The 48,430-nt window shown below is 62.9% G+C and carries 47 protein-coding genes and 1 pseudogene (1 of these 48 cut by a window edge); 20 read left to right on the top strand and 28 right to left on the bottom strand.

Annotated features, from left to right (window positions below):
- Positions 1–346: the 3' portion of a substrate-binding periplasmic protein gene (locus tag BLS08_RS10790; RefSeq protein WP_055986318.1), read on the top strand. Its footprint begins 494 nt before the window's first position; 346 of the gene's 840 nt are visible here — the last part of the coding sequence; its start codon lies off the left edge, out of view; its stop codon occupies positions 344–346.
- Positions 347–350: 4 nt separating this feature from the next.
- Here BLS08_RS10790 and BLS08_RS10795 read toward each other — a convergent pair whose 3' ends face one another.
- From BLS08_RS10795 to puuE, 7 genes are all read right to left on the bottom strand, one after another.
- On the bottom strand, positions 351–1,817 hold the full coding sequence (locus tag BLS08_RS10795) for an NCS1 family nucleobase:cation symporter-1 (protein ID WP_021490628.1): 1,467 nt from the start codon (positions 1,815–1,817) through the stop codon (positions 351–353).
- Between the two features lie 518 nt (positions 1,818–2,335).
- Entirely contained in the window at positions 2,336–3,196 is an 861-nt protein-coding gene (locus BLS08_RS10800) for an outer membrane protein OmpK (protein WP_055986315.1), read from the bottom strand.
- Positions 3,197–3,272: 76 nt separating this feature from the next.
- Positions 3,273–4,781: a nucleobase:cation symporter-2 family protein gene (locus tag BLS08_RS10805; protein ID WP_169886841.1), complete on the bottom strand. Its 1,509-nt coding sequence runs from the start codon at positions 4,779–4,781 to the stop codon at positions 3,273–3,275.
- Positions 4,782–5,031: 250 nt separating this feature from the next.
- On the bottom strand, positions 5,032–6,369 hold the full coding sequence (locus BLS08_RS10810; RefSeq protein WP_055986312.1) for a urate hydroxylase PuuD: 1,338 nt from the start codon (positions 6,367–6,369) through the stop codon (positions 5,032–5,034).
- A 47-nt stretch (positions 6,370–6,416) separates the two neighbouring features.
- On the bottom strand, positions 6,417–6,920 hold the full coding sequence (locus tag BLS08_RS10815; RefSeq protein ID WP_055986309.1) for an ureidoglycolate lyase: 504 nt from the start codon (positions 6,918–6,920) through the stop codon (positions 6,417–6,419).
- Positions 6,921–6,961: 41 nt separating this feature from the next.
- Entirely contained in the window at positions 6,962–7,477 is a 516-nt protein-coding gene (gene uraD / locus BLS08_RS10820; RefSeq protein WP_055986306.1) for a 2-oxo-4-hydroxy-4-carboxy-5-ureidoimidazoline decarboxylase, read from the bottom strand.
- Entirely contained in the window at positions 7,474–8,415 is a 942-nt protein-coding gene (gene puuE, locus BLS08_RS10825) for an allantoinase PuuE (protein WP_055986301.1), read from the bottom strand. The genes uraD and puuE overlap by 4 nt, the downstream gene beginning before the upstream one ends.
- Before the next feature lie 402 nt (positions 8,416–8,817).
- Between puuE and uraH the strand changes: the two genes are divergently transcribed.
- Positions 8,818–9,171 carry a hydroxyisourate hydrolase gene (gene uraH / locus BLS08_RS10830; RefSeq protein ID WP_055986298.1) on the top strand — a complete coding sequence of 118 codons (354 nt, stop codon included), beginning with the start codon at positions 8,818–8,820 and terminating at the stop codon, positions 9,169–9,171.
- A gap of 607 nt (positions 9,172–9,778) precedes the next feature.
- Here uraH and BLS08_RS10835 read toward each other — a convergent pair.
- Positions 9,779–11,119: an NCS2 family permease gene (locus BLS08_RS10835; RefSeq protein ID WP_055986295.1), complete on the bottom strand. Its 1,341-nt coding sequence runs from the start codon at positions 11,117–11,119 to the stop codon at positions 9,779–9,781.
- 593 nt (positions 11,120–11,712) lie between these two features.
- On the opposite strand from BLS08_RS10835, the gene BLS08_RS10840 reads away from it, so the two are divergent.
- On the top strand, positions 11,713–12,480 hold the full coding sequence (locus tag BLS08_RS10840; protein ID WP_021490620.1) for a GntR family transcriptional regulator: 768 nt from the start codon (positions 11,713–11,715) through the stop codon (positions 12,478–12,480).
- Between the two features lie 414 nt (positions 12,481–12,894).
- Here the strand turns inward: BLS08_RS10840 and guaD are convergent, their stop codons facing one another.
- The 5 genes from guaD to BLS08_RS10865 all read right to left on the bottom strand — a co-directional run bounded on the left by guaD (position 12,895) and on the right by BLS08_RS10865 (position 20,846).
- Positions 12,895–14,196, bottom strand: coding sequence for a guanine deaminase (guaD, locus tag BLS08_RS10845; RefSeq protein ID WP_055986289.1), 1,302 nt, complete (start codon positions 14,194–14,196; stop codon positions 12,895–12,897).
- A 117-nt stretch (positions 14,197–14,313) separates the two neighbouring features.
- Entirely contained in the window at positions 14,314–15,144 is an 831-nt protein-coding gene (gene xdhC / locus BLS08_RS10850; protein WP_055986286.1) for a xanthine dehydrogenase accessory protein XdhC, read from the bottom strand.
- A 284-nt stretch (positions 15,145–15,428) separates the two neighbouring features.
- Positions 15,429–17,825, bottom strand: coding sequence for a xanthine dehydrogenase molybdopterin binding subunit (gene xdhB, locus BLS08_RS10855; protein ID WP_055986283.1), 2,397 nt, complete (start codon positions 17,823–17,825; stop codon positions 15,429–15,431).
- Positions 17,826–17,887: 62 nt separating this feature from the next.
- Positions 17,888–19,327 carry a xanthine dehydrogenase small subunit gene (gene xdhA / locus BLS08_RS10860; protein WP_055986280.1) on the bottom strand — a complete coding sequence of 480 codons (1,440 nt, stop codon included), beginning with the start codon at positions 19,325–19,327 and terminating at the stop codon, positions 17,888–17,890.
- Between the two features lie 385 nt (positions 19,328–19,712).
- On the bottom strand, positions 19,713–20,846 hold the full coding sequence (locus tag BLS08_RS10865) for an alkane 1-monooxygenase (RefSeq protein ID WP_045735338.1): 1,134 nt from the start codon (positions 20,844–20,846) through the stop codon (positions 19,713–19,715).
- A gap of 232 nt (positions 20,847–21,078) precedes the next feature.
- Here BLS08_RS10865 and BLS08_RS10870 point away from each other — a divergent pair, with 232 nt between their 5' ends.
- The 4 genes from BLS08_RS10870 (at position 21,079) to ligA (ending at position 28,689) form a co-directional block, all read left to right on the top strand.
- Positions 21,079–21,738, top strand: coding sequence for a GntR family transcriptional regulator (locus BLS08_RS10870; RefSeq protein WP_045735339.1), 660 nt, complete (start codon positions 21,079–21,081; stop codon positions 21,736–21,738).
- 6 nt (positions 21,739–21,744) lie between these two features.
- Positions 21,745–25,233 carry a chromosome segregation protein SMC gene (gene smc / locus BLS08_RS10875; protein ID WP_055986278.1) on the top strand — a complete coding sequence of 1,163 codons (3,489 nt, stop codon included), beginning with the start codon at positions 21,745–21,747 and terminating at the stop codon, positions 25,231–25,233.
- Between the two features lie 213 nt (positions 25,234–25,446).
- Positions 25,447–26,268 carry a cell division protein ZipA gene (zipA, locus tag BLS08_RS10880; protein WP_021490612.1) on the top strand — a complete coding sequence of 274 codons (822 nt, stop codon included), beginning with the start codon at positions 25,447–25,449 and terminating at the stop codon, positions 26,266–26,268.
- 60 nt (positions 26,269–26,328) lie between these two features.
- Positions 26,329–28,689 (top strand): NAD-dependent DNA ligase LigA, encoded by a 2,361-nt coding sequence (ligA, locus tag BLS08_RS10885; RefSeq protein WP_055986275.1) that lies wholly within the window; start codon positions 26,329–26,331, stop codon positions 28,687–28,689.
- A gap of 222 nt (positions 28,690–28,911) precedes the next feature.
- On the opposite strand, the gene BLS08_RS10890 is transcribed toward ligA, so the two are convergent.
- The 5 genes from BLS08_RS10890 to BLS08_RS10910 all read right to left on the bottom strand — a co-directional run bounded on the left by BLS08_RS10890 (position 28,912) and on the right by BLS08_RS10910 (position 31,690).
- Entirely contained in the window at positions 28,912–29,280 is a 369-nt protein-coding gene (locus BLS08_RS10890) for a glutaredoxin family protein (RefSeq protein WP_055986271.1), read from the bottom strand.
- 65 nt (positions 29,281–29,345) lie between these two features.
- Positions 29,346–29,891 carry a GTP cyclohydrolase I FolE gene (gene folE / locus BLS08_RS10895; RefSeq protein ID WP_003460872.1) on the bottom strand — a complete coding sequence of 182 codons (546 nt, stop codon included), beginning with the start codon at positions 29,889–29,891 and terminating at the stop codon, positions 29,346–29,348.
- A 77-nt stretch (positions 29,892–29,968) separates the two neighbouring features.
- The gene (locus BLS08_RS10900) at positions 29,969–30,526 is read right to left on the bottom strand and encodes a Smr/MutS family protein (protein WP_055986270.1); all 558 of its coding nucleotides are present in this window, start codon (positions 30,524–30,526) and stop codon (positions 29,969–29,971) included.
- A 165-nt stretch (positions 30,527–30,691) separates the two neighbouring features.
- Positions 30,692–31,012 (bottom strand): hypothetical protein, encoded by a 321-nt coding sequence (locus BLS08_RS10905; protein WP_017679226.1) that lies wholly within the window; start codon positions 31,010–31,012, stop codon positions 30,692–30,694.
- Positions 31,013–31,093: 81 nt separating this feature from the next.
- The gene (locus tag BLS08_RS10910; protein ID WP_017679227.1) at positions 31,094–31,690 is read right to left on the bottom strand and encodes a cysteine hydrolase family protein; all 597 of its coding nucleotides are present in this window, start codon (positions 31,688–31,690) and stop codon (positions 31,094–31,096) included.
- Between the two features lie 155 nt (positions 31,691–31,845).
- Between BLS08_RS10910 and BLS08_RS26705 the strand changes: the two genes are divergently transcribed.
- On the top strand, positions 31,846–31,974 hold the full coding sequence (locus BLS08_RS26705) for a hypothetical protein (RefSeq protein WP_017679228.1): 129 nt from the start codon (positions 31,846–31,848) through the stop codon (positions 31,972–31,974).
- Positions 31,975–32,052: 78 nt separating this feature from the next.
- Entirely contained in the window at positions 32,053–32,973 is a 921-nt protein-coding gene (gene prmB, locus BLS08_RS10915; protein WP_055986267.1) for a 50S ribosomal protein L3 N(5)-glutamine methyltransferase, read from the top strand.
- Between the two features lie 215 nt (positions 32,974–33,188).
- Here prmB and BLS08_RS10920 read toward each other — a convergent pair whose 3' ends face one another.
- Together BLS08_RS10920 and BLS08_RS10925 are read right to left on the bottom strand one after the other, a co-directional pair.
- Positions 33,189–33,989: a hypothetical protein gene (locus tag BLS08_RS10920; RefSeq protein WP_017679230.1), complete on the bottom strand. Its 801-nt coding sequence runs from the start codon at positions 33,987–33,989 to the stop codon at positions 33,189–33,191.
- A gap of 36 nt (positions 33,990–34,025) precedes the next feature.
- Positions 34,026–35,018: an alpha/beta hydrolase gene (locus BLS08_RS10925; protein WP_051037345.1), complete on the bottom strand. Its 993-nt coding sequence runs from the start codon at positions 35,016–35,018 to the stop codon at positions 34,026–34,028.
- 124 nt (positions 35,019–35,142) lie between these two features.
- Here BLS08_RS10925 and aroC point away from each other — a divergent pair, with 124 nt between their 5' ends.
- From aroC to BLS08_RS10950, 5 genes are all read left to right on the top strand, one after another.
- Positions 35,143–36,234: a chorismate synthase gene (gene aroC / locus BLS08_RS10930; protein ID WP_017679232.1), complete on the top strand. Its 1,092-nt coding sequence runs from the start codon at positions 35,143–35,145 to the stop codon at positions 36,232–36,234.
- Positions 36,231–37,391 carry an MFS transporter gene (locus BLS08_RS10935; RefSeq protein ID WP_017679233.1) on the top strand — a complete coding sequence of 387 codons (1,161 nt, stop codon included), beginning with the start codon at positions 36,231–36,233 and terminating at the stop codon, positions 37,389–37,391. The genes aroC and BLS08_RS10935 overlap by 4 nt, the downstream gene beginning before the upstream one ends.
- A gap of 16 nt (positions 37,392–37,407) precedes the next feature.
- Positions 37,408–37,947: an acireductone dioxygenase gene (locus BLS08_RS10940; protein ID WP_017679234.1), complete on the top strand. Its 540-nt coding sequence runs from the start codon at positions 37,408–37,410 to the stop codon at positions 37,945–37,947.
- Between the two features lie 61 nt (positions 37,948–38,008).
- Positions 38,009–38,200 (top strand): PLDc N-terminal domain-containing protein, encoded by a 192-nt coding sequence (locus tag BLS08_RS10945; protein WP_003460883.1) that lies wholly within the window; start codon positions 38,009–38,011, stop codon positions 38,198–38,200.
- Positions 38,197–38,754: a histidine phosphatase family protein gene (locus tag BLS08_RS10950; RefSeq protein WP_017679235.1), complete on the top strand. Its 558-nt coding sequence runs from the start codon at positions 38,197–38,199 to the stop codon at positions 38,752–38,754. The genes BLS08_RS10945 and BLS08_RS10950 overlap by 4 nt, the downstream gene beginning before the upstream one ends.
- Before the next feature lies 1 nt (position 38,755).
- Here BLS08_RS10950 and BLS08_RS10955 read toward each other — a convergent pair whose 3' ends face one another.
- From BLS08_RS10955 to BLS08_RS10965, 3 genes are all read right to left on the bottom strand, one after another.
- Positions 38,756–39,253 (bottom strand): methylated-DNA--[protein]-cysteine S-methyltransferase, encoded by a 498-nt coding sequence (locus BLS08_RS10955; protein WP_017679236.1) that lies wholly within the window; start codon positions 39,251–39,253, stop codon positions 38,756–38,758.
- Between the two features lie 3 nt (positions 39,254–39,256).
- Positions 39,257–40,135: a DNA-3-methyladenine glycosylase family protein gene (locus tag BLS08_RS10960; protein ID WP_017679237.1), complete on the bottom strand. Its 879-nt coding sequence runs from the start codon at positions 40,133–40,135 to the stop codon at positions 39,257–39,259.
- Positions 40,136–40,306: 171 nt separating this feature from the next.
- Positions 40,307–41,326, bottom strand: a complete 1,020-nt coding sequence (locus BLS08_RS10965; RefSeq protein ID WP_017679238.1) for an AraC family transcriptional regulator — start codon at positions 41,324–41,326, stop codon at positions 40,307–40,309.
- Between the two features lie 98 nt (positions 41,327–41,424).
- On the opposite strand from BLS08_RS10965, the gene BLS08_RS10970 reads away from it, so the two are divergent.
- The 5 genes from BLS08_RS10970 to BLS08_RS10990 all read left to right on the top strand — a co-directional run bounded on the left by BLS08_RS10970 (position 41,425) and on the right by BLS08_RS10990 (position 46,064).
- The gene (locus BLS08_RS10970) at positions 41,425–42,900 is read left to right on the top strand and encodes a flavin-containing monooxygenase (protein ID WP_026088794.1); all 1,476 of its coding nucleotides are present in this window, start codon (positions 41,425–41,427) and stop codon (positions 42,898–42,900) included.
- Positions 42,884–43,813: an alpha/beta hydrolase gene (locus BLS08_RS10975; protein WP_055986264.1), complete on the top strand. Its 930-nt coding sequence runs from the start codon at positions 42,884–42,886 to the stop codon at positions 43,811–43,813. Before BLS08_RS10970 ends, BLS08_RS10975 begins: the two co-directional genes overlap by 17 nt.
- Positions 43,813–44,574: an SDR family oxidoreductase gene (locus tag BLS08_RS10980; RefSeq protein ID WP_017679241.1), complete on the top strand. Its 762-nt coding sequence runs from the start codon at positions 43,813–43,815 to the stop codon at positions 44,572–44,574. The genes BLS08_RS10975 and BLS08_RS10980 overlap by 1 nt, the downstream gene beginning before the upstream one ends.
- Positions 44,575–44,892: 318 nt before the next feature.
- Positions 44,893–45,237: a ribonuclease E inhibitor RraB gene (locus tag BLS08_RS10985; protein ID WP_017679242.1), complete on the top strand. Its 345-nt coding sequence runs from the start codon at positions 44,893–44,895 to the stop codon at positions 45,235–45,237.
- 119 nt (positions 45,238–45,356) lie between these two features.
- Positions 45,357–46,064, top strand: a complete 708-nt coding sequence (locus BLS08_RS10990) for a type 1 glutamine amidotransferase (RefSeq protein ID WP_017679243.1) — start codon at positions 45,357–45,359, stop codon at positions 46,062–46,064.
- A gap of 231 nt (positions 46,065–46,295) precedes the next feature.
- Here BLS08_RS10990 and BLS08_RS10995 read toward each other — a convergent pair whose 3' ends face one another.
- Genes BLS08_RS10995 through BLS08_RS11015 form a run of 5 tightly spaced genes read right to left on the bottom strand, consistent with a single transcriptional unit; the run spans position 46,296 to position 48,048 of the window.
- Positions 46,296–46,646 carry a hypothetical protein gene (locus tag BLS08_RS10995; RefSeq protein WP_017679244.1) on the bottom strand — a complete coding sequence of 117 codons (351 nt, stop codon included), beginning with the start codon at positions 46,644–46,646 and terminating at the stop codon, positions 46,296–46,298.
- Positions 46,647–46,668: 22 nt separating this feature from the next.
- A complete protein-coding gene (locus tag BLS08_RS11000) occupies positions 46,669–47,205 on the bottom strand; it encodes a DinB family protein (RefSeq protein WP_017679245.1) in 537 nt (178 codons plus the stop codon).
- 23 nt (positions 47,206–47,228) lie between these two features.
- Positions 47,229–47,369 (bottom strand): hypothetical protein, encoded by a 141-nt coding sequence (locus BLS08_RS11005; protein WP_017679246.1) that lies wholly within the window; start codon positions 47,367–47,369, stop codon positions 47,229–47,231.
- Positions 47,370–47,416: 47 nt separating this feature from the next.
- Positions 47,417–47,779: a VOC family protein gene (locus BLS08_RS11010; protein WP_017679247.1), complete on the bottom strand. Its 363-nt coding sequence runs from the start codon at positions 47,777–47,779 to the stop codon at positions 47,417–47,419.
- A 32-nt stretch (positions 47,780–47,811) separates the two neighbouring features.
- Positions 47,812–48,048 (bottom strand): helix-hairpin-helix domain-containing protein, encoded by a 237-nt coding sequence (locus tag BLS08_RS11015; protein WP_017679248.1) that lies wholly within the window; start codon positions 48,046–48,048, stop codon positions 47,812–47,814.
- Between the two features lie 165 nt (positions 48,049–48,213).
- Here BLS08_RS11015 and BLS08_RS11020 point away from each other — a divergent pair.
- Positions 48,214–48,430 (top strand): annotated as a pseudogene (locus BLS08_RS11020) (IS4 family transposase); the annotation flags it as partial.

Genomic DNA, 48,430 nt, shown 5'->3' on the forward strand with positions numbered 1-48,430 from the left:
CCTGGCGTTGAAGCAGGACACTGATGGCGCCTACTTCAACGTGGTGGTGGCCACCCATTATCTGGACAACATCCGGGCGCGACCGGGTGCTTTGGTCTTTGATCCCAAGTTGCCGCATACCCGCGGCAGCTTTCACCTGTCCAGCGCTCGTCATCCACAGCTGATCGCGCGTTTCGATCGCTTTCTTGCCGAGCGCTCGGCTCAGGTTGCCGCGCTCAAGGCGAGCTATCGCGTCGAGGCCAACCTGGATAGCGACTACATCGGTCTGGAACAGTGGAAGGTGGACTTTCTCGAGCGGCAGAAAGAAAAAGCCGGCGTACAGGCGCCGGCTTCGTCTCGTCCGTGATCGTTCAGATACTGGCGTTGGCGCGTTTCAGCGCCTGCGCCTGGCCGTGCATTAGGCCGTAGTGCAGTAGCGCGCCGAGCAGGGCGCCGAGCAGCCAGGAATAACCCGACAGCTGGCTAAGAACGGGCGCCCACACCGAGGCGACGGAAAACACCGAGGCGATGGCAAAGGCGATCAGCGCCTTGCGGTTCCAGCCGCCGTCGAAGTAGTAAGCCGAGCCGACCTCGGCGCTGAACAGCTGCTGCAGATCGAGCTTGCGCTGGCGCACCAGGTAATAGTCGACGACGATGATGCCGTACAGCGGCGCCAGCACGGCGCCCAGGGTGTCGACGAAGGCGGCGATGCCGACGTTGCTGATGAAAGCCACCCACAGCGCGCCGATGAAGAAGGCGATACCCGCAGTGATGAAGCCACCGGTGCGGGCGCTGATGTGCGCCGGCGCCAGGTTGGCCAGGTCATACGCCGGCGGGATGAAGTTGGCCACCAGGTTGATGCCCACGGTCGCGGCGAAGAAGGTCAGCGCGGCGATGATGGTCAGGGTCAGGTTGTCTACCCGGGCAACGATATCGGTCGGGTTGGTCAGCGTCTCGCCGAACACCACCACGGTGCCTGCAGTGATCACCAGGGCGATCAGCGAGAAGAATGCCAGGCTCACCGGTAGGCCGAGGAAGTTGCCGATGGTCATCTGCTTCTCGCTTTTGACGAAGCGGGCGAAGTCGCCGTAGTTGATCACCACGGCGGCGAAGTAGGCGACCATGGTGCCGACCACGGCGAAGAACGCGGCCACCGGGCCGGCCTTGTACTCGCCCGTGCCACTGAAGATGTTGCCCAGCTCGCTGAGCAGACTCGGGCCGGCCTGATACCAGATCAGACCCATCAGGGCGATCATCACCACATAGACCAGCGGCCCGGCCCAGTTGAGGAAGCGGGTGATCCAGCTCATGCCGCAGACGAACAGACCGACCTGAAATAGGCAAACGATCACGTAGGACAGCCAGCCGATGGCGGTCAGCCCCATGTATACGGCCGGGTCTTGCGGCTGCAACAGCGAGTTGAGCAGCAGCGCCACGGCGGTGGAGGCGAAGTAGGTCTGCACGCCGTACCAGAAGATGGCGACGATGCCACGCACCAGCGCAGGGAAGTTGGCACCGCGCACGCCCATGCTGGCGCGGGCGAACACCGGGAAGGGGATGCCGTACTTGACGCTGGGCTTGCCGGTCAGCTGCACCAGGCCCATGACGATGCAGCCGGCGAGGACGATACCGGCCAGCACTGCCCAGCCATTGAGCCCGTAGGAGATGAACAGCGTCGCCGCCAGGGTATAGCCGAACAGGCTCTGAATGTCGTTCGACCAGACGTTGAAGATCTCGAACCAGCCCCAGGTGCGCTTCTCGGGAGCCAGTGGCGCGAGATCCTCGTTGTGTAGTGAGGGATCGATGTTCTTGATGCGAAAATCTTCGGTGTTGGACATGGACAGCTCCCAGTTTTGTTCTTGCGCCGCGGCGGCGTATGAGGAGATTTGTCTGCAGGTTCCGTTCCGATTTTGTATTCGCGTCATGACTGAATCGATGTATACAGCCATTTCGACAGTATTTCGGTGGGAACCTGACTGTCTTGTACACAGAAAATACGTTGCTGAATATGGCTTTCGGACAAATTGCACACAAAAAATAGAAATATTGTGATCAAAAACTTGACCTTGCGGTCAGTTGCATGCTTGCAAGTCGTTGATGAAGAAGCCTGATAGGCGGCCCGATTCTGCACCGATGCGGTGCCTGGTCTGATTGCGGAGCGCTGGGTTGGTGCGGCGATTCAAGCCGGTTTGATAAAGGCGGTGCGCACGGCGCACCCTACGGCCCGAGGTAGGTGGCTGTGCGCACCGGTCATCTTTCGGCGCAAAGAAAAAGGGGGAAGGGCGCGAGCGCCCATCCCCCTTTTTACCCGGCCGCTGTCCCTACCCGACGTCGGCCAAGTGCGTTGCGGCAGGGGTCAGAAGTGATACTTGACCAGTGCCTGCACGGCGGTCTGGTCAAAACGATCGTCCGACCCATCCACCGGTTTCACGCCGTACTTGGCGCGCCACATGTTGATCTCGGTGCCCACGTAGAGCTGGCGTTCCTTGCCGAACAGGGCCTTGCCCGCATCCCACTTGACCTGGATCGAGGAGCCGACCGAGGTCTGGGTGCCGGCGTCACGCGACGGCGAGCGCCAGTCGAGGAAGCCGTCGACGACGAAGTCCTGATCGCCGAGGCTGAACGGGTAAGCCGCGCTGACGGTCAGCTGGGTGGCGTAGCCGTTGCTGTCACTGTCGGCGAAGAAGGTGTGGTTATTGATCTTCACCTGATACAGGTTGGTCTTGAAGTAGGTGAAGCCGGGCACTTCCCAGTCCAGGCCGACACCATACAGGTAGTTCTCCGGGCCTGGGCCGCCTTCGCCTTTCTCGTAGGTGAAGGCAGCGAACACGTCCTTGATCGGGCCGGCGGCCAGCTTCTGCCCAGTCAGCCAGCTCAGGCTGATGCGCGGGGAGAACTCCATGTAGTAGAAGGAGTTCTTGTCATGCTGACGGAAGGTGCCGTTGTCGAAGCTGCCGCGCGACTGCACGTTGTCGGCGCGGATGTAGTCGAGGAAGTAGAAAACGTCGCCCCAGGCCCAGCCACTGGCGTGCTCGAAGGTGAAGGTGGTCTGGGTGCGCTGTTCTTCGCCGTTGAAGTTCATGCGCTGGAAGTTCTCGCCGTACAGATACGACAGGCTGTTGTCCTGCCAGTAAAGCAGGTCGCCAGCGAGTGCCTGCTGGCCGGAGAACAGTCCGGCTGACAGGGCGAGGCAGTGGGGCAGATGCTTGAGTTTCATCGGTTTTCCTTGTTGTTGTAGTGCAAGCGTGCGTCTCCCGGCGGCGTGCCGCCGGGAGTTGGGTCTAAGCCAGGGGTCAGCTTGGTCGGGCGGCCGGGTCGAGGTCGCGGCTGAGAGTCTTGAGGCTGTTGTCGTCGATGGCTGCATCGTCCGGGCGGTTCTGCAGCACGGTGTGCAGGTGCGCCTCGGGGTCGTATTCGCTTTCATCCTCTTCTTCCAGTTGCGGATCATCCGGCAGGAAGAGATTGAGCAGAATGGCGCTGAAGGCTCCGATGGTGATCGGAGAGCCGAAGATGTTCTTCAGTACGTCCGGCATGTGCGAGAGCACGTCCGGTACGCCGGCTACACCCAGGCCCAGGCCCAGGGAAATGGCCACGATCAGTACGTTGCGGCGGTGCAGGCCGGCTTCGCTGAGAATCTTGATACCGGCCACCGCGACGGTGCCGAACATGATCAGGGTGGCGCCACCGAGCACCGGCTTGGGCATCAGCTGCAGCACCGCGCCTACCACCGGGAACAGGCCGAGCAGCACCAGGATGCTGGCGATGTAGAAACCCACATGACGGCTGGCCACGCCGGTGAGCTGGATTACCCCGTTGTTCTGGCTGAAGGTGGTCATCGGCAGGCTGTTGAACATCGCAGCGACCGCCGAGTTGCAGCCATCGGCCAGCACCCCGGATTTGATCCGGCGCATGTACAGCGGACCTTTGACCGGCTGTTTGGAGATGATCGAGTTGGCGGTCAGGTCGCCTGCGGTTTCCAGTGGGGTGATCAGGAAGATCACCGCGATCGGCACGAAGGCGATCCAGTCGAAGCCGAAGCCGTACTTGAATGGTTGCGGCACGCTGATCAGCGGTACCTCGGCCATGTTGGCGAAGTCCACCCGGCCGGTGAACCAGGCGACCGCGAAGCCCAGGGTCAGGCCGATGATAACCGCCGACAGGCGCAGCACCTGCGAGGAGGCGCGGTTGAGCAGGACGATGGTGCCCAGCACCAGGCCGCCGAGGGCCAGGTGGTGCAGGGCGCCGAGGTCCGGCGCGCCATAGCCGCCGGCCAGATCGGTCATGCCCACCTTGATCAGCGACAACCCCATCAGGCAGATGATGGTGCCGGTCACCACCGGGGTGATCACCTTGCGCAGCTTGTTGATGAACTGACTGAAGGCAATCTCGACGAAGGCGGCGCAGAAGCAGATGCCGAACAGCGTGGCGAGTATCTCCTCCTCGCTGGCGCCGCGCCCTTTGACGATGAAGCCGGCGCTGAGAATCACGCTGAGAAAACCGAAGCTGGTGCCCTGCAGGCACAACAGGCCGGACCCGATCGGGCCGATGCGTTTGGCCTGGACGAAGGTGCCGAGGCCGGAAACGAACAGCGCCATGCTCACCAGATAAGGCACATGGGCGCCGAGGCCCAGCGCACTACCGACGATCAGGGTAGGGGTGATGATGCCGACGAAGCTGGCCAGCACATGCTGTAGCGCCGCGAAGATGGCAGGGGCGAAAGCTGGCGTGTCGTCCAGCTGATAGATCAGGTCGCTGTTGCCGGAAGGCGCAGCTGGGGCTTGGGTGTTGCGGTCTGTGGTCATGTCATAGCCTGCCAGTTGTTTTTATATGGTCATGGGCTTACACGAGGCTTCACGGCACCTCTGCTCCGATCGATCGAAAAATTGTCCGATCGGTCAGGATGTGCCGACTATACAACTTGTGGACATGGTTAAAAACAATTTATTTATGGATTGTGCACAAAAAACTGAACCGCCGGTCAGCTTGCGCTGCCGGCGGTTCATGGCTGTAAAAAGATGTCGCGCCCACTCATGAGCGCGACATGTGTGGCAATCAGTTGATCTGAGCGCCTTTGGCGATCCAGCTGCCAATCAGGTCGCGCTCGTCCTGGGTCATCTGGGTGATGTTGCCCAGCGGCATGATCTGCGTGGCCACGGTTTGCGCGTGGATCTTCGCTGCCTGCGCCTTCATCTGCTCCGGGGTGTCGAGCATGAAACCGGCCGGTGCGGTGCTGAACATCGGGCTAGTGGGACTCGACGAGTGGCACACGGTGCAACGCTCGTGGATCACGCTTTCGACTTGGGCAAAATCGGTGCTGGCAGCAGGTGGCGCGCTGTCAGCGGCAGTGGTTGAATCCTCGCTGGCATCGGCTTTTGCCTGGGTTTCCTCTGCAGCAGGCTCGCTGGTAGTGGAGGGGGTGCCAGGGCGGCCGGTAGCAGGAACGGGAGCGTACTTGATCGCCGGGGCTTGAGCCGTTTCCGGTGCGCTGACCGATTTCGTCTGCGGGCCGGTGACGTAAGCCAGGCAGATCATGCCCAGTGCTGCGGCCGGCAGGGTCCAGACGTATTTGCTGCTGTCGTGGCGGGTGTTGAAGTAGTGACGCACCAGCACCGCCAGAATCGCGATACCGGCCAGGATCAGCCAGTTGTATTGGCTGCCGTAGGTGCTCGGGAAGTGGTTGCTGATCATGATGAACAGCACTGGCAGGGTGAAGTAGTTGTTGTGGCGCGAGCGCAGCAGGCCCTTGGCCGGCAGGGTCGGGTCCGGCGTGGTGTTGTCTTCGATGGCTTTAACCAGCGCACGCTGGGCCGGCATGATGGTGAAGAACACGTTGCCGACCATGATGGTGCCGATGATGGCGCCGACATGGATGTACGCCGCGCGGCCGCTGAAGATCTGGCTGAAGCCGTAGGCCGCGGCGATGATCAGCACGAACAGCACGGCGCCGAGCAGGGCCGGGCGCTTGCCCAGCGGCGAATCGCAGAGCAAGTGATACGCCACGTAGCCGGCGATCATAGAGCCGAAGCCGATGACGATGCCCATGGCCGGTGACAACTCTACGCCCGGTTTGATCAGGTACAGACTGGGGTTGAGGTAGTACACCACCAACATCAGGGCGATGCCCGACAGCCAGGTGGCGTAGGCCTCCCATTTGAACCAGTGCAGGTTCTCCGGCATTTTCGGCGGAGCCAGCTTGTACTTTTCCAGGTGGTAGATGCCGCCGCCGTGAATCGCCCAGAGGTCGCCCGACAGGCCCTCGCGGGGATTACTGCGGTTGAGGTTGTTCTCCAGCCAGACGAAATAGAAGGATGCGCCGATCCAGGCGATACCGGTGATCATATGGATCCAGCGGATACCCAGGTTTAGCCATTCGGTGAAATGTGCTTCCACGATCTGTACCTCTTTCCCGGGGGAGGCACGCCAGCCCCGGGCTTCTCTTATTGGTGGGGGTTGAGGAGAAGAAGCTCGTCCTCATTGAAGAAATGCTCATCGCAGTTGTTGCCGGAACCACTGCGATCAACCACCAGGAAGTCATCCCGCTTTTCGATCGTCAGCACCGGGTGGTGCCAGACGCCGCGATGGTAATTGATGCCCTGCCTGCCATTGCTGAGGAAGGCACGGACGGACCCTGATACAGGTACATCGCCAACTGGCGCGACCACGATCAGAAAGGGGTTGCCGAACAGCGGAATGAAAGCCTGGCTGCCCAGCGGATGGCGTTCCAGCATGCGGATGGTCAGCGGCATCTCGAGCGACTCGGCGCTGAAAATGCTGATGATGGCCTGGTCCTCCGGCTGTGCGGTCTCCACGGTGGCCAGCTTGTGATAGCGGCGGGTGGAGCCATTGTTGATCATGAAGAAGTCGCTGCCGTCGGTTTCGATCACGTCACCGAAAGGGGCGAAGGCTTCTTTGCTCAGGGGCTCGATGGTCAGGCTACGCATGGCTGTTCTACTTGTTCTGTTCGGGTGGGGGGCTGCAGCGCTTACAGTTGCTGCAGGCGGAACATGGCGATCTTGTTGATCTCGGCCAGGGCAGTGGTGAACTCCTGCTCCGGCGTGTTGTGAATGCGCTCCTCGAAGGCGGCCAGGATCTGATGGCGGTTGCTGCCCTTGACGGCCTTGATGAAGGGGAAGCCGAACTTGGCCTTGTAGGCGTCGTTGAGTTCGGTGAAGCGGGCGAACTCCTCGGCGGTGCATTCGTGGATGCCGGCGCCGGACTGCTCGGCAGTGCTGGAGGCGGTCAGTTCGCCACGCACTGCAGCCTTGCCGGCCAGGTCCGGGTGCGCGTTGATCAGTGCCAGCTGCGCCTCATGACTGGCGGACAGGAGGATATCGGCCATGCGCTGCTGCAGGATGTCGATGTCGTCCACGCTATCGTCCAGGCCGAGGTCATAGGCTTTCTCGGCGACCCAGGGCGAGTGCTCATAGATGTCGGCGAAGGCTGCGACGAACGCGTCGCGGCTCAGCTTGGAAGGGGTCAGGGTCTGGAAACGGCTCATGGGCGGCTCTCTTGTTCGGTCGCGCGGAAGGGGTGGGTGGCATGCCAATGCCTGGCGATGTCGACACGGCGGGCGCACCAGACCTTGTCATGGCTCTTCACGTAGTCGATGAAGCGCGCCAGCGAAGCCAGGCGCGCCGGGCGACCGAGCAGGCGGCAGTGCATGCCGATCGACAGCATCTTCGGTGCGCCGGCTTCACCCTCGGCGTAGAGCACGTCGAAGGCATCCTTGAGGTATTCGAAGAAATCGTCGCCCTTGTTGAAGCCCTGTACCTGGGTGAAGCGCATGTCGTTGGTGTCCAGGGTGTAGGGGATCACCAGGTGCGGCTTCTCTGCCGTGCTGGCAGGGTCCCAGTAGGGCAGGTCGTCGTCGTAGGTGTCGGAGTCGTAGAGGAAACCGCCTTCCTCGCGCACGATGCGCCGGGTGTTCGGGCCCAGGCGGCCGGTGTACCAGCCCAGCGGGCGCTCGCCGGTCAGCTCGGTGAGGATGCGGATGGCCTCGAGCATGTGCTCGCGCTCGGTGGCCTCGTCCATGTTCTGGTAGTCGATCCAGCGATAGCCATGGCTGCAGATCTCGTGCCCGGCGGTGACCATCTCGCGGATCACCTCGGGGTGACGCTGGGCGGCCATGGCCACGGCGAAGATGGTCAGCGGGATGTCGTGCTTCTTGAACAGGTTGAGCAGGCGCCACACACCGGTGCGGCTGCCGTACTCGTAGAGTGACTCCATGCACAGGTTGCGCTGACCCTGCAGTGGCTGAGCGGCGACCATCTCGGAGAGGAAGGCCTCCGACTCCTTGTCCCCGTGAAGAATGTTGCGTTCACCGCCTTCTTCGTAGTTGAGCACGAAGGACAGGGCGATGCGGGCATCGCCCGGCCAGTGCGGGTGGGGCGGGTTTGCGCCGTAGCCGATCAAATCGCGTGGGTAATCAGCGTTCACTGCAGTCTTCCTATCTGGAACGTTGCGGTCACTGCGTGCCGGGTAATCGACGGCTACGCGACCGGGATGAGTAATTGTATACAAAGTTAGTTGCCGTTTGTAAATCGACTTTTCATCATTTTCTTCTCGGCGTGCCACAGCGAAAAAATTGCCGAGGTGGTCAGCAATGCGTGCTGGTTATGCCGTGGTTTCTGGCTGGCGATGATGTCAGCAGTGATCAGGTTTGGTGCATGGATAGCATTTCAATTGGATTTATTGTGTACAATTTATTGGAAAAATGTTTTATATTCGATCTGCGTGCTATCCTGCCACTGCGTCGGAGCATTGCGACGAGCCGATTTCAACAGAGTAGAGGAGGTGTGGTGTTCGTAGGGCGCCAGGCGCCGCGGGCATCCGAGACCCATGGGACGTTTGACTACACATGTACTGGATGCCGCGCACGGCTGCCCAGGGAGTGACATCAAGGTTGAGCTGTACCGCGTCGAAGGCGCGCAGCTGGAACTGATCAACAGCGTTACCACCAACCACGACGGCCGTTGCGATGCGCCGGTGCTGCAGGGTGATGACTACCGCACAGGCGTCTACCAGCTGCATTTCCACGCTGGCGACTACTACCGCGCCCGTGGCGTGAAACTGCCGGATACGGCATTTCTCGATGTTGTGGTCCTGCGCTTCGGCATCGATGCCAGTCAGGAGCACTACCACGTGCCGCTACTGATTTCTCCTTACAGCTACTCCACCTACCGCGGTAGCTGAGTGACTGGCGGGCCAATAGCCTGCCAGACGAATGCTTGTCACCCTCAGACTCGTTTGAGTCCTTACGCCCGCTCACACTGCGGGCTTTTTTTTGGGCTGTGTTTCAGGGCTGTGTTGTTGCCCGGCTTTTGTAGAGTGGGTTAGGCGCGAACCTGGATCAGGCAAACACCACCACCCCCAGCGCCGTAACCCACCATGGCGGTCTGCCGCCGCGCCGCAATGTTGGCTTACGCGGCGCCCAGGTTGCGTGGCGATCCCCATAACGACCCCCAGCGCCGCTAACCCGGCCTACGCATTGCCGCGTCTCATGCATCGCGGACGATTCACCCCATAGCCCCTTTGCCTGCCAGTTTCTGTACGCCCCTCGCGCCGCCGGATTTGCCTTGGCAACCGCTGCTGCCTGTACTGAGTGCATGCCCATGGGCCGGCGATGCGCCTCGCGGTAACCCGGATGCAATCCGGGAGTATCGAAGCTATCCCCGGATTGCATCCGGGCTACGGGCTGAGGCGCTTGGGCCGCTGCCTTGCACCAACAAGAGGTATTGAACGGCCAAACGAAAAGCCCCGGCACAGGGCCGGGGCTTCGATCAGCGCGGGGTGTTTGCCGTCAGAGGAAGGCGAACTTGGCGATGAAGATCACGCACAGCGCATAGAGGCTCAGCGAGACCTTGTCGCTCTGGCCGGTCAGCAGTTTCAGCGTGGCGTAGGTGAGGAAGCCCAGGGCGATGCCGTTGGCGATGGAGAAGGTCAGCGGCATCATCACCACGGTCACGATAGCCGGGATGGTGTCGGTATGATCCTTCCAATCGATATGCGCCATGCCGCTCATCATCAGCATTGCTACGTAGATCAGCGCGCCCGCGGTGGCGTAGGCCGGAATCATGCCAGCCAGCGGGGCGAAGAACATCGCCGCGAGGAACAGCAGGCCGACGGTGATGGCGGTCAGCCCGGTACGGCCACCCGCGGCGACGCCTGCAGCGCTTTCCACGTAGCTGGTCACCGGCGGGCAGCCGACCATGGCGCCCACAACGCTCGAGGTAGAGTCGGCTTTCAGCGCCTTGGACAGGTTCTGGATCTTGCCATCCTCATCTACCAGGTTGGCGCGGTGGGCGACGCCCATCAGGGTGCCGGCGGTGTCGAACATGTTCACGAAGAGAAACGCCAGGATCACGCTGATCATCGCCACGTTGAACGCGCCGGCGATATCCATGGCCAGGAAGGTCGGGGCCAGGTTTGGCGGCATCGACACCAGGCCACCATACTCCACCAGGCCGAGTGCCCAGCCGATGGCGGTCACGCCGAGCATGCTGAAGAGGATGGCGCCAAACACGTTGCGGTGGCTGAGCACGGCGATCAGCAGGAAGCATACGGCGGCGAGTAGCGCCGACGGGTTGCTGAACGAGCCCATGGTCAACAGGGTGGCCGGGCTGTCGACGACGATACCGGCGGTCTTCAAGCCGATCAGGCCGAGGAACAGGCCGACCCCGGCGCCCATGGCGAAGCGCAGGCTCATCGGGATGCTGTTGAGCAGCCATTCGCGGATCTTCGACAGGCTCATGATCATGAACAGCACGCCGGAGATGAACACCGCGCCGAGGGCGATCTGCCAGCTATAGCCCATTTCACCGACGACGGTGTAGGTGAAGAACGCGTTCAGGCCCATGCCCGGCGCCAGGCCCACTGGCCAGTTGGCGTACAGCCCCATCAGGAAGCAGCCCAGGGCCGCCCCGATGCAGGTGGCGACGAAGGCGGCGCCATGATCGATGCCGGCAGTGGCCATGATGTTGGGATTGACGAAGATGATGTAGGCCATGGTGACGAAGGTCGTCAGGCCGGCCAGCAGCTCGGTCTTGATGGTGGTGCGGTGCTCGGTCAGTTTGAAGAAGCGGTCGAGCAGGCCACCTCTTGCCAGTTGATTCGCGTGTTGTTCTTGTTTGACGCTTTCCACAGCGGGTACTCCTCATCTCTCTTGTTGTGTACCGCCCAGAGCCTTGCGCAAGAACAATGCTCTCTGAGGCAGGCGGTGTTTTCGGTGGTGCTTCCTGGCTAAGTTGTTGACCGAGCGGTCAAGAAGTCACTCGAGCGCGATTATGCTGTTGTATACAAAAAATGCAATTAATGTTTTTAATGTTGCATTAATCGCACCAGTCGAACCTGCGGATGGAAAAGCGCATGGATTTGGCGACAATCCCTTCAGGGCTTTAAATAAAATGCTTATAAAACAAATGGATGGAATTTTTGTTTGGTTGAGGACGACGCTCGATCTAGCGTCGGCTCGGCAGCCTGACCGGGTTCTTAGCCGCTAATGAACTGAGAAGACGGCTGTATATAAAGAAAGAATTTGTTGTTCTGCGCTCAGAGGTGGGTGATATGCAGGCGAGGGTCAGCTACGACGTCATACAACGAAGGGTGTGATGGCTGATTGACTTGTGTACAATTGTCTTAATTTTTTTCTGATGTTTTTTCGCTCGGAGCTTGTCAGCTACCGGGTAGAACACAGTAGAGTCGCAGTGTCGCCGACTCTCATTGACGCGAGCCAGAATGAACGATCAATTGCAGCCTCTCAAGAAGCAGCCGCGCGTGGGCAAAAGCAGCCGCAGCGGGACTCAGGACGATGTCGTATATGCCCATATCTTCGATGCCATTCTTGAGCAGCGTCTGGCGCCAGGCACCAAGCTGAGTGAAGAGGCGCTGGGTGAGATCTTCGGCGTCAGTCGCACCATCATTCGCCGCGCTCTGTCACGCCTGGCCCACGAGGGTGTGGTACTGCTGCGTCCGAACCGCGGTGCGGTAGTCGCCAGCCCGAGCGTCGAAGAAGCTCGGCAGATCTTCTATGCACGCCGCCTGGTTGAGCGCGCCATCACCGAACTGGCCGTCGAGCACGCGACAGTCGAGCAGTTGGCCGAGCTGCGGCAGATGGTCAAGGACGAGCAGGACAGTTTCTCCCGTGGTGATCGTGGTGCGGGTATTCGCCTGTCCGGCGAGTTCCACCTGAAGCTGGCCGAGGCCGCGCGTAATGCGCCGCTGGTAAGCTTCCAGCGCAGCCTGGTGTCGCAGACCTCGCTGATCATCGCCCAGTACGAAAGTGGCAGCCGCTCGCATTGCTCCTACGACGAACACAACCAGCTGATCGACGCCATTGAGGCGCGCGATGCCGAGCGTGCGGTGCACCTGATGATGCACCACATGGATCACATCGACAGCAAGCTCAACCTGGACGAGGAAAGCGCCTCGGATGACCTGCACGCGGTGTTCTCGCACCTGCTGCAGACCAAGAAGAAGCCGGGTCGTAGCGCTGCCAATCGCTGATTCGTTGTGTGTAACAAGAAAGCCCCGCTGCGCGAGCAGCGGGGCTTTTTCATTGGTGGTGTCGGCGCTCTGCAGCTGTTTCGACGCTTGTGTAGGAGCCGCGCCTCGCGGCGAATTGGGTTGGTAGCAACTTCGCCCCGGGGCGGGGCTCCCACAAGTTGGCGTCCGCCTATCCAATTTTAAGGTAGCTCCGCGCTCAGTTTCAGGGTGGGTTAGCCGCTTTCACCGCTACCGGCCGTTTCGCCGTGCCCGATGCGGCGTAACCCACCATCGGCGCAACGCGTTCCATCGCCTGGTGGATTACGCGGCGCACCGCTCTCATCCACGCCTGCGCGATTGGCGTTCAGCGCCGCTAATCCACCCTACGTGGAGTAGCATCCGGCCTCACTTTAGGTGGCTCCACGCAACCTGCGCTCAGCGCTGGTGCACCGATACACCCGCGGCGAAGGTCTCTTTCACGGCGCGGTCATCGCCAAGCATGGTCAGGGCGAACAGTCGTTCTTCCAGGCTCTTGGCCTGCTGCATGCGGTAACTGATCAGCGGCGTGGCGTTGTAGTCCAGCACCAGGAAGTCTGCGTCCTTGCCGGGCAGGAAGTTGCCCAGCTTGTCGTCCAGGTACAGCGCATTGGCGCCGCCCAGGGTGGCCAGGTACAGCGACTTGAACGGGTCGAGTTTCTTGCCCTGCAGCTGCATCACCTTGTACGCCTCGTTCAGCGATTGCAGTTGGCTGAAGCTGGTGCCGGCGCCGACATCGGTACCCAGGCCGACGCGCACGCCATGGGCTTCCAGCTTATTCAGGTCGAACAGGCCGCTGCCCAGGAACAGGTTGGAGGTCGGACAGAAGGCCACGGCCGAGCCGGTTTCGGCCAGGCGCTTGCACTCGTCTTCGCACAGGTGCACGCCATGGGCGAACACCGCGCGCGGGCCGATCAGCTTGTGGTGGTCGTAGACGTCGAGGTAGCCCTTGCGCTCGGGGAACAGTGCCTTGACCCATTCGATCTCCTTGCGGTTTTCGGACAGGTGGGTGTGCATGTACAGGTCCGGATACTCGCCCAGCAGCTTGCCGGCCAGCTCCAGTTGCTCCGGCGTACTGGTCGGGGCGAAGCGCGGGGTGACCGCATAGTGCAGGCGGCCCTTGCCGTGCCAGCGTTCGATCAGCGCCTTGCTCTCGGCGTAGCCGGACTCGGCGGTGTCGGTCAGGTAGTCCGGGGCGTTGCGATCCATCAGCACCTTGCCGGCGATCATGCGCAGGTTGAGCTTGTCGGCCTGCTCGAAAAAGGCATCCACCGACTGCGGGTGCACGCTGCCGAACACCAGGGCGGTGGTGGTGCCGTTGCGCAACAGTTCCTTGAGGAAGATCGCCGCTACATCGCTGGCATGCGCCTTGTCTTCGAATTGCCGCTCGGTAGGGAAGGTGTAGGTGTTGAGCCAGTCCAGCAACTGCTCGCCGTAGGAGGCGATCATGCCGGTCTGCGGGTAGTGGATATGGGTGTCGATGAAACCGGGGGTGATCAGCGCGTCGCGGTAGTGCTGGACCTCGACACCGGCCAGCTTCGGCAGCAGCTCGGCAGCCGCGCCAACCTGGGCGACCTTGCCGTTTTCGATCAGCAGGATGCCGTCCTCGAAATACTCATAGGATTGCTCGACACCGACCACGGCCGGGTCGGCAAGGCTGTGCAGGATGGCGGCGCGGTAGGCTTTGATGTTGGTGGTCATCTATTACGTCTCGATTGGGGCAGGCAGTGCGTAGGGTGTGCTGTGCGCACCATGGGCAATGCGGTGTTATTGGTGCGCGCGGCGCACCCTACTGGGCGCGCTGCGAATTAGGCAGAGTCAGGACCGGCGCGAGGCCGGCAGCAGCTTGGCGACGCTGGATTCGCCTTTCTTCACGTCCTGGCCAAAGCTGGCGTTGTAAGTGGCGATCACTTCGCCGGCGATGGACACGGCAATTTCCACCGGCAGCTTGCCTTTAACTTCGGCCAGGCCCATGGGGCAGCGCATGCGTGCCATCAGCGTGTCCTCGAAGCCGCGTTCGCGCAGGCGATGCTCGAACTTGACGCGTTTGGTCTTCGAGCCGATCAGGCCGTAGTAGGCGAAGTCGCCGCGTTTGAGGATCGCCGCGGTCAGCTCCAGATCGAGCTGGTGGTTGTGGGTCATGACGATGTAGTAGCTGCCGGGCGGCATGTTCTCCACCTCGTCGACCACTTCGTCATTGACGATCTTCTCCACGCCGGCGGGGATGTGCTCGGGAAATTCATTCTCCCGCGAGTCGATCCAGCGCACCTTGCACGGCAGACTGGCGAGTAGCGGCACCAGTGCGCGGCCGACATGGCCGGCGCCGAACACGGCGATCTGCGCCTGTGGCTGGCCCATGGGCTCGAACAGCAGCACGGTGGCGCCGCCGCAGCACTGGCCCAGGCTGGCGCCGAGGGAGAAACGTTCCAGGCGCGTGTCCTGGCTGCGGCTGGCGAGCATCTCGCGGGCCATTTCCATGGCCTTGTATTCCAGATGGCCGCCGCCGATGGTCTCGAAGATGCGCTCGGCGGTGACCACCATCTTCGAGCCGGCATTACGCGGCGTCGAGCCGCGTTCCTCGATGATGGTCACCAGCACGCAGGCTTCACCTTTTTGCTGCAGGTCGGCGAGGGCACTGATCCAGCTCATTTGCTCAGCCTCCAGGAAGGCGTGGTCTGTCCCGGGCGCGGCAGGCGCCAGTTGCTCGGCGACGGGTCGAGAATGGGGACCGGTGCCGGGCGAGCGGGCGGGTTATTCGGTTCGGTGTGTTTTGTCATTGTTTTACACCTGCTGGGCTGTGCGTCTACGGCCTGGTGGACAACGCTTCGCGGTTGTCCACCCTACGAACCGTCATAGGGTGGATGTCGCGCAGACGTAGGGTGGGCTTCAGCCCACCAATACACGCCGTTGATGTTGGTGGGCTGAAGCCCACCCTACGCTCCGGCCGTTTCCATTTCGACGGCGCTTGTTCTGGCTTGTTTCAACTTACGCATCTGCTCCACGCCCCAGAGCACGCGCTCAGGCGTGGCCGGGGCGTCGATCTGCGGTTGCACCTTGTAGTCTGCCAGGCTGGCCACGGCGTCCTTCAGGGCGCACCAGGCGGCGATGCCGAGCATGAACGGCGGCTCGCCCACGGCCTTGGAGTGGAACACGGTGTCTTCCGGGTTCTTGCGGTTCTCCACCAGCTTCACGCGCAGGTCGATGGGCATGTCGGCGATGGCCGGGATCTTGTAGCTGGCCGGGCCGTTGGTCATCAGCTTGCCCTTGGCGTTCCACACCAGCTCTTCCATGGTCAGCCAGCCCATGCCCTGGATGAAGGCGCCTTCGACCTGGCCGATGTCGATGGCCGGGTTCAGAGAGTCGCCGACGTCGTGCAGGATGTCGCCGCGCAGCATGCGGTATTCGCCGGTCAGGGTGTCGACCAGCACTTCCACGCAGGCCACGCCGTAGGCGTAGTAATAGAAGGGGCGGCCGGCCGCCTTGTCGCGGTCGTAGTAGATTTTCGGCGTGCGGTAGAAACCGGTCGACGACAGCGAGACCTGGCCGAAGTAGGCCTTCTGGATCATCTCCTCGAAGGACAGGAAGTGATCACGCACGCGCACCTGGCCGTTGCGGAATTCCACGTCTTCCGGGGTGACCTTGTACTCGCGCACCAGGAAGTCCACCAGGCGCTGCTTGATGGTTTCGGCTGCGTTCTTCGCCGCCATGCCGTTGAGGTCAGCGCCGCTGGAGGCCGCGGTCGGCGAGGTATTGGGCACCTTGTCGGTGTTGGTGGCGGTGATCTGGATACGCTCGATATCGACTTGGAACACCTCGGCGACGACCTGCGCGACCTTGGTGTTGAGGCCCTGGCCCATCTCGGTGCCGCCGTGGTTGAGGTGGATCGAACCGTCGGTGTAGATGTGGATCAGCGCCCCGGCCTGGTTGAGGAAGGTGGCGGTGAAGCTGATGCCGAATTTCACCGGGGTCATGGCCAGGCCTTTCTTCAATACCGGGCTCTTGGCGTTGAAGGCGCGAATTTCTTCACGACGCTTGGCGTACTCGGCGCTTTCCTCCAGCTCGGCGGTCATCTCGTGGATAACGTTGTGCTCGACGGTCTGGTGGTAGTGGGTGACGTTGCGCTCGGTTTTGCCGTAGTAGTTAAGCTTGCGCACTTCCAGCGGGTCCTTGCCGAGGTGGCGCGCCACGGCGTCCATCACTTCCTCGATGGCGACCATGCCCTGTGGGCCGCCGAAGCCGCGGTAGGCGGTGTTCGAGGCGGTGTTGGTCTTGCAGCGATGACCGTTGATGGTGGCGTTGCCGAGGAAGTAGGCGTTGTCCGAGTGGAACATGGCGCGGTCGACGATAGAGCCGGACAGGTCCGGCGAGTAGCCGCAGTTACCGGCCAGGTCCATCTCGATGCCGTGCAGCAGGCCGTCGTCATCGAAGCCGACGTCGTACTCGACGTAGAAGGGGTGACGCTTGCCGGTCATGCTCATGTCTTCCATGCGCGGCAGGCGCATCTTGGTCGGCCGGCCGGTGAGGTGGGCGATGACCGCGCACAGACACGCCGGGCCGGCAGCCTGGGTTTCCTTGCCGCCGAAACCACCGCCCATGCGGCGCATGTCGATGACGATCTTGTTCATCGGCACGCCGAGCACTTCGGCGACCAGCTTCTGCACCTCGGTGGGGTTCTGCGTCGAGGTGTAGACCAGCATGCCGCCGTCTTCAGTCGGCATCACCGAGGAAATCTGGGTTTCCAGGTAGAAGTGCTCCTGGCCGCCGATATGCAGGGTGCCCTGCAGGCGACGCGGGGCGCTGGCCAGTTTGCTGGCCGAGTCGCCGATGCGGTGGGTGTGGCTGGCGAGCACGAAATGCTTCTTGCGGTAGGCCTCGACCACGTCGAGCACCGGCTCCAGGTCTTCGTATTCGACGATGGCGGCCATGGCCGCCTTGCGCGCGGTTTCCAGGCTGTCGGCGGCTACCGCCAGCACCACCTGGCCAACGTACTCGACCTTGCCGTCGGCCAGCAGCGGGTCACCGGCGACCACCGGGCCGATATCCAGCTGGCCCGGCACGTCATCCTTGGTGATGGCGATGGCCACGCCCGGAAACTCGTAGCAGGGGCGGGTGTCGATGCGCAGGATGCGCGCATGGGCACGGTCCGACTGGCGCGCATAGACGTGCAACTGGTTGGGGAATTCCAGGCGGTCGTCGACATAGACCGCTTCGCCGGACACATGCTTGTCCGCGCTCTCGTGCTTGACGCTGCGGCCGACGCCGCTGGTCATGCCGGCGCGGAACAGGGCGGCCAGCTCTTCCTGGGATTTGTGTTCGATATGACTGGACATCTTCGCCTCCAAAACTTCGCATGCCGCCGGGCGTGCCGGCGGCGTATCAATTCACTGCACGCTTACGCGTAGGCGGTAACCCTGGTCTCGACCTCGGGCGACTGCTGCTCCAGGAAGAACTTGCGCAGCAGGTTCTGGGCAGTGAGCAGGCGGTATTCCTTGCTGGCGCGGAAATCCGACAGCGGGGTGAAGTCCTCACCCAGTGCGTTGCAGGCACGTTCGATCACGCCCGGATACCAGGCCGAGCCGACCAGGGCCGCTTCGCAGGCGCTGGCGCGTTTGGGGATGGCGGCCATGCCGCCGAAGGCGATGCGCGCTTCGGTGACCACGCCGTCGACGATAGTCAGGTTGAAGGCGGCGCAGACGGCGGAAATGTCGTCGTCCAGGCGCTTCGATACCTTGTAGGCGCGGAACGCCTGGTTGGCCTGGGCGCGCGGCACGATGATCTTCTCGATGAATTCGGCTTCCTGGCGCGCGGTCACCTTGTAGTCGAGGAAGTAGTCCTGCAGCGGCAGGATGCGCCGCGTGTTGCCCTGACGCAGGGCGATCTGCGCACCGAGGGCGATCAGCAGCGGCGGGGCGTCGCCGATGGGTGAGGCGTTGCCGATATTGCCGCCCAGGGTGCCCTGGTTGCGGATCTGCAGCGAGGCGAAGCGGTGCAGCAGCTCGCCGAAGTCCGGGTACTCGCGCGACAGCGCTTCGTAGCAGTCGGACAGGGCCGCGGTCGCGCCGATCTCGATGTCCTTGTCGGTCACCTCGATGCGCTTCATGTCTTCGATATGGCCGACGTAGATCATCACCGGCAGCTCGCGGTGGAACTGGGTGACTTCCAGGGCCAGGTCGGTACCACCGGCGAGCAGGCGCGCCTCGGGGTTGGCGGCATAGAGGTCGGCCAGGTCGGCCACGGTCAGCGGCACCAGGCAGCGCTTGTCGCCACTGTTGAGCTCGGCAGTTTCACGCGGGGCGATGGCCTGGAGCTGAGCCACGGTGTTGCTTTCGAAGGCATCGAACTGATCCGGCTGCTTCTGGCAGCAGGCCTGCTCGGCGGCGTCGATGATCGGGCGGTAGCCAGTGCAGCGGCACAGGTTGCCGGCCAGCGCTTCCATCGTCGCGCCCTTGTCGTAGCCGCTCGAATTCTTCTGCAGGGCGAACAGCGACATGATGAAACCGGGGGTGCAGAAGCCGCACTGCGAGCCATGGCAGTCGACCATCGCCTGCTGCACGCTGTGCAGCTTGCCCTGGTGCTTGAGGTCTTCGACGGTGATCAGCTGCTTGCCGTGCAGGCTGGAGACGAAGGTCAGGCAGGAGTTGAGGGTGCGATAACGAACGCGGTCGCCATCGAGCTCGCCTACCACCACGGTGCAGGCACCGCAGTCGCCGGAGGCGCAGCCTTCCTTGGTTCCGGTCTTGCCGACGTGTTCACGCAGGTAATTGAGCACGGTGACGTTGGGGTCCAGGGCATGCTCGGTGCGCAGCTCCCGGTTGAGTAAAAACTGGATCAAGGACGACCTCCAGGCACTTTATTGTTATGAATCGTTTGGCTCGCCGGGTATGTGCACGCATTGCAAGGCCCGGAAGTGATTGGCCATGGAGGCAATCTAGAGTTTTCTGACTTTTGGGTCAACAAATATTTGACCTCGTGGTCAGCTGCTTGTCATGCGTTTCGGTTATGAGCGCGGCGGGCGGGATTTATGCTCTGAGAGTAGCGGTTTTCGTGCCAGCGAGGGCTCTGCTGCGGGACTTTCGTAGGCACGCGCGGGGCCGCCTGGGTCGTGCGCACCAGCCGGTCGAAGTCGAAATGGTGGGCGCATGGCGCACCCTAGGTGACAAACGAAACCCCGGGAGCCTGCGCTGCCGGGGTTGATTGGGTGTGCTCGAACAGGGGGCTCAGGTCGGTTGCGACTCACTCAGTTGGTGCTCTTCGCCGGCGTAGTAGGCGCGCACCTTGGGGTCCATCACGGCGCGCCACAGCGGCGGGAACACCGCGAGCACGATCATTCCGGCGTAGCCATTGGGCAACTGCGGGCTGTCGTCGAAATGGCGTAGCACCTGATAGCGGCGCTTGGCATAGGCGTGGTGGTCGGAATGGCGCTGCAGATGGAAGAGAAACAGGTTGGTCAGCAGGAAGTTGCTGTTCCAGGAGTGGTGCGCATTGGTGCGCTCGTAGCGGCCGCTGTCCAGTTTGCGCCGGTGCAGGCCGTAGTGTTCGACATAGTTGACGATCTCCAGCAGGGTAAAGGCGATAACCGCCTGGCCGAGGAAGAACAGGGCGCCGAGCGGGCCTAAGGCCAGGGTGAAGCCGAGCAGGAACAGCGCGCTGATGGCGTACCACCAGATCAGCTCGTTGCGCCAATGCAGGGCCGGTAAGCTGCGCCGCTTGAGACGCTCGGCCTCGAGCTTCCAGGCGTTGAGAAAGTTGTGCTTGTAGGCATGCGGCAGAAAGGCGTACAGGCTCTGGCCGAAGCGTGAGGAGGAGGCATCTTCGGGCGTCGATACATGCACGTGATGGCCGCGCACATGTTCGACCTTGAAGCCGGCGTAGCACACCGCTGCCAGCAGCAGGCCGCCGGCGTTCTGCTCCAGTGTCGGGTCCTTGTGGATCAGCTCGTGCGACACGGTGATGCCGATGGCGCCCATCACCGTGCCTACCGACAGCACCCAGCCGAGCTGGCCGACCCAGCTCCAGCCCTCGTAACTGGCGAATATCCAGCCGCTCCACACCAGCATCGCCAGCAGCAGCGGCACCGTGGCCAGACTCAGCAGTCGGTAGTAGCCCTGGGCTTCGAGGGCCGGCACTTCGTCGCACTCATCCGGGTTGGCCGGGTCGCGACCGACAATGAAGTCCAGCAAGGGAATGACACCGAACACCACGCTGATCACCAGCCAGGGCCAGGCGTCGGCGTGCGCGCTGCCCTGCGACCAGTAATAGCTGAGGGGGATGCCCAGTACCGGGATCAGCCAGATCCAGTAGCCGACCTTCTTCAGGGCGAGCATCCAGCGCGACGGCAGGCGTTCGAACATCGGATTCTCCAAGTCATTATTGTTCTGGGTTTTACCTCAGATTGTAGGACAATCCATTTTCGCGGCCAGACTTCCACGGCCAACCTTTAGAACGGAAAGTGCCCCGCGGGGACGCTTGGCGGGGTAACACCCTGTGTTACACTCGCCGCCAGATTTTCTTGCTCCCGCCCAGCCGTGGCGGGGCTCCCAGACTCGACCGCCTGCCCCTGGATCGACGCAAATAAGGAATGTCATGACGTTCAAGGCCCCGGACAGCCTCGCCGAGCAAATTGCCCATTACCTGGCCGAACGCATCATTCGCGGTGAGCTCAAGGAACGTGAGCGCATTCAGGAGCAGAAGGTTACCCAGGCCCTCAACGTCAGCCGTGGCTCGGTGCGCGAAGCGCTGCTGATTCTCGAACGCCGCCACCTGATCGTGATCCTGCCGCGCCGAGGCGCCCAGGTCAGCGAACTGACCCCGCACCACGTCACCAGCCTCTACGCACTGAGCATCGAGCTCTACATCATGCTGGCGCGCGCGGTGATCGAGCGCTGGAAGGTGGAGACCGACCTGGCGCCCTTCATCGATATCCAGCAGCGCCTGCTGGCCAGCCTGGAGCGTGGCGATATCGGCGCCTTCGTCGAGAACAGCTTCGACGTGATGCGTGCGGCCTTTCCCTTCGCCGACAACCCGTACCTGCAGGAAACCCTGGAGAACCTGCTGCCGGCCATCAGCCGCACCTACCACCTGGCGCTGGAGCGGCGCAAAGGCGAGATGGGCCAGTTCATGGGCACCTTCGCCAGCCTGCTGCAGGCGATCATCGCCCGTGACAACGAGCGTGCCCGCGAAGTGCTGCAAGCCTACGGTCAGCACAACTGCCAGCTGGTGCTGGCAACCCTGGCCGAGCGCTAAGCCCAGATGCGCCTGAAGAGCATCAAGCTGGCGGGCTTCAAGTCCTTCGTCGATCCGACGACGGTAAGCTTTCCCAGCAACATGGCGGCGGTGGTCGGGCCCAATGGTTGCGGCAAGTCGAACATCATCGACGCCGTGCGCTGGGTGATGGGTGAAAGCTCGGCGAAGAACCTGCGTGGTGAGTCGATGACCGACGTCATCTTCAACGGCTCCAACACACGCAAGCCGGTGACCCAGGCCTCCATCGAGCTGATCTTCGATAACAGCGACAACTCGCTGGTGGGCGAATACGCGGCCTTCGCCGAGATTTCCATTCGCCGTCGGGTGACCCGCGACGGGCAGAACACCTACTTCCTCAACGGCACCAAGTGCCGGCGCCGCGATATCACCGATATCTTCCTCGGCACCGGCCTGGGGCCGCGCAGTTACTCGATCATCGAGCAGGGCATGATCAGCAAGCTGATCGAGGCCAAGCCCGAAGAGCTGCGCAATTTCATCGAGGAAGCCGCCGGCATCTCCAAGTACAAGGAGCGCCGCCGCGAGACCGAAAACCGCATCCGCCGTACCCAGGAGAACCTGGAGCGCCTTAGCGACCTGCGCGAAGAACTGGAGCGCCAGCTCGAGCGTCTGCACCGTCAGGCCCAGGCGGCGGAGAAGTACCAGGAATACAAGGCCGAGGAGCGCCAGCTCAAGGCGCAACTGCTGGCCCTGCGCTGGCAGAGCCTGAACCAGCAGGTCGGCAGCCGAGAGCAGGTGATCGGCGATCAGGAAGTGGCCTTCGAGGCCCTGGTGGCCGAGCAGCGCAGCGCCGACGCCAGCATCGAGCGCCTGCGCGATGGCCATCACGAATTGAGCGAGCGCTTCAACCTGGTGCAGGGCCGCTTCTATTCCGTGGGTGGCGATATCGCCCGCGTCGAGCAGAGCATCCAGCATGGCCAGCAGCGCCTGCGCCAGTTGCAGGATGACCTGCGCGAGGCAGAAAAGGCGCGTCTGGAAACTGAGTCGCACCTAGGCCACGACCGCACCCGGCTGGCCACCCTCGGTGAAGAATTGGAAATGCTCCTGCCCGAGCAGGAGATGACCGCCGCTGCTGCCGAGGAGTCTGCTGCCAGCCTGGAAGAGGCCGAAGTCGCCATGCACGGCTGGCAGGAGCAGTGGGACGGTTTCAACCAGCGCAGCGCCGAGCCGCGTCGCCAGGCCGAAGTGCAGCAGTCGCGCATCGCCCAGCTGGAACAGAGCCTGGAGCGTCTGGCAGAACGCCAACGTCGTCTTAACGAAGAATTGCAGCAACTGGTGGCCGACCCCGAAGACGCCGCCATTCTCGAACTGAACGAACAGCTCGCTGCCGGTGAGCTGGAGCAGGAAGCCCTGCACCTGGCCGAAGAGCAACAGGCCGAGCGCCTGCAGCAACTGCGCGAGGAATTGCAGCAGGCCGGTCAGGCCCAGCAGCAGGCGCAAGGCGAGCTGCAACGCCTGAACGGCCGTCTGGCGTCGCTGGAGGCGCTGCAACAGGCGGCACTCGATCCGGGGCAGGGTGCTGGCGAGTGGCTGCGCGAGCAGAACCTGCTGCAGCGCCCGCGCCTGGCCGAAGGTCTGCGGGTGGAAGCCGGCTGGGAGCTGGCGGTGGAAACTGTGCTCGGTGCCGACCTGCAGGCCGTGCTGCTGGACGATTTCGCCGGGCTGGATTTCGCCGCGCTGGAGCAGGGCGAACTGCGCCTGGCCAGCCCCGCCAAGGGCGGCGCGCGCCGTGCCGGTAGCCTGCTGGACAAGGTCGAATCGAGCCATGACCTGTCGCCCTGGCTGGCCGGCGTGCGCCCGGTCGAATCCCTGGAGCAGGCGCTGGCCGCTCGTGGGCAACTGGCCGATGGCGAGAGCCTGATCAGCCGCGACGGCTACTGGGTCGGCCGGCATTTCCTGCGCGTGCGTCGCGCCGCCGAGGCCGATAGCGGTGTGCTGGCTCGTGGCCAGGAGCTGGAGCGCTTGCAGTTGGAGCGCGAGGAACGTGAGGCGGCCCTGGCGCAACTGGATGAACGCCTGCTGGCGCTGCGCGACGAGCAACGTCTTCAGGAAGAACAGCGTGAGCAGCAACGCCGTCATGGCCAGGAACTGGCGCGCCAGGTGAGTGAGCTGAAGGCAAAGCTGTCCGCCAGCCAGGCCAAAGCCGAGCAGTTGGGCCTGCGCCGTCGCCGTCTGCAGGACGAACTGCAGGAAGCGGCCGAGCAGCGCGAGATCGAGCAGGAGCAACTGGGCGAATCGCGCCTGCAATTGCAGGATGCGCTGGACGCCATGGCGCTGGATAACGAGCAGCGTGAGAGCCTGCTGGCCAGCCGCGACAGTCTGCGCGAGCGTCTCGACCGTGTGCGCCAGGACGCGCGTCAGCACAAGGACCATGCCCATCAACTGGCGGTGCGCGTCGGCTCGCTCAAGGCGCAGCACGACTCCACCCGTCAGGCGCTGGAGCGTCTGGAGATGCAGGCCGAGCGCCTGCATGAGCGGCGCGAGCAACTGTCGCTGAATCTGGAAGAGGGCGAGGCGCCGCTGGAAGAGCTGCGCATTAAGCTCGAAGAACTGCTCGAGCGGCGCATGGCGGTGGACGACGAACTGCGTCAGGCGCGTTTGGCGCTGGAGGACGCTGATCGCGAACTGCGCGACGCGGAGAAGCGCCGCACCCAGGCGGAACAACAGGCGCAACTGCTACGCAGCCAGCTGGAGCAACAGCGCATGGACTGGCAGTCGCTCAACGTGCGGCGCAAGGCGCTGGCCGACCAGCTCGCCGAGGACAACTACGACCTGCACGGGGTGATCGCCACGCTGCCGGCCGAAGCCAGCGAGAGCACCTGGGAAGAAGAACTGGAGCGCATGGCCGCGCGCATCGCCCGTCTCGGGCCGATCAACCTCGCGGCCATCGACGAGTATCAGCAGCAGTCCGAGCGCAAGCGCTACCTGGATGCGCAGGACGCAGATCTGGTCGAGGCCTTGGAAACCCTGGAGAACGTCATCCGCAAGATCGACAAGGAAACGCGCAATCGTTTCAAGGACACCTTCGATCAGATCAATGGCGGTTTGCAGGCGCTCTTCCCAAAAGTTTTCGGTGGCGGCAACGCTTATTTGGAACTCACCGGCGAAGATTTACTCGATACCGGTGTGACCATCATGGCGCGGCCCCCGGGCAAGAAGAACAGCACCATTCATTTGCTCTCCGGTGGAGAGAAAGCATTGACAGCTTTGGCACTGGTGTTTTCCATCTTCCAGCTCAATCCGGCGCCGTTCTGCATGTTGGACGAAGTGGATGCACCGCTGGACGATGCCAACGTCGGGCGCTACGCGCGACTGGTCAAGGAGATGTCAGCCACGGTGCAGTTCATCTACATCACCCACAACAAGATCGCCATGGAAATGGCCGATCAGTTGATGGGGGTCACCATGCACGAGCCGGGTTGCTCGCGTCTGGTGGCGGTGGATGTCGAGGAGGCGCTGGCGATGGTGGAGGCGTGATGGCAGAGCGCCGCGAGATTAACTGAATACAGGCAAAACCTTATGTGGCTCCCTGTGTAAAGTTGCCTTTCGTCGTGCTAGCTTATTGCCCACTTTTGTTACACGCGGAAAACGTCAGATAGAACATGAAGTTGGCGCCGCGTTTTATAGTCGAGTTGTGATCCGGTTGATTGGATCTTTTTTTCACCAGAATTTTTAAGGGTCAGGTATTTCATGGAATTCGGTCTGCGCGAGTGGCTGATCGTTATTGGCATCATCGTTATCGCTGGCATCCTTTTCGACGGCTGGCGCCGTATGCGCGGTGGCAAGGGCAAGCTCAAATTCAGGCTCGACCGCAGCTTCGCCAACATGCCTGATGACGACAGTGACCCAGATTTGCTCAGTACGCCACGTGTGGTAAATCGCGACCACGAGCCGCAGCTGGACGAAGACGAACTACCGTCGATGAGCGCCAAGGACCTGCCACGTCGTCCGCGCAACGAGCCACAACAGGGCGACCTCAACCTGGCCGTCGATGAGCCGGTGCCGACTCTGCTCAACCCGGTCGATGACGAACCCGTCGAGCCGAAGAAAACCTCCAAGCCGGCTGCCGATGCCGCACCGGTAGAAGAGGTGCTGGTGATCAACGTGGTCGCCCGCGACGACTTCGGCTTCAAGGGCCCGGCGCTGCTGCAGAACATCCTCGAAAGTGGTCTGCGCTTCGGTGAGATGGACATCTTCCATCGTCACGAGAGCATGGCGGGTAATGGCGAGGTGCTGTTCTCCATGGCCAACGCACTCAAGCCGGGCACCTTCGATCTCGACGATATCGAAGGCTTTAGCACCCGCGCGGTGAGCTTCTTCCTCAGCCTGCCTGGCCCGCGTCATCCGAAGCAGGCCTTCGACGTGATGGTCGCTGCTGCACGCAAGCTGGCCCACGAGCTGGGCGGTGAGCTGAAGGACGACCAGCGCAGCGTGATGACTGCGCAGACCATCGAACACTATCGCCAGCGCATCGTCGAATTCGAGCGCCGGCAACTGACCCAGAAACGCTGACCCGTACACGAAGTCGAAAGAGAGCAGCCAAGGCTGCTCTTTTCGTTTGAGAGACCGAGCATGACCGACGCCGCCCAACGTATTTCCGAACTGCGCAACGAGCTGGACGCGCACAACTACCGTTACTACGTGCTGGACGAACCGAGCGTGCCGGACGCCGAGTACGACCGTCTGTTCCGCGAATTGCAGGCGCTGGAGGCCGAGCATCCGGAGCTGGTCACGCCGGAGTCGCCGACCCAGCGTGTCGGCGGTGAGGCGCTCAGCGCCTTCGGCGAGGTGCGTCACGAAGTGCCCATGCTCAGCTTGGGCAACGCCTTCGATGAGGATGATTTGCGTGCCTTCGACCGCAGCGTGCAGAACGGCCTCGGCGTACAGGGCAGCGACCTGTTCGGCGGCGGCGCCGAGATCGAGTACAGCTGCGAACCCAAGCTCGATGGTCTGGCCGTCAGCCTGCGCTACGAGAACGGCCAGCTGGTGCGCGGCGCCACGCGCGGCGACGGCAGCACCGGCGAAGACATCACCAGCAATGTGCGCACCATCCGCAACGTGCCGCTCAAGCTGCAGGGCGAGGGCTGGCCGCAGGTGCTGGAAGTGCGCGGCGAAGTGTTCATGCCCAAGGCTGGTTTCGAGGAACTGAATGCGCGGCAGGCCGAGAGCGGCGGCAAGACCTTCGCCAACCCGCGTAATGCCGCTGCCGGCAGCCTGCGTCAGCTCGACCCGAAGATCACCGCCAGCCGCCCGCTGGAGTTCTGCTGCTATGGCGTTGGTCAGGTCAGCGGGGAGCTGCCGGGCACCCAGGTGGCCATGCTGCAGCAGCTCAAGGCCTGGGGCGTACCCATCAGTCGCGAACTGAAGCTGGCCAGGGGCGTCGAGGCCTGCCTGGATTACTACAGAGATATCGGCGAGCGGCGCATGAGCCTGGCCTATGACATCGATGGCGTGGTGTTCAAGGTCAACAATATCGAGGACCAGCAACAGTTGGGCTTTCGTGCGCGCACGCCGCACTGGGCCATCGCCCACAAGTTCCCGGCGCAGGAAGAGCTGACCGAGCTGCTCGACGTGGAATTTCAGGTCGGGCGTACCGGTGCGGTGACGCCAGTGGCGCGTCTGAATCCGGTCAAGGTGGCGGGTGTGATGGTGGCCAACGCCACGTTGCACAACATGGATGAGGTGGCGCGCCTGGGCGTGATGATCGGTGACACGGTGATCATCCGCCGTGCTGGCGACGTGATCCCGCAGGTGATGGCCGTGGTGCCCGAACGTCGCCCGGAGAACGCGCGCCCGGTGCACATTCCCGAGCAATGCCCGGTGTGCGGCTCGGCGGTGGAGCGCACGCAACTGGTCAAGCGAAGCAAGGGCAAGGAGTCGATCAGCGAAGGTTCGGTGTATCGCTGCGTCGGTCGCCTCAGCTGCCAGGCGCAGCTCAAGCAGGCGATCATCCACTTCGTCTCGCGCCGCGCCATGGATATCGAAGGCCTCGGCGACAAGACCATCGAGCAACTGGTGGACGAGAAGCTGATCGGCTCGCCGGCCGACCTGTACAAGCTGACCTTCGAACAGATCATCGGCCTGGAAGGCTTCGCCGAAGTCTCCAGCAACAAGCTGCTGAAGGCCATCGAGGACAGCAAGCGGCCGACCCTGGCGCGCTTCATCTATGCGCTCGGTATCCCCGATGTGGGCGAGGAAACCGCCAAGGTGCTGGCGCGCTCCCTAGCCTCGCTGGAGCGTGTGCGCAAGGCACTGCCGCAAGTGCTGACCTATCTGCCGGACATTGGTCTGGAAGTCGCGCATGAGATCCACAGCTTCTTCGAGGATGAACACAATCAGCAGGTGATCAGCGCCTTGCTGGGTGAGTGCGGTCTCGAACTGCAGGAAGAGGGAGAGCTGAGCGCCGAGTTCTCGGCTGTCGCCACCCTTGGGGGCATGCTCGACAAACTGAATATTCCCTCTGTTGGCCCAGGCGCGGCGCAGAAGCTGGCGGAGCGTTTCGGCAGCCTGGAAGGCGTGCTTGGCGGCGATTGGCTGGACATGCGTCAGGCCCTGCCGGAGAAACAGGCCAAGGCCGTGCGTGAATTCTTCGACGTGGCTGAAAACGCTCAACTGGCTCGTGCGATCGAGCAGCAGCTGCGTGACTTCGGCATGCACTGGGAAAGCGAGAAGAAAGTTGCCGAAGGCCTGCCGCTGGCTGGCCAGACCTGGGTGCTCACCGGCACCCTGGAAGTGATGAGTCGCGACGTGGCCAAGGAAAAGCTGGAGAGCCTGGGCGCCAAGGTGGCCGGTTCCGTCTCGGCCAAGACCCACTGCGTGGTGGCCGGGCCAGGCGCCGGCTCGAAGCTGGCCAAGGCCGGCGAGCTGGGGGTGAAGGTGTTGGACGAAGCGCAGTTCCTCGACCAGCTCAAGACCTACGGCATTGAAGCGTAGGGCGGGTGAAACCCGCCATTGGCGCGCTGGCGGGTTTCACCCGCCCTACGTTCTGATTGCGCTCTGCAGCGCCACCAGAGGGCTTGACCGTTCCCGGATTGCATCCGGGCTACAGGACTGGGCGAAGTTTAGGTGTCGAACTCTGAACCTGTAGGAGCCGGCTTGCCGGCGATCCTTTACGCAGAAGCATCGCCGGCAAGCCGGCTCCTACGAAAGCGCGGTTCAGCCCGCGAAGCGCTGATCCAGATAGGCGATGATCGCCTTGGATTCGTACAGCCAGGTGCTCTGGCCGTTTTCCTCGATGCGCAGGCACGGCACCTTGATGCGGCCGCCGTGCTGCTCCAGCGCCTGACGATGTTCGGCGTCGTTCTTGGCGTCGCGCAGTTGCACCGGCAGGTTCAGGCGGTGCAGGGTGCGCCGCACCTTGACGCAGAACGGGCAGGCGTGGAACTGGTACAGCGCCAGATTGGCCGTGGCGCGTTCGACTTCGGCTTGCGCCTCGGGGCTGCGCTTTAGCTTGCGCGGGCGGCTGATCCAGTCGGCGAACACGACGAGCTGACCCAGGCCGATACGAAGGGCTTTGAGCAACATGTTTCTAACTCCTGAAATGCCGACGGCCGTTCACCGAAGTGAGCGACCGCCGTCTGGGGCTTGGCTCAACGAACCAGATTGAGGAATTCGCCGCGGGTCGCCGGGTTGCTGCGGAATTCGCCGAGCATCACCGAGGTGACCATGGAGGAGTTCTGCTTCTCCACGCCGCGCATCATCATGCACATGTGCTGCGCTTCGATGACCACCGCCACGCCGAGTGCGCCGGTAACCTGCTCAATGGCTTCGGCGATCTGCCGGCTGAGGTTTTCCTGGATCTGCAGGCGGCGGGCGTACATGTCGACGATGCGCGCTACCTTGGACAGGCCGAGCACCTTGCCGTTGGGGATGTAGGCAACATGAGCCTTGCCGATGAACGGCAGCAGGTGATGCTCGCACAGCGAATACAGCTCGATGTTCTTGACCAGCACCATCTCGCTGTTGTCGGAGCTGAACAGCGCGCCGTTGGTGACCTCTTCCAGCGTCTGCTGGTAGCCACGGCAGAGGTACTGCATGGCCTTGGCGGCGCGCTTGGGCGTGTCCAGCAGGCCTTCGCGGGAAACGTCCTCGCCAAGCTGGCCAAGGATCGCGGTGTACTGTTGTTCCAGGGACATGGAAAATCCTGTTGGGTATCGAATGGGCGCAGGGTAGGGCGCCGACAGGGGCCTGGCAAGAGTGCCAGGTTCTCTGATTACTCGTCGCGACCATCCATCATGGTGCGCTTGAGGATGATATACACCGCGCCGGTGCCGCCGTGCTTGGCCAGGCAGGAGCTGAACCCCAGCACCTGCGGGTGCTGGCGCAGCCAGGTGTTCACATGGCTCTTGATCATCGGCTTGCGCCCATCCATGCGCACCGCCTTGCCGTGGGTGACGCGTACGCAGCGAATTTCCAGCTTGGTGGCTTCGGCGAGAAATTCCCACAGCGTGTCGCGCGCTTTCTCGACGCTCATGCCGTGCAGGTCGAGGCTGCCGTCGAACGGAATCTGGCCCAGCTTGAGCTTGCGCATCTGACCGTCCTGCACACCGTTGCCGGCCCAGTACAGCGGGTCTTCAGCGCCAACGTCGATGACGAACTGGTCGGACAGCCCGTCCACCTTGGTCTCGCCCTGGCTGATGGTCGCAGCCTGGCGCAGGGTGTTGAACTGTTTACGGTCAGTTTTGGGTTTGCCGGTATCGGCGCGGTCGTGCTTGATCGGCTTGACGCCGCGCAGCTCGGCCTGGAACAGGGAAAAGTCGTCGTCTTGCATCGGTGGCTCCGCGAAACAGGCTGGCATTTTACCCAAATGCCAGCCGTGTAAGCGTAGAAAGACGAATTTGTAGGAGCCCGCTTGCGGGCGATCATCAATTCGATTGAAGAAGAGCATCGCCGGCAAGCCGGCTCCTACGGTTTTTGGTGCTGTGTTTTCGGGTGATCAGTCGCGCTTTTTCATCAGTGATGGCGACAGGCTCAGATCGCTGGGGCGACGCAGGCGTCTGCGGCAGCGACGCCAGAAGGCGATGCCGGCCCACAACAGGAACAGGCCGAGCAGCAGCAGGACGGTGGCCTCGCCAGTGGAGTCGTTGAGCGTACCCAGTACCGGCGCGCGGCCTGCCAGCGAGGCGACGCCCGCCATCGCCAGCAGAATGCCGAAGGCGGCGAGCAGGGCGCCCAGGCCGGCTCCGATACGCAGGCGCCAGTTTTTCGGCCGGCGCGGGCGCAAGCGGCGTGCATCGAAATCGTCGGACAGCTTCATTCCGATTTCCTTTGGCTTATCGCCGGTATGACCGGCTGGTCGCGTCCGGGTTCCGCAGCGCTGGCGATACTGCTACGGGTTTCACACCAGCGATTTGGCGTGCGGTACCAAGGTGGCGAAATTGTCGCCCAAGGCGATCATCTCGATGCGGTGCACCTCGGCGGCGGCTATCACGCTGCCATCCGGTGCAGGCAGGTCGCGGGTAGCGCAGGCAGCATCGACCAGGGTACAGCGATACCCGTAGTCCTTGGCTGCGCGCACGGTGGTGCTGACGCTGGAATGAGTCATGAAGCCGCAGACGATCAGGTCAAGATGGCCGAGCGCCTGCAGGCGGTCATGCAGCTCGGTACCAGCGAAGGCGTTGGGCAGGCGTTTCTCCACGACGATCTCGCCCGCCAGCGGGGCTGCTTCCGGCAGGTGACGACCGCGCGGGCCGCTGGGGTCGAGCAGGCCGCCGGGAATGCCGAGGTGTTTGACGTGAACGATGTCGGCACCGGCACTGCGCGCTGCTGCCAGCAGACTGGCGATCTCTGCCAGTGCGGGGTCCAGGCCCGGCAGCGCGAGGACGCCGCTGCGGTACTCTTCCTGGGCATCGATGATCAGCAGGGTCGCATTGTTCAGGCTGGCCGGTGCGTGGCCACGACCGGTGAGCTGGAACATGGTTTGCGGATGGGACATCTCGGGCTCCTGGCTGATGGTGATAATGTGCCATTGTCCGCTTGCCAGGGCGCTCTGTGAACCTCTATCTGCGCCAAGGCTTGCTCGGTGCATTTTGCCGGAGCAGAATCGGAACTGCCCTGAAGGACTCAGGGTCGTACGCAAAAGGAGTTGCCATGTCACTTTTGTCGCAGTTTTCCCCGCATTTCTGGCTTTTGTTCTCGATCGCCGTGGCCATCGCCGTTCTGCGCGAGCTGCGCCGTCCTGATGATGATGCACTGCGCAAGAAGCGCGAGCGCTCATGAACACTCGTTAACCCGTCATTCATGCGCTGGCCACCCGCACTGGGCTAAACTTCCGCACTTTTCACCCGGAGGCCGCCCGTGACTGCTCTCACTACCCGTTTACGTACCCTGCGTGATTACATCCGCTGGGCCGTCAGTCGTTTTCAGGCCGAGCAACTGTTCTTCGGCCACGGCACCGACAATGCCTGGGATGAAGCCCGCCAGTTGGTGCTCGGTGCGCTGCACCTACCTTGGGAAATTTCCGACGCCTATCTCGATTGCCGCCTGGAAGACGACGAGCACGCTCACCTGCAGACGCTGCTCAAGCGCCGCATCGAAGAGCGCGTACCCACCGCCTACTTGTTGGGCGAGGCCTGGTTCTGCGGTTTGCCCTTCGTCGTCGATGAACGCGTGCTGGTGCCGCGCTCGCCGATCGCCGAGCTGATCGACCGTCATTTCTCCCCCTGGCTGCCAACCGAACCGGCGCGCATTCTCGATCTGTGCACCGGTTCCGGCTGCATCGGCATCGCCTGCGCCTACGAATTCCCCGAAGCGGAAGTGGTGCTGGGTGACTTGTCGTTCGACGCACTGGAGGTGGCCAACCTCAATATCGAGCGTCATGGCCTGGAGGAGCGCGTCTACTGCGTGCAGGGCGATGGTTTCGCCGGATTGCCGGGGCAGCGTTTCGACCTGATCGTCTCCAACCCGCCTTATGTCGACGCCGAGGATTTCGCCGACATGCCGGCCGAATACCAGCATGAGCCGGCGATGGGCCTGGCCTGCGGCGATGATGGACTGGATCTGGTGCGACGCATGCTGGCCGAGGCGGCCGATCACCTGACCGAGCGTGGCGTGCTGATCGTCGAAGTGGGCAACAGCCAGGTGCATGTCGAAGCGCTGTACCCGGAAGTGGATTTCACCTGGCTGGACTTTCAGCACGGCGGCCATGGCGTGTTCCTGCTGGCGGCCAAGCAGTGTCGCGAGCATCAGGAACTGTTTCGTTCGCGGGTGAATGGCTAAGCGGATGATTTTTCGCGGCTGAAGCCGCTCCTACGCCTACGCCCATCGTAGGAGCGGCTGGCGGCACTTCGCTTCAGGACGGGCGTAGGGCGGATCGGAACACCGACCGCTCAAGGGCGTAGGGCGGACTCAGGAGCGAAGCGAACAGTCCGCCGATCCATGCCGAGAATGGCATCATTAACCTACGTTCAGCATTCCGCTTCAGCCGCGATGAATCAGCGCGTGGCGATCCAGATCAGCAGACCCGCCTGAAACAGGCTGAACGCCACCAGGCAGGTGATGGTGAAGCGCAGGCCACTGTCTTCACGCTTGAGGCGCTCGAGCCGATCTTCCAGCTTGCGCAGTTTGACGTCCTGCTCCTGCAGCGTCTGGTCGGCCTGCTGCAGCATCGCAGCGGCGTCCAGCAACTCGATGATCTGCACCTTCTCGGCATGCCAGTCGCCATGCAGCGAGCTGACTCGCGGTGCGCTGTAGAAGGGTTTGAGTTGCAACGGGTCGCTGTACTCGATGGTGAAACCCTGCGCCTTCAGCGCGTGGTCACGGCGGGCGCGGGCGGCGTCGTTGAAATTGTCCTTGGTCGGCAGGGCGGCGCCCTCGACCTGATAGTGCGCGTACTGCTTGCGCGCCCAGGCAATGCCCTGGGCCATGAGAAAGCGCCCCAGGCCGCGATTGGCCGGCTCCACGCTGAGGCCCTTGTCCGGGCCGAAGCGAACCTCCTTGCGCTGATGGTCGGCCCAGACTTCCAGCAGGTTGTTGTGGCGATGCAGACGCTGGCCGGGCACCTGGATGGTCAGGCGCAGCAGGCTCGTGTCTTTGCCATGACGCTCCACCCGGCCAAGCTGGACGAAGCGCAACGGCCGCGGACCGGTTTCCCGGTCGACGGGCAGTGGCGCCAGACGCAGCAGGCTGAATTGCTCGGCTGGCAGGTCCGCCCAGGGATGCGGCGCGGCAGGCGTTTCGCTTGTCGCAGCTTCGGCATCTGGCGCTGGTGCCTGCGGGGCTGGGTTTTCGCTCATGGGCATCCTGTGTACTGTCCGGTGGCCTTCGATGCGTTATCGGCCATTTTCCTCAGCACTGGAGCGAATGAAGGAGAGGATCCGCTCGCCCAGCGCACGGGCCAAGGGTAGCTGCGGATCGTCGTAGGACGCCAGCTGTTCGTTCCAGGGCGCTGGAGTGATGCGCATGACGTGGTTCATGCCGGCGATCATCACCAGTTCGGCATCGGGCTTGGCCTGCTTGAGCACCTCGGCGTTGTCCGGGCTGACCTGGGCGTCGTGGGTGCCTTGCACGATCAGCGTGGGAATCTGCAGCGCGGCGAAGTTTTCTGCCGGGTCCTGGCGCAGCAGGCTGATCAGGTAGGGCTGCACGCTGGGGCGATAGATCGCTTGCAGTTCCTTGGGCACCTCGGGCTGCAGCTTGCCGCGGATCAGGTTGGCGAGGATGTGCCGGCTCTCGGCCAGGAGCGGCGGCGGCAGGCGCATGGCCAGTTGCATGTCCAGCACCTGGCCGATGGGGTAGGCGGGGCCGGCAATGGACACCAGGGCATCGGCCTGGCTGCCAGGCGCGGCCAGGCTGGCGATTAGTGCGCCTTCACTGTGACCGATGAGAATCAGTCGATCAAAACGCGGATCGTCCCTGAGCAGCCTGGCCCAGTCTTCGACATCGGCCACATAGCGCTCGACGCTGAGGTCCTTTTCGTCCGGCGTGGCGGCGCGGCTGGCGGCGACGCCGCGCTTGTCATAGCGCAGGCTGGCGACGCCATTACGCGCCAAGACCTGGGCCAGCTTCTTCAGTGCATCGTTATGGCCGCCTTGAGGGTTGTTGCCATTGCGGTCTGTGGGGCCGGAGCCAGCGATCAGCAGCGCCACCGGCACCGGCTTGTCGCTTTGCGGCACCAGCAGGCTGCCGTACAGGGTGCCCTGGTCGGTGTCGAGGCTGATGGGCAGTTGTCGGGTGGTGTTGGCCTGGGCCAGGCCGCTGATCAGGGTGAGGGACAAGAGCAGGGCTCGTAGCATGATGAGGGTTGGGTAGTGGCAGACTGGCATTGGACGCGTTCGGCTGGCCAAGGTTCGGGGTGAACTGCAAGTTATCGGCAGGTATACTCGCCCACCTTGTGAATCGGGCCTGCGCAGCGCCGGGCCTGAGCTGAATTTCGCGGAGCGTCTTCCCATGTCCGGCAATACCTACGGCAAGCTGTTCACCGTCACCACCGCTGGCGAAAGCCATGGCCCGGCGCTGGTCGCCATCGTCGACGGTTGCCCGCCTGGTGTCGAGATTACTCTGCAAGACCTGCAGCGCGACCTCGATCGCCGCAAGCCGGGCACCAGCCGCCACACCACGCAGCGTCAGGAAGACGACGAGGTGGAAATCCTCTCCGGCGTGTTCGAGGGCAAGACCACCGGTTGCTCCATCGGCCTGCTGATCCGCAACACCGACCAGAAGTCCAAGGACTATTCGGCGATCAAGGATCTGTTCCGCCCGGCCCACGCCGACTACACCTACCACCACAAGTACGGTATCCGCGACTACCGTGGCGGCGGCCGCAGCTCGGCGCGCGAAACTGCCATGCGTGTGGCGGCCGGCGCCATCGCCAAGAAGTTCCTGGCCAGCCAGGGCATCGTCATCCGTGGCTACATGAGCCAGCTCGGCCCCATCGAAATTCCCTTCAAGACCTGGGATTCGGTGGAGGAGAACGCCTTCTTCAGCCCCGACCCGGACAAGGTGCCGGAGCTCGAGGCCTACATGGATCAGCTGCGTCGCGACCAGGATTCGGTCGGCGCGAAGATCACCGTGGTCGCCGAAGGCGTCATGCCGGGCCTCGGCGAGCCGATCTTCGACCGCCTCGACGCCGAACTGGCCCATGCACTGATGAGCATCAACGCGGTCAAGGGCGTGGAGATCGGCGCCGGCTTCGCCTGCGTTGCCCAACGTGGCACCGAGCACCGCGATGAGCTGACCCCGGAAGGTTTCCTCTCCAACAACGCCGGCGGCATCCTCGGCGGTATCTCCAGCGGCCAGCCGATCATCGCCCACCTGGCGCTCAAACCGACCTCGAGCATCACCACGCCGGGGCGCTCCATCGACGTCGATGGCAACCCGGTGGATGTGATCACCAAGGGCCGTCACGACCCCTGCGTGGGCATCCGTGCCACGCCGATCGCCGAGGCGATGATGGCCATCGTGCTGATGGATCACCTGCTGCGTCACCGCGCGCAGAACGCCGACGTGCGCGTCACCACACCGGTGCTGCCACAACTGTGACCTGGGCGCGCGCGGCACTGCCTTACTGGCGGCTGTCCGGCTTCTACTTCTTCTACTTCGCTCTGCTCGGGGGTACGGCGCCGTTTCTGGCGCTGTACTTCGATCATCTGGGCTTTTCTCCGGCTCGGATCGGCGAGCTGATCGCCATTCCCATGCTGATGCGCTGTCTGGCACCGAACCTGTGGGGCTGGCTGGGTGACCACACCGGGCAGCGCCTGTTGATCGTGCGTTTCGGCGCGCTGTGCACCCTGGTCTGCTTCGCCGGCATCTTCTTCAGTCAGAGCTACGCCTGGCTGGCGCTGATCATGGCCACTCACGCCTTCTTCTGGCATGCGGTGCTGCCGCAGTTCGAGGTCATCACCCTGGCCCATCTGCGCGAGCAGGCGGCGCGTTACAGCCAGATTCGCCTGTGGGGCAGCATCGGCTTCATCGTCGCCGTGGTCGGCCTCGGCCTGCTGTTCGAGTGGCTGAGCCTGGACGCGTATCCGGCGGCGCTGCTGGTGATCATGGCCGGTATCGTCGTCAGCAGTTTCTGGGTGCCCAATGCACAGCCTGTACTGCGTCCGAGCACGCTGGAGTCGGAGGGCTTTGTGCGCCAATTGCGCCGCCCCGGCATCCTCGCGTTCTACGTTTGCGTCGGGCTGATGCAACTGAGCAACGGTCCGTACTACACCTTCCTCACTCTGCACCTGGAGGGCGTTGGCTACAGCCGTGGCGCCATCGGTCTGTTCTGGGCGCTGGGGGTGGTGGCGGAGATCCTGCTGTTTCTGGTCATGGCGCGCCTGCTGCAGCGCTACTCACTGCGCGCGGTACTGCTGGCCAGCTTCCTGATCACCGCCGTGCGCTGGCTGCTGCTGGGCAGTCTGCCCCAGTACCTGCCGGTTCTGTTGCTGGCGCAGTGCATGCACGCCGCCACCTTTGGCGCGTTCCATGCCGCCTGCATCCACTTCGTGCAACGCAGTTTTGCGGACCGCCAGCAGGGCCAGGCCCAGGCGCTCTATGTCAGCCTGGCTGGCATCGGTGGTGCGTTGGGCGCGCTGTATGCCGGTTACAGCTGGAAGGGCCTGGGCCCGGCCTGGACCTTCGCCATCGCCAGTCTGGTAGCCTTGCTGGCAGCCTTCGTTATTGCCACCCGTCTGCCGCTCGAGCGGCCCTGAATCGAGTGAACCCTTCATGAGCAGCCTCGCCGTCCACCTGCACACCTCCCCGGAACTGCCGAACAAGGTTCTCAACCACGCCGACGATATCGCCAGCACCCTGTCTGCGGTGGGCATCGACTATCGCCAGCTGGAATTGCCGGCTGCGTTGCGCCCTGGTTGCGAGCAGGCCGAGTTCGACGCTGCCTATGGTCTGTGGCTGCAGGCATTCATGGGCAAGGAAGGGCATGTGCAGCAGGAGCTGTTCAACCTGCAGCGCAATCATCCGCAGAAACTGGAGCTGCGCGCTCGGTATCTGGACGAGCAAGTGCAGTCTAGCGCCAGTACCTGGTTATTCCTGGGTGGTTTCGCCCAGCTCAGCGTGCATCTGGATGGCTACGTGTATGTGCTGCAGGGTGAGTGTGGCGACCTGCTGACGCTGCCGGCTGGCACTCGTCACTGGTTCGACCTGGGTGAAGAACCGCACGTGCTGGCGGTGCGTCTGAGCCTTGGCGACGAGACGCCAGAGCGGACGGGCGACGATATCGCCAGCCGTTTTCCGCGCCTGGGGGACTGAGGGAACCCCAGCCAATCAACGACTATCCTATGCAGGCAACCTTTCAGACAGGAGTGTCGTCATGGGTTCCACCTTCAATGGGCTGCTCGGCCTGGTCATCCTGGCCCTGGATATCTGGGCCATCATCAACGTGGTCAAAAGCAACGCGGAAACTGGAATCAAGATTCTATGGATTCTGCTGATCGTGCTGTTGCCGGTGATCGGTCTGATCATCTGGGCGCTGATGGGGCCGCGCGGCAACGTCAGAATATGACTCGCCTGTGGCTGCTGGCCCTGGTGCTGCTGCCGCTGTTCAGTGTGGCGGCAGATAACGCCGATGCCTGGCAGGCATTGCGCGAAGGTCGTGCGCTGATACTCATGCGTCACGCCACCGCGCCGGGTACGGGCGACCCGGCGAACTTTCGCCTGGGACAATGCGAAACCCAGCGCAACCTCAATGCTCAAGGGCGTGCCGAGGCCCGGCGCTGGGGCGAGTTGCTCGCGCGTCAGGGGATCGAACAGCCGCGGCTTCTCAGCAGTCGCTGGTGCCGCGCGCTGGACACGGCCAGCAACATGCAGCGCGGCCCGGTACAACCATTCGCGGCGCTGGATTCGTTCTTCGGCAAGCCCGAGGATGGTGCCGAGCAGACCGCCGAGCTGATTCGCTCGGTCAACCAACTGCCTGCTGGCGCGCCATTGGTGCTGGTTTCCCATCAGGTCAATATCACCGCCCTGACCGGCATCTTTCCCGCTTCGGGCGAAGGGCTGATTCTGGCTTTGCCCCTGCGTCCGCGTGCTGAGCCTCTGGCGCGCATACCCGCGCCCTAGGCTACAAAGCCAGTTGCGCCTGCTCTGGCGGCAACACGCCTTCAAGTTCCAGCAACTGCTGCTTGCGCGGCAGGCCACCGGCATAACCGGTCAGGCTGCCGTCCCGGCCGATCACGCGGTGGCAGGGCACGATGATGGAGATGGGGTTGGCGCCATTGGCGGTTCCCACCGCGCGTACGGCCTGCGGTCTGCCGATGACACTGGCCAGCTCCGAATAGCTGCAGGTGCGACCGTAGGGAATGGCCAACAGCGCCTGCCAGACCGCCTGCTGGAATGCCGTGCCCCTCGGCGCCAGGCGCAATTCGAATTGACGGCGCTTGCCGGCGAAGTATTCATCGAGCTGGCTGCACACGGCATCCAGCTCACGGCCAGCGGGCCGCCAATGGTCTTCGATGCGCCAGGGCCGGCTGTCCAGCTCCATCAACAGCAGTTGCAGGCCGCTGTCGTCGGCTGCGATCAGCAGCGGACCGACGGGGCTGTCGTGGTAGCGGTAATGCATGACTCAGCCTCCCGAATAGTTATGCCAGAGATGCGCCGCCGCATAAGCGCGCCACGGGCGCCAGGCTTCCGCGCGTGCTTTTAGGCGGCGCGCATCGATACCTTCCGTTCCCCATACCGGCGCCTTGAGCAAACCCAGGTCGCTGGCGGGAAAGGCGTCGGCCTCACCGAACGCGCGCAGGGCGATGTACTCCGCTGTCCACGGGCCAATGCCTGGCAGTGCGCATAGCTGCTCGATCAGTGCTGCACTGCCGTCGGCCAGATGCAGTGCCAGGCTGCCATCGGCAATGCGCGCGGCGAAATGCTGCAGGCACTGCACGCGTTTGCCGGGCATACCGATGCCGCTCAGGTCGGCCTCGGCAAGTGCCTGTGCTGAGGGGAACAGATGGCTGATGCCCAGCGTTTCCGGTGTCTCGATCCGTGCGCCGACACGTTGCACCAGGCGCCCGACTATGGTGACCGCCGCCTTGACCGTGACCTGCTGGCCGACGATGGCGCGCACCGCCTGTTCGAACGGATCGAACGCCACCGGCAGGCGCAGGCCGGGATTGCGCTGCAGCAGCGGCGCGAGCAGTTCATCAGTGCTCAGGTGCAGGGCAATCGCCTCGGGCTCGCTGTCGAGATCGAACATGCGCCGCACGCGCTGTTCGAGTTGATCGAGATGTGCGGGCGAGGCCTGGCGGCAGCGCAGTTCCAGCGCGTTCTGCCCTGGCAGCGGGGCAACCCGAAACCAGCCGGGTGTGCCGTCGATGCTGAAGCCGCGGCAGTAGCTGTCCGCGCTCAGTGACTCCAGCCCAGGAATCGCGCGCAGGGCGAAATGGCTGTGGAACTGTTGCCAGTCCCAGGGCGGTTGGTAGGGCAGAAGCAGCGTGATGATATTCATGGCTGGCACCCTAGCTCGCAGTCGGCGAGTTGTCAGCGTGAAGATGACTTTCAAATTTCGGGAGGCCCGCGAAGGCTGCATGGACGTGACTCCGATGGATCGTAAAGCCGGCCAATCGTAGCTCGTAGGGTGTACTCAGGAGCGCAGCGAACAGTCCACCAAAACCATTGGTTACACCATCATGCCCCGTTGATAACGCCCCGGCGTTACGCCTTTCCAGCGCTTGAAGGCGTGGATGAAGTTCGACAGCTCGCCATAGCCCAGGCGCTCGGCAATCTCTTCCAGACTCAGACCGCCGGCGGCCAGCAGCTCTACGGCCAGCGCCTGGCGCACTTCGTCCTGCAGGGCACGGAAGCTCGTGCCTTCTTCGATCAGGCGCCGGCGCAGGGTGCGGCTGCTCAGGTGCAGGCGCTCTGCGACCTGTTCCATATCGGCGATCTGTCCCGGCGACTGCAACAGAAGTTGGCGCACCCGCCCGGCCAGGCCCTGATGCCATTGATGGCGCGCCAGCAACGTCTGGCATTGCTGTTCACAGGCGCTGACCAGTTGCGGGTTGGCTCGTGGCAGTGGGTTGTCCAGCAAATCAGCGGCAAAACCCAGGCGATTGTGCGCCGCGCCGAAGCGTGGCACCTGGCCGAAGGCGGCGATAAAGGGTGAAACGTCAGCCGGTGCAGGCTGGCGCAGCTCCACGGTCAGCAATTGCAGCGTGCTGCCCAGCAGCTCACGCACGACCACCAGGGCACCGAGCATGTCGCGCTGCACGATGAAATCATGCAGCGCCGGGGGCAGGGCGCTGTCGTCGAAATTCAGGCTGGCGATGGCGTCATCCACGCTCAGGCTGATGCGGGTGAAGGCATAGGTCAGGCCGTGATAGCGCAGGCCCAGCTCGGCGGCCTGGCGTACCGTGGCGCTGCTGAGAATGGCGTAACCCCAGGCGCCATAGGTGGTCAGGTGGTAGCGCCGGCCGGCCTGCAGGCCAAGATCTTCGACTGCGGGTAGTGCCTCGACCAGGTTGGCGATCAGCTGCAGCTCACGCTGCGCTTCGATCTCCCCGTTCAGGCTGGCCAACTGCAACGGGCTGAGCCCCGTTTCATGCAGGCACCTGTCCAGGCTCAGGCCCAGATCGAGCCCCAGCTGGGTGAGCAACTGAATGCTGGTGATGCTGCGGCGTGCGGGCCAGGGCGCTGACATAGATTGTCCGAAAATCACAATATCCTGGCCGACTATGCCATAACCTGGACGCGGGGGCGCAAGTAGCATCGGTTCATCGTCATACACGGGTCATCACAATGAATAACAACCCCCGTACGAACGCGCCCTGGCGCGTGTTGATCATCGGCAGCGGCTTTGCCGGTCTGGGCCTGGCCATGCAGTTGCGCAAGGCCGGCGAGGACGACTTCCTGTTGCTGGAAAAGGCCGGCGAGGTAGGCGGTACCTGGCGCGACAACAGCTATCCGGGCGCCGCCTGCGATGTGCCCTCGCACCTGTATTCCTTTTCCTTCGAGCCCAAGCACGACTGGTCGCGCAAGTTCGCGCCGCAGGCGGAGATCCACGCCTATATCCTGCAGTGCGTGGAGAAACACCGGCTACGCCCGCACATCCGTCTGAACAGCGAAGTGCTCGGCGCCGAGTTCGATGCCGCGCGCGGTATCTGGCGCGTCGAGCTGGCAGGGGGCGAAGTGGTCGAGACGCAGGCGCTGGTCAGTGCCTGCGGCCAGCTCAATCGGCCGGCCTACCCGAAACTGCCCGGCCTGGCGCATTTTCGCGGCGAGGCTTTTCACTCGGCGCGCTGGCGCCATGATCTGGATCTGACCGGCAAGCGCGTGGCGGTAATCGGCACCGGCGCTTCGGCGATCCAGTTCGTGCCGCAGATCCAGCCGAAGGTAGCCAGCCTGAGCCTGTTCCAGCGTTCGGCTGCCTATGTGCTGGCCAAGCCGGATCGTGCCTATCGACCCTGGGAGATTGCTCTAAAACAGCGTTTGCCCCTGCTGCAACGCGCCGACCGCCTCCTGCAATACCTACATCACGAGGGCCGGGCGCTGGCCTTTATCCGCTTCCCCTGGCTGATGCGCCTGTTCCGCCACAGCTTCACCCGTCACCTGCAGCGGCAGATGCCCGATGCCGGCAAGCGTGAGCGGTTGCAACCGAACTACCCCATGGGTTGCAAGCGTATCCTGATCAGCAACGACTACTTCCCGGCGCTGGCGCAGGCCAATGTCGAGATCGTCGACTCGGCGATTCGTGAGGTGCGCGAGCAGTCGCTGGTGACGGCCGATGGTCGTGAGCACCCCTGCGATGTGCTGATCTACGGCACCGGTTTCACCGCCACCGATTTCCTCGCGCCGATGCGCATTCGCGGCCTCGATGGACTGGAGCTGAATCAGGCCTGGAAGGAGGGTGCCGAGGCCTACAAGGGCATCAGCGTCAGCGGTTTTCCCAACCTGTTCCTGCTCTACGGGCCGAACACCAACCTCGGCCACAACTCCATTCTCTATATGCTCGAGAGCCAGTACGCCTACGTAATGGGCTGCCTGCAGGCGCTGCGCGAACAGGGGCTACGCTATCTCGACCTGCGCCCGACGGTGCAGCGCAGTTACAACGCCGAGCTGCAGCAGGCGACTCATCGAACGATATGGGAACAGGGCTGCGACAGCTGGTACAAGACCGCTACCGGCAAGCACACCAACAACTGGCCGGGGTTCACCTTCACCTATCGCCTCATGACCCGTACTCCGGAGCTTGCCGACTATGACTGCGTCCGCTGACTTCAAAGCCCCAGCCGCCGAGCAGATGCTGCTGCGCGGCCTGTTGCGCGGCTTTCTGCGTCTGTTCTTCCGCGGCCTGGTACGGCCACCGATGCCGGTGGCTGGGCAGCGTCGTGTGCTGCGTGCACTCACCACCATCACCCTGACGCCGCGTGGCGTAACGCGCAGCGCCGATACCCTGGCCGGGCGCCCGTGCGAATGGCACCGGCCGCCTGTCAGTAGCAGTAGCGTGCTGCTCTATCTGCACGGTGGCGCCTTCATGATCGGTGGGCCGGACACGCACCGTGGCATCTGCGCCAGCCTGGCCAAGCGCGCTGCTCTGCAGGTCTGCGCGCTGGATTACCGCCTGGCGCCGGAGCATCCTTATCCGGCGGCGCGCGATGATGTGGTGGCGGCTTACCAGGCATTGTTGGAGGCCGGCTATAGGCCCGAACAGATCGCCATTGGCGGCGACTCGGCTGGCGGCAACCTGAGTTTGGTCGGCTGCCTGCGCATTATCGAACTCGGCCTGCCGACGCCCGCCGCCCTGGTGTGCTTTTCGCCGGTCACCGACTTCACCGGCGAGCAGATGCACGAGCCGCCGGCCGGCGATCCGCTGCTCCACCCCAGCTGGGTCGAACAGGCTGCGCAGCTGTATTGCCCGGCCGACCTGCCGCGCAACGATCCGGGCCTATCGCCGCTGTTCGCCGACCTCAGCCGCTTGCCGCCGACGCTGATCCAGGTGGGCGAAGACGAGTTGCTGCTAAATGACAGCCTGCGCCTGGCCGAGCGCGCCAAGGCGGCAGGGGTGAACGTGCGCCTGGAGCGTTATCCGGGGTTGTGGCACGTGTTCCAGGCGCATGTCGGCATGTTGCGTGCGGCGGATTACGCCATCGCCCGTGTGGCGGCCTTTCTCCGTGAGCGGGGTGTGTGATGAACAACATTCTCATCAGCGGCGCCGCCTCGGGCATTGGCGCCGCCACCGCGCGGCTGTTTCACGCGCAGGGCTGGCGCGTCGGGTTGCTCGACGTCGATGAAAAGGCGCTGGCAGCCTTGGCCGCCGAGCTGGGCGGCGCCTGGCATGCGCAGCTGGATGTGGTCGATGCTGCGGCGGTAAACGCCGCGCTTGCTGACTTCTGCGCGCAGAGTGGCGGCCAGTTGCGCCTGTTGTTCAACGGCGCAGGCATTCTGCGCACCGGCGCCTTCGCCGATATCGAGCTGGAGCAGCATGCACGCCTGGTAGAGATCAATGTGCTCGGCGTGCTCAATCTTTGCCATGCGGCCTATCCCTATCTCAAAGTCACGCCAGAGGCGCAAGTGATCAATATGGGCTCGGCCTCGGCGCTCTATGGCGTGCCACAGCTGGCCAGCTACTCGGCCAGCAAGTTCGCCGTGCGTGGGCTTACCGAGGCGCTGGAGCTGGAGTGGCGTGAACACGGCATCCGCGTGGGTGACCTGATGCCGCCATTCGTCGACACGCCGATGGTTCGCAGTCAGGCGCAGCGTCCACCGGTGATGCGTCGCCTGGGCGTGCGTCTGGCGGCCGAGCAGATCGCCGAAGCGGCCTGGAAGCAGGCCCACGCCAGCACTGTGCATCGCCCGGTAGGGCTGCAGTTCGGGCTGCTGTTCACCCTAGGGCAGATCACGCCGGGCTGGATCAACAGGTTGCTGATGGGCTGGCTCAGTCGCCCATGAGTTCGGGCGAGGCGTTCAGGCTGGCCAATTGCCGCTGGTCGCCGGTTTTGTCACAAAGGCTTTCTGTATAGCGCGAATCTCTCTCGTAGCAGCTACTCTACGGGAGACGGTTTCAGTTCGGTGTTCTGCCGGGCAGTCGTCGATACGCTTGCAGTAGACACATCGAGCATCTGCTCGATTCTCGGGGCGGCGCCACTTGGGTGCTTCTGTAAACGCAGGGCGTTTTCAGAGGTTTCCGGTAGGAGTCGCGACACCGTCCGCAGGACGGTCGCATTGGGAAAGCGGTTAATCCATCCATAGCCTGAGAGGGGGTCGTTTATGAGCACAGCCTTCCACGAAGACTCCAGCACGTCGGTGCTGCGTCGGATGAAAGAAGGGGGATTCGACTTCGCCCAGTTTCACCCGATCGAGTTCTACGCCATCTTTCCCGACGAAGAACGGGCCAGAACGGCGGCCAGAAACTTTCGCGGCGAGTCGCTCAACGCTCAGATATCCGCCCGTGAGGACGGCATCTGGCACCTGCAAATCAGCAAAGTGATGTATGCCACCCATGCCGGTATCGGCGAGTTCGAACATGACCTGGAGTCCATCGTCGTCCCGCTGGGCGGCAAGATGGATGGCTGGGGCGTTACCCAGGAGGTGAAAGCGTCAGCCATGCGTTAGGGACTGCAGCGGCGTCCATCAGCTCAGACCATCGGCCGGCTGTTCGGCCGATGGCTTCAACTCCCAGCCCACCTCGACTTGCCAATCCTTCTCGCGCAGACTGCGCGGCGGAGGTAGTCATGGCCGATGTTCTGATCCTGACGCATATCGATTATTGCCCGCCAGCCCATCTGGCGCAGGTGCTGCAGGCGCGTGGCTGTGGTTTCGACGTGCTGCGCGTCGACCTGGGCGAGCTGCACGGTTACGACCTGGAGCGGCCCAAGGCGGTCGCCGTGATGGGCGGGCCGATGAGCGTCAATGACCCGTTGCCCTGGATCGCCGATGAAGTGGCAGCGTTGCAGCGCTTTATCGCACGCGACATTCCCATCATCGGTCACTGCCTGGGCGGCCAACTGCTGGCCAAGGCACTGGGTGCGAGCATCCGCCGTATGGCCTACACCGAAGCGGGTTGGCAGCGCATGCAACGTCGCGCAGAAGCTGTCGATAGCCCCTGGCTGGCGCATTTGCCTGCAGCGTTCAGCATTTTTCAGTGGCATGGCGACACCTTCTCGCTGCCTGACGGCGCCCAGCCTCTGTTGAGTAGCCAGTGGTGCGATAACCAGGCTTTTGCCTGGGGTGACAAGGTGCTGGCGCTGCAAGGGCATCCGGAAATGACTGAGGGGTTGATCGAGCTCTGGCTCGACGACTGGGCGCATCTGCTCGATGCCAGCCAGCCCAGCCAGCAGAGCATCGCCGAGATGCGCGAAGGCCTAAGCGAGAAGGTCAGGTTACTGAATCAGGTGGCCGAGGGTTTCTACGCGCACTGGCTGAAACTGGCTGGGCTTTGACGTCCCAAAAGAGCGGGTAACAATAACTCTGTGGCAGGAGATCTCTCATCGTCTGGAAATATGGCATCGTCGTGCGGTTAACCGATACATCGCCGTCACGCGAGAGCCTATTCGCCGCGAGGCGCGGCGCCTACAAGGGTTATTGAACGCCATGCGGTAGGAGCCCCGCCCCGGGGCGAAGCCTTTGCAGCGCCAGGCTCTAAAGCGCGTGAGCGCCGGTGTTTCCAGCTCCTACGGGCCCCAATAATTGAAGTAGTAGATGTTGCCGGGTTTGATCTCGATATCGATCTCCCCACCGCACTTGATCGTGCGCATCCCGGGCATTGTCTCCCCGGCCTCGTGAAGCTGGTGAGGCCAGCGTTCGTCGTCTACCGAGAACGCTCCACAGCCACCACCGTTATCGTGTTCAATCACCAGGTAGGTTTTGCCGTCCGTGGATGGTTTGTAGCGGCCTCTGAGTTCATAAGTGGCATCCGTATCCGTGGAGGCAATGCTCACCAGCAAAAACGCCACTGCAATCACAAGAGCGGAGCATAGAACTGCGCCGAGGGTGATCAGCAAATACTTGAGTGCTCGCATCATTTGCTGGGGCACTTGTTCAATTTCATGGCCCGTCAGGGATCAGCATCAGCAGATCGGTCACCCCGACATCCGCACCCGCTTGGGTTAGTAGCGTCGTGGCCTGCCCGCGGTGATGCGTCTGGTGGTTGAACAGGTGTATCAGCAGGGCGAAGAAGTGCTTTTGCGCGGCCACACCCTTCATGTTGCGGTAGCTCAGCGGCTGGTCCAGATGTTCTTCGCCCATCTCGGCGGCCAGGGCTTCGATGCAACTGTCCAGCTGCTTGCGTAGCGCAGCCAGTTCGCGGATATCTGCCGCCATCGGCTGATCCAGGCGTGTCGGCATTTCCAGCTTTGCGAGCGCCTGCAATGCTTGAAAGTTTGCCGGATGCGCGGTGTAGCGCCCCAGCCAGATACGGTCAGCCACCAGCAGATGGTTGAGCGTGCCGAGGATCGAGCCGAAGAACGCACCGCGCTCGGCACTCAGCGCTTCGTCGGACAGAGTGGAAGCAGCTGTGTAGAGCCGTTCGTTCATCCAGCTGTTGTAGCGCGCCATCAGGCGGATATGGTCGATTCTCTGCATGGCCAATACCTGTTCTTGTTCTTTCAGAAACGCTCATCGGCAACGGCCGGTAGCACCAGTTCACGCACATAACTGGCATCGGACAGGCTCGGCCGTGTTCGAACCAGAGCGGCGACATCGTGCAGTGGAATCGACTGTCCTTCGCCATTTTGTGCCGCCTGCATGGGCGCGACGGTTGTTTGTAGCAGGGGGCTACGGATTCGGGGTACGACTATTGACCGTCCGGCTCCGACCATACGGCAAATTCATTGCCGCCCGGCTCGACGAAGTGAAAGCGTCTGCCTCCAGGGAAAGAAAAGATCGGTTTGACGATTTCCCCACCGGCAGCCTCGACCTTGGTCAGGGTGTCTTCCAGTTGTGCGCTATAGAACACGATCAGCGCGCTGCCGTTGTCGCTGCGCGCGGACATCTCGGCGCTGAAGAAACCACCATCCAGGCCTTCGTCGGCGAAGGCGGCGTAATCGGGACCGTAGTCCGTGAATCGCCAGCTGAAAACGGTCTGGAAGAAGGCTTTGGTAGCCGGCAGATCGCGGGTGGGATATTCGACGTAATTGATCTTCTCGTGAGCAGGCATGCCGGATTCCTTGGCGGTAAAAGAGAGAGGGGTTACTGACGTGATTTGGCCAGATCGATGGCGGCCTGGATAGCAGCACGTGCTTGTGGGCTGTTCTTCCAGCAGGTCGAGCCCAGCTGACCGGCTACTGCGGTGACGATATCGCCGACGCTGGCTTTGGCCAATTCCTGCAAGGAGTTTATGCCGATCTGTTCGAGTCGCTGTACGACGGTCGGGCCTACGCCTTTAACGTTCAGAAGGGCTTGGTGTTCATCGGTTGGGAAGGGCATAGGGATTGTTAGCACGCTTTGGTTAAGGGGCGGGCTTTAGCCCAATGTCATCAACTTTGGAAATTATCCATAAATATCATATAATTAGCGCTCAAATCAGTGCATGGGAGAAGCCCTTTTGACTACCTATACCGCATCGCTTGACACCGCCAGCCAAACCCTGGCTTGAAAATTGTACAAAAAATAACCAGCCCGCTCGATTGTCCCGCCTTCATCGCCGCCCACCGCCAGAATCCTCAAGACTTTACCCGCCGACGCCAGCTCACCTTCAAGAACCTCGTCCTGTTCCTGCTCAATCAGCCGCGCACGGCCCTGCAAACCGAACTCGATCAGTTCTATCGCGTACTCAATCAGGCGTCGACTGAGACGCAAATGGTCACTG

The sequence above is a fragment of the Ectopseudomonas chengduensis genome, assembly GCF_900102635.1.
GTDB classification, from domain to species: Bacteria; Pseudomonadota; Gammaproteobacteria; order Pseudomonadales; family Pseudomonadaceae; genus Aquipseudomonas; species Aquipseudomonas chengduensis.

Excerpts from the sequence above, each read along its gene's own strand:
- BLS08_RS10795 (WP_021490628.1), bottom strand. The coding sequence starts at position 1,817 with ATGTCCAACACCGAAGATTTTCGCATCAAGAACATCGATCCCTCACTA.
- BLS08_RS10800 (WP_055986315.1), bottom strand. The coding sequence starts at position 3,196 with ATGAAACTCAAGCATCTGCCCCACTGCCTCGCCCTGTCAGCCGGACTG.
- BLS08_RS10805 (WP_169886841.1), bottom strand. The coding sequence starts at position 4,781 with ATGACCACAGACCGCAACACCCAAGCCCCAGCTGCGCCTTCCGGCAAC.
- BLS08_RS10815 (WP_055986309.1), bottom strand. The coding sequence starts at position 6,920 with ATGCGTAGCCTGACCATCGAGCCCCTGAGCAAAGAAGCCTTCGCCCCT.
- uraD (WP_055986306.1), bottom strand. The coding sequence starts at position 7,477 with ATGAGCCGTTTCCAGACCCTGACCCCTTCCAAGCTGAGCCGCGACGCG.
- uraH (WP_055986298.1), top strand. The coding sequence starts at position 8,818 with ATGGGACGTTTGACTACACATGTACTGGATGCCGCGCACGGCTGCCCA.
- BLS08_RS10840 (WP_021490620.1), top strand. The coding sequence starts at position 11,713 with ATGAACGATCAATTGCAGCCTCTCAAGAAGCAGCCGCGCGTGGGCAAA.
- guaD (WP_055986289.1), bottom strand. The coding sequence starts at position 14,196 with ATGACCACCAACATCAAAGCCTACCGCGCCGCCATCCTGCACAGCCTT.
- xdhC (WP_055986286.1), bottom strand. The coding sequence starts at position 15,144 with ATGAGCTGGATCAGTGCCCTCGCCGACCTGCAGCAAAAAGGTGAAGCC.
- xdhB (WP_055986283.1), bottom strand. The coding sequence starts at position 17,825 with ATGTCCAGTCATATCGAACACAAATCCCAGGAAGAGCTGGCCGCCCTG.
- BLS08_RS10865 (WP_045735338.1), bottom strand. The coding sequence starts at position 20,846 with ATGTTCGAACGCCTGCCGTCGCGCTGGATGCTCGCCCTGAAGAAGGTC.
- BLS08_RS10870 (WP_045735339.1), top strand. The coding sequence starts at position 21,079 with ATGACGTTCAAGGCCCCGGACAGCCTCGCCGAGCAAATTGCCCATTAC.
- smc (WP_055986278.1), top strand. The coding sequence starts at position 21,745 with ATGCGCCTGAAGAGCATCAAGCTGGCGGGCTTCAAGTCCTTCGTCGAT.
- zipA (WP_021490612.1), top strand. The coding sequence starts at position 25,447 with ATGGAATTCGGTCTGCGCGAGTGGCTGATCGTTATTGGCATCATCGTT.
- ligA (WP_055986275.1), top strand. The coding sequence starts at position 26,329 with ATGACCGACGCCGCCCAACGTATTTCCGAACTGCGCAACGAGCTGGAC.
- BLS08_RS10890 (WP_055986271.1), bottom strand. The coding sequence starts at position 29,280 with ATGTTGCTCAAAGCCCTTCGTATCGGCCTGGGTCAGCTCGTCGTGTTC.
- folE (WP_003460872.1), bottom strand. The coding sequence starts at position 29,891 with ATGTCCCTGGAACAACAGTACACCGCGATCCTTGGCCAGCTTGGCGAG.
- BLS08_RS10900 (WP_055986270.1), bottom strand. The coding sequence starts at position 30,526 with ATGCAAGACGACGACTTTTCCCTGTTCCAGGCCGAGCTGCGCGGCGTC.
- BLS08_RS10905 (WP_017679226.1), bottom strand. The coding sequence starts at position 31,012 with ATGAAGCTGTCCGACGATTTCGATGCACGCCGCTTGCGCCCGCGCCGG.
- BLS08_RS10910 (WP_017679227.1), bottom strand. The coding sequence starts at position 31,690 with ATGTCCCATCCGCAAACCATGTTCCAGCTCACCGGTCGTGGCCACGCA.
- BLS08_RS26705 (WP_017679228.1), top strand. The coding sequence starts at position 31,846 with ATGTCACTTTTGTCGCAGTTTTCCCCGCATTTCTGGCTTTTGTTCTCG.
- BLS08_RS10920 (WP_017679230.1), bottom strand. The coding sequence starts at position 33,989 with ATGAGCGAAAACCCAGCCCCGCAGGCACCAGCGCCAGATGCCGAAGCT.
- BLS08_RS10925 (WP_051037345.1), bottom strand. The coding sequence starts at position 35,018 with ATGCCAGTCTGCCACTACCCAACCCTCATCATGCTACGAGCCCTGCTC.
- aroC (WP_017679232.1), top strand. The coding sequence starts at position 35,143 with ATGTCCGGCAATACCTACGGCAAGCTGTTCACCGTCACCACCGCTGGC.
- BLS08_RS10940 (WP_017679234.1), top strand. The coding sequence starts at position 37,408 with ATGAGCAGCCTCGCCGTCCACCTGCACACCTCCCCGGAACTGCCGAAC.
- BLS08_RS10945 (WP_003460883.1), top strand. The coding sequence starts at position 38,009 with ATGGGTTCCACCTTCAATGGGCTGCTCGGCCTGGTCATCCTGGCCCTG.
- BLS08_RS10950 (WP_017679235.1), top strand. The coding sequence starts at position 38,197 with ATGACTCGCCTGTGGCTGCTGGCCCTGGTGCTGCTGCCGCTGTTCAGT.
- BLS08_RS10955 (WP_017679236.1), bottom strand. The coding sequence starts at position 39,253 with ATGCATTACCGCTACCACGACAGCCCCGTCGGTCCGCTGCTGATCGCA.
- BLS08_RS10960 (WP_017679237.1), bottom strand. The coding sequence starts at position 40,135 with ATGAATATCATCACGCTGCTTCTGCCCTACCAACCGCCCTGGGACTGG.
- BLS08_RS10965 (WP_017679238.1), bottom strand. The coding sequence starts at position 41,326 with ATGTCAGCGCCCTGGCCCGCACGCCGCAGCATCACCAGCATTCAGTTG.
- BLS08_RS10970 (WP_026088794.1), top strand. The coding sequence starts at position 41,425 with ATGAATAACAACCCCCGTACGAACGCGCCCTGGCGCGTGTTGATCATC.
- BLS08_RS10975 (WP_055986264.1), top strand. The coding sequence starts at position 42,884 with ATGACTGCGTCCGCTGACTTCAAAGCCCCAGCCGCCGAGCAGATGCTG.
- BLS08_RS10980 (WP_017679241.1), top strand. The coding sequence starts at position 43,813 with ATGAACAACATTCTCATCAGCGGCGCCGCCTCGGGCATTGGCGCCGCC.
- BLS08_RS10985 (WP_017679242.1), top strand. The coding sequence starts at position 44,893 with ATGAGCACAGCCTTCCACGAAGACTCCAGCACGTCGGTGCTGCGTCGG.
- BLS08_RS10990 (WP_017679243.1), top strand. The coding sequence starts at position 45,357 with ATGGCCGATGTTCTGATCCTGACGCATATCGATTATTGCCCGCCAGCC.
- BLS08_RS10995 (WP_017679244.1), bottom strand. The coding sequence starts at position 46,646 with ATGATGCGAGCACTCAAGTATTTGCTGATCACCCTCGGCGCAGTTCTA.
- BLS08_RS11000 (WP_017679245.1), bottom strand. The coding sequence starts at position 47,205 with ATGCAGAGAATCGACCATATCCGCCTGATGGCGCGCTACAACAGCTGG.
- BLS08_RS11005 (WP_017679246.1), bottom strand. The coding sequence starts at position 47,369 with ATGCAGGCGGCACAAAATGGCGAAGGACAGTCGATTCCACTGCACGAT.
- BLS08_RS11010 (WP_017679247.1), bottom strand. The coding sequence starts at position 47,779 with ATGCCTGCTCACGAGAAGATCAATTACGTCGAATATCCCACCCGCGAT.
- BLS08_RS11015 (WP_017679248.1), bottom strand. The coding sequence starts at position 48,048 with ATGCCCTTCCCAACCGATGAACACCAAGCCCTTCTGAACGTTAAAGGC.